The sequence below is a fragment of the Curvivirga sp. genome (assembly GCF_965219885.1).
Lineage (GTDB): Bacteria > Pseudomonadota > Alphaproteobacteria > UBA8366 > Aestuariispiraceae > Curvivirga.
In genome coordinates, this window is sequence record NZ_CBDCOT010000009.1 from 2330343 (window position 1) to 2388013 (window position 57671).

The 57671-nt window shown below is 43.1% G+C and carries 56 protein-coding genes and 1 riboswitch (2 of these 57 cut by a window edge); of the genes, 34 read left to right on the forward strand and 22 right to left on the reverse strand.

The window, feature by feature from the left end; translation table 11 throughout:
- Window positions 1-751: the 5' portion of an AEC family transporter gene (locus ACOQOA_RS16485; protein WP_420549692.1), read on the reverse strand. Its footprint begins 185 nt before the window's first position; 751 of the gene's 936 nt are visible here — the first part of the coding sequence; its start codon is at window positions 749-751; its stop codon lies beyond the left edge, outside the window.
- A 21-nt stretch (window positions 752-772) separates the two neighbouring features.
- The gene (gene ruvX, locus ACOQOA_RS16490; RefSeq protein WP_420549693.1) at window positions 773-1243 is read right to left on the reverse strand and encodes a Holliday junction resolvase RuvX; all 471 of its coding nucleotides are present in this window, start codon (window positions 1241-1243) and stop codon (window positions 773-775) included.
- Between the two features lie 116 nt (window positions 1244-1359).
- Here ruvX and ACOQOA_RS16495 point away from each other — a divergent pair, with 116 nt between their 5' ends.
- Window positions 1360-1806: a c-type cytochrome gene (locus ACOQOA_RS16495; protein WP_420549694.1), complete on the forward strand. Its 447-nt coding sequence runs from the start codon at window positions 1360-1362 to the stop codon at window positions 1804-1806.
- 12 nt (window positions 1807-1818) lie between these two features.
- Here ACOQOA_RS16495 and ACOQOA_RS16500 read toward each other — a convergent pair whose 3' ends face one another.
- The gene (locus ACOQOA_RS16500; protein WP_420549695.1) at window positions 1819-2256 is read right to left on the reverse strand and encodes a PAS domain-containing protein; all 438 of its coding nucleotides are present in this window, start codon (window positions 2254-2256) and stop codon (window positions 1819-1821) included.
- Window positions 2257-2485: 229 nt separating this feature from the next.
- Between ACOQOA_RS16500 and gatC the strand changes: the two genes are divergently transcribed.
- The 4 genes from gatC (at window position 2486) to ACOQOA_RS16520 (ending at window position 6575) form a co-directional block, all read left to right on the forward strand.
- A complete protein-coding gene (gatC, locus tag ACOQOA_RS16505; protein WP_420549696.1) occupies window positions 2486-2773 on the forward strand; it encodes an Asp-tRNA(Asn)/Glu-tRNA(Gln) amidotransferase subunit GatC in 288 nt (95 codons plus the stop codon).
- A 13-nt stretch (window positions 2774-2786) separates the two neighbouring features.
- Window positions 2787-4265: an Asp-tRNA(Asn)/Glu-tRNA(Gln) amidotransferase subunit GatA gene (gene gatA, locus ACOQOA_RS16510; RefSeq protein ID WP_420549697.1), complete on the forward strand. Its 1479-nt coding sequence runs from the start codon at window positions 2787-2789 to the stop codon at window positions 4263-4265.
- Window positions 4266-4289: 24 nt separating this feature from the next.
- Window positions 4290-5747 (forward strand): Asp-tRNA(Asn)/Glu-tRNA(Gln) amidotransferase subunit GatB, encoded by a 1458-nt coding sequence (gene gatB, locus ACOQOA_RS16515; protein WP_155155207.1) that lies wholly within the window; start codon window positions 4290-4292, stop codon window positions 5745-5747.
- Between the two features lie 129 nt (window positions 5748-5876).
- Window positions 5877-6575 carry a hypothetical protein gene (locus ACOQOA_RS16520; RefSeq protein WP_420549698.1) on the forward strand — a complete coding sequence of 233 codons (699 nt, stop codon included), beginning with the start codon at window positions 5877-5879 and terminating at the stop codon, window positions 6573-6575.
- Window positions 6576-6578: 3 nt separating this feature from the next.
- On the opposite strand, the gene ACOQOA_RS16525 is transcribed toward ACOQOA_RS16520, so the two are convergent.
- From ACOQOA_RS16525 to ACOQOA_RS16535, 3 genes are all read right to left on the reverse strand, one after another.
- A complete protein-coding gene (locus tag ACOQOA_RS16525) occupies window positions 6579-7202 on the reverse strand; it encodes a DUF4136 domain-containing protein (protein ID WP_420549699.1) in 624 nt (207 codons plus the stop codon).
- 4 nt (window positions 7203-7206) lie between these two features.
- Window positions 7207-8628, reverse strand: coding sequence for a sensor histidine kinase (locus ACOQOA_RS16530; RefSeq protein WP_420549700.1), 1422 nt, complete (start codon window positions 8626-8628; stop codon window positions 7207-7209).
- Window positions 8629-8710: 82 nt separating this feature from the next.
- Window positions 8711-8902, reverse strand: coding sequence for a hypothetical protein (locus ACOQOA_RS16535; protein WP_420549701.1), 192 nt, complete (start codon window positions 8900-8902; stop codon window positions 8711-8713).
- A 107-nt stretch (window positions 8903-9009) separates the two neighbouring features.
- On the opposite strand from ACOQOA_RS16535, the gene ACOQOA_RS16540 reads away from it, so the two are divergent.
- Window positions 9010-9657 carry a class I SAM-dependent methyltransferase gene (locus ACOQOA_RS16540; protein WP_420549702.1) on the forward strand — a complete coding sequence of 216 codons (648 nt, stop codon included), beginning with the start codon at window positions 9010-9012 and terminating at the stop codon, window positions 9655-9657.
- A 22-nt stretch (window positions 9658-9679) separates the two neighbouring features.
- Here the strand turns inward: ACOQOA_RS16540 and ACOQOA_RS16545 are convergent, their stop codons facing one another.
- A complete protein-coding gene (locus ACOQOA_RS16545) occupies window positions 9680-10981 on the reverse strand; it encodes an FAD-dependent oxidoreductase (RefSeq protein WP_420549703.1) in 1302 nt (433 codons plus the stop codon).
- Between the two features lie 373 nt (window positions 10982-11354).
- Here ACOQOA_RS16545 and ACOQOA_RS16550 point away from each other — a divergent pair, with 373 nt between their 5' ends.
- The gene (locus ACOQOA_RS16550) at window positions 11355-14807 is read left to right on the forward strand and encodes a pyruvate carboxylase (protein WP_420549704.1); all 3453 of its coding nucleotides are present in this window, start codon (window positions 11355-11357) and stop codon (window positions 14805-14807) included.
- Between the two features lie 52 nt (window positions 14808-14859).
- Here ACOQOA_RS16550 and ACOQOA_RS16555 read toward each other — a convergent pair whose 3' ends face one another.
- Entirely contained in the window at window positions 14860-15537 is a 678-nt protein-coding gene (locus tag ACOQOA_RS16555; protein WP_420549705.1) for a GNAT family N-acetyltransferase, read from the reverse strand.
- Window positions 15538-15632: 95 nt separating this feature from the next.
- Window positions 15633-17696 (reverse strand): FAD-dependent oxidoreductase, encoded by a 2064-nt coding sequence (locus tag ACOQOA_RS16560; RefSeq protein ID WP_420549706.1) that lies wholly within the window; start codon window positions 17694-17696, stop codon window positions 15633-15635.
- Between the two features lie 149 nt (window positions 17697-17845).
- On the opposite strand from ACOQOA_RS16560, the gene ACOQOA_RS16565 reads away from it, so the two are divergent.
- Entirely contained in the window at window positions 17846-18712 is an 867-nt protein-coding gene (locus ACOQOA_RS16565; protein WP_420549707.1) for a hypothetical protein, read from the forward strand.
- A gap of 3 nt (window positions 18713-18715) precedes the next feature.
- On the opposite strand, the gene ACOQOA_RS16570 is transcribed toward ACOQOA_RS16565, so the two are convergent.
- The 3 genes from ACOQOA_RS16570 to ACOQOA_RS16580 all read right to left on the reverse strand — a co-directional run bounded on the left by ACOQOA_RS16570 (window position 18716) and on the right by ACOQOA_RS16580 (window position 20671).
- Entirely contained in the window at window positions 18716-19438 is a 723-nt protein-coding gene (locus ACOQOA_RS16570; protein ID WP_420549708.1) for a hypothetical protein, read from the reverse strand.
- Between the two features lie 57 nt (window positions 19439-19495).
- Window positions 19496-20227 carry a substrate-binding periplasmic protein gene (locus ACOQOA_RS16575; RefSeq protein WP_420549709.1) on the reverse strand — a complete coding sequence of 244 codons (732 nt, stop codon included), beginning with the start codon at window positions 20225-20227 and terminating at the stop codon, window positions 19496-19498.
- Between the two features lie 126 nt (window positions 20228-20353).
- Window positions 20354-20671, reverse strand: a complete 318-nt coding sequence (locus ACOQOA_RS16580) for an usg protein (RefSeq protein ID WP_420549710.1) — start codon at window positions 20669-20671, stop codon at window positions 20354-20356.
- Window positions 20672-20971: 300 nt separating this feature from the next.
- Between ACOQOA_RS16580 and groES the strand changes: the two genes are divergently transcribed.
- Both groES and groL read left to right on the forward strand, forming a co-directional pair.
- Window positions 20972-21259, forward strand: a complete 288-nt coding sequence (groES, locus tag ACOQOA_RS16585) for a co-chaperone GroES (RefSeq protein WP_420549711.1) — start codon at window positions 20972-20974, stop codon at window positions 21257-21259.
- Window positions 21260-21333: 74 nt separating this feature from the next.
- Window positions 21334-22983 carry a chaperonin GroEL gene (gene groL / locus ACOQOA_RS16590; RefSeq protein ID WP_420549712.1) on the forward strand — a complete coding sequence of 550 codons (1650 nt, stop codon included), beginning with the start codon at window positions 21334-21336 and terminating at the stop codon, window positions 22981-22983.
- A 99-nt stretch (window positions 22984-23082) separates the two neighbouring features.
- Here the strand turns inward: groL and ACOQOA_RS16595 are convergent, their stop codons facing one another.
- Window positions 23083-24105, reverse strand: a complete 1023-nt coding sequence (locus tag ACOQOA_RS16595; protein ID WP_420549713.1) for a hypothetical protein — start codon at window positions 24103-24105, stop codon at window positions 23083-23085.
- A gap of 156 nt (window positions 24106-24261) precedes the next feature.
- A riboswitch (FMN riboswitch) is annotated at window positions 24262-24418 on the forward strand.
- Window positions 24419-24504: 86 nt separating this feature from the next.
- On the opposite strand from ACOQOA_RS16595, the gene ACOQOA_RS16600 reads away from it, so the two are divergent.
- The 19 genes from ACOQOA_RS16600 (at window position 24505) to glmM (ending at window position 42335) form a co-directional block, all read left to right on the forward strand.
- Window positions 24505-24966: a 6,7-dimethyl-8-ribityllumazine synthase gene (locus tag ACOQOA_RS16600; protein WP_420549714.1), complete on the forward strand. Its 462-nt coding sequence runs from the start codon at window positions 24505-24507 to the stop codon at window positions 24964-24966.
- Between the two features lie 123 nt (window positions 24967-25089).
- The gene (locus ACOQOA_RS16605) at window positions 25090-25506 is read left to right on the forward strand and encodes a GFA family protein (RefSeq protein WP_420549715.1); all 417 of its coding nucleotides are present in this window, start codon (window positions 25090-25092) and stop codon (window positions 25504-25506) included.
- A gap of 349 nt (window positions 25507-25855) precedes the next feature.
- A complete protein-coding gene (locus ACOQOA_RS16610) occupies window positions 25856-26434 on the forward strand; it encodes a 5-formyltetrahydrofolate cyclo-ligase (protein WP_420549716.1) in 579 nt (192 codons plus the stop codon).
- Window positions 26431-27252, forward strand: coding sequence for a TIGR00282 family metallophosphoesterase (locus ACOQOA_RS16615; protein ID WP_420549717.1), 822 nt, complete (start codon window positions 26431-26433; stop codon window positions 27250-27252). The genes ACOQOA_RS16610 and ACOQOA_RS16615 overlap by 4 nt, the downstream gene beginning before the upstream one ends.
- A gap of 164 nt (window positions 27253-27416) precedes the next feature.
- A complete protein-coding gene (locus ACOQOA_RS16620; RefSeq protein WP_420549718.1) occupies window positions 27417-28172 on the forward strand; it encodes a YebC/PmpR family DNA-binding transcriptional regulator in 756 nt (251 codons plus the stop codon).
- Between the two features lie 78 nt (window positions 28173-28250).
- Entirely contained in the window at window positions 28251-28757 is a 507-nt protein-coding gene (gene ruvC, locus ACOQOA_RS16625) for a crossover junction endodeoxyribonuclease RuvC (protein ID WP_420549719.1), read from the forward strand.
- Window positions 28758-28981: 224 nt separating this feature from the next.
- Complete coding sequence (locus ACOQOA_RS16630; RefSeq protein WP_420549720.1) at window positions 28982-29419, forward strand: hypothetical protein; 438 nt, start codon at window positions 28982-28984, stop codon at window positions 29417-29419.
- A gap of 138 nt (window positions 29420-29557) precedes the next feature.
- A complete protein-coding gene (gene ruvA, locus ACOQOA_RS16635; protein WP_420549721.1) occupies window positions 29558-30187 on the forward strand; it encodes a Holliday junction branch migration protein RuvA in 630 nt (209 codons plus the stop codon).
- A complete protein-coding gene (gene ruvB, locus ACOQOA_RS16640) occupies window positions 30187-31272 on the forward strand; it encodes a Holliday junction branch migration DNA helicase RuvB (RefSeq protein WP_420549722.1) in 1086 nt (361 codons plus the stop codon). The genes ruvA and ruvB overlap by 1 nt, the downstream gene beginning before the upstream one ends.
- Complete coding sequence (gene ybgC, locus ACOQOA_RS16645; protein ID WP_420549723.1) at window positions 31262-31720, forward strand: tol-pal system-associated acyl-CoA thioesterase; 459 nt, start codon at window positions 31262-31264, stop codon at window positions 31718-31720. Before ruvB ends, ybgC begins: the two co-directional genes overlap by 11 nt.
- A 48-nt stretch (window positions 31721-31768) precedes the next feature.
- A complete protein-coding gene (gene tolQ, locus ACOQOA_RS16650) occupies window positions 31769-32491 on the forward strand; it encodes a protein TolQ (RefSeq protein WP_420549724.1) in 723 nt (240 codons plus the stop codon).
- A 2-nt stretch (window positions 32492-32493) separates the two neighbouring features.
- Window positions 32494-32940 (forward strand): protein TolR, encoded by a 447-nt coding sequence (gene tolR, locus ACOQOA_RS16655; protein ID WP_420549725.1) that lies wholly within the window; start codon window positions 32494-32496, stop codon window positions 32938-32940.
- A gap of 29 nt (window positions 32941-32969) precedes the next feature.
- Window positions 32970-33887 carry a cell envelope integrity protein TolA gene (locus ACOQOA_RS16660; RefSeq protein ID WP_420549726.1) on the forward strand — a complete coding sequence of 306 codons (918 nt, stop codon included), beginning with the start codon at window positions 32970-32972 and terminating at the stop codon, window positions 33885-33887.
- Window positions 33888-34005: 118 nt separating this feature from the next.
- Window positions 34006-35337 (forward strand): Tol-Pal system beta propeller repeat protein TolB, encoded by a 1332-nt coding sequence (gene tolB, locus ACOQOA_RS16665; protein ID WP_420549727.1) that lies wholly within the window; start codon window positions 34006-34008, stop codon window positions 35335-35337.
- Window positions 35338-35638: 301 nt separating this feature from the next.
- The gene (pal, locus tag ACOQOA_RS16670; RefSeq protein WP_420549728.1) at window positions 35639-36178 is read left to right on the forward strand and encodes a peptidoglycan-associated lipoprotein Pal; all 540 of its coding nucleotides are present in this window, start codon (window positions 35639-35641) and stop codon (window positions 36176-36178) included.
- 169 nt (window positions 36179-36347) lie between these two features.
- Window positions 36348-37451, forward strand: coding sequence for a tol-pal system protein YbgF (ybgF, locus tag ACOQOA_RS16675; RefSeq protein ID WP_420549729.1), 1104 nt, complete (start codon window positions 36348-36350; stop codon window positions 37449-37451).
- A 56-nt stretch (window positions 37452-37507) separates the two neighbouring features.
- Window positions 37508-38785: a tRNA lysidine(34) synthetase TilS gene (gene tilS / locus ACOQOA_RS16680; RefSeq protein ID WP_420549730.1), complete on the forward strand. Its 1278-nt coding sequence runs from the start codon at window positions 37508-37510 to the stop codon at window positions 38783-38785.
- 143 nt (window positions 38786-38928) lie between these two features.
- A complete protein-coding gene (gene ftsH / locus ACOQOA_RS16685) occupies window positions 38929-40863 on the forward strand; it encodes an ATP-dependent zinc metalloprotease FtsH (protein ID WP_420549731.1) in 1935 nt (644 codons plus the stop codon).
- Between the two features lie 131 nt (window positions 40864-40994).
- On the forward strand, window positions 40995-42335 hold the full coding sequence (glmM, locus tag ACOQOA_RS16690) for a phosphoglucosamine mutase (protein ID WP_420549732.1): 1341 nt from the start codon (window positions 40995-40997) through the stop codon (window positions 42333-42335).
- A gap of 19 nt (window positions 42336-42354) precedes the next feature.
- Here glmM and ACOQOA_RS16695 read toward each other — a convergent pair whose 3' ends face one another.
- Window positions 42355-43800 carry a PLP-dependent aminotransferase family protein gene (locus ACOQOA_RS16695; protein WP_420549733.1) on the reverse strand — a complete coding sequence of 482 codons (1446 nt, stop codon included), beginning with the start codon at window positions 43798-43800 and terminating at the stop codon, window positions 42355-42357.
- A 96-nt stretch (window positions 43801-43896) separates the two neighbouring features.
- On the opposite strand from ACOQOA_RS16695, the gene ACOQOA_RS16700 reads away from it, so the two are divergent.
- The 3 genes from ACOQOA_RS16700 to ACOQOA_RS16710 all read left to right on the forward strand — a co-directional run bounded on the left by ACOQOA_RS16700 (window position 43897) and on the right by ACOQOA_RS16710 (window position 46057).
- Entirely contained in the window at window positions 43897-44145 is a 249-nt protein-coding gene (locus tag ACOQOA_RS16700; protein ID WP_420549734.1) for a DUF1127 domain-containing protein, read from the forward strand.
- A gap of 146 nt (window positions 44146-44291) precedes the next feature.
- Window positions 44292-45260 carry a threonine dehydratase gene (locus ACOQOA_RS16705; protein ID WP_420549735.1) on the forward strand — a complete coding sequence of 323 codons (969 nt, stop codon included), beginning with the start codon at window positions 44292-44294 and terminating at the stop codon, window positions 45258-45260.
- Window positions 45260-46057 carry a PhzF family phenazine biosynthesis protein gene (locus tag ACOQOA_RS16710; RefSeq protein WP_420549736.1) on the forward strand — a complete coding sequence of 266 codons (798 nt, stop codon included), beginning with the start codon at window positions 45260-45262 and terminating at the stop codon, window positions 46055-46057. The genes ACOQOA_RS16705 and ACOQOA_RS16710 overlap by 1 nt, the downstream gene beginning before the upstream one ends.
- Window positions 46058-46141: 84 nt before the next feature.
- On the opposite strand, the gene ACOQOA_RS16715 is transcribed toward ACOQOA_RS16710, so the two are convergent.
- The 3 genes from ACOQOA_RS16715 to ACOQOA_RS16725 form a co-directional block, all read right to left on the reverse strand.
- Window positions 46142-46708: a formyltransferase family protein gene (locus ACOQOA_RS16715; RefSeq protein WP_420549737.1), complete on the reverse strand. Its 567-nt coding sequence runs from the start codon at window positions 46706-46708 to the stop codon at window positions 46142-46144.
- Window positions 46709-46762: 54 nt separating this feature from the next.
- Window positions 46763-47722: a ribonucleotide-diphosphate reductase subunit beta gene (locus ACOQOA_RS16720; RefSeq protein WP_420549738.1), complete on the reverse strand. Its 960-nt coding sequence runs from the start codon at window positions 47720-47722 to the stop codon at window positions 46763-46765.
- 210 nt (window positions 47723-47932) lie between these two features.
- On the reverse strand, window positions 47933-49711 hold the full coding sequence (locus ACOQOA_RS16725; protein ID WP_420550119.1) for a ribonucleoside-diphosphate reductase subunit alpha: 1779 nt from the start codon (window positions 49709-49711) through the stop codon (window positions 47933-47935).
- Between the two features lie 738 nt (window positions 49712-50449).
- On the opposite strand from ACOQOA_RS16725, the gene ACOQOA_RS16730 reads away from it, so the two are divergent.
- The gene (locus ACOQOA_RS16730; protein ID WP_420549739.1) at window positions 50450-51199 is read left to right on the forward strand and encodes an SOS response-associated peptidase; all 750 of its coding nucleotides are present in this window, start codon (window positions 50450-50452) and stop codon (window positions 51197-51199) included.
- 6 nt (window positions 51200-51205) lie between these two features.
- On the opposite strand, the gene ACOQOA_RS16735 is transcribed toward ACOQOA_RS16730, so the two are convergent.
- From ACOQOA_RS16735 to ACOQOA_RS16755, 5 genes are all read right to left on the reverse strand, one after another.
- On the reverse strand, window positions 51206-52219 hold the full coding sequence (locus ACOQOA_RS16735) for a TAXI family TRAP transporter solute-binding subunit (protein WP_420549740.1): 1014 nt from the start codon (window positions 52217-52219) through the stop codon (window positions 51206-51208).
- A 162-nt stretch (window positions 52220-52381) separates the two neighbouring features.
- Window positions 52382-53155: an amino acid ABC transporter ATP-binding protein gene (locus tag ACOQOA_RS16740; protein WP_420549741.1), complete on the reverse strand. Its 774-nt coding sequence runs from the start codon at window positions 53153-53155 to the stop codon at window positions 52382-52384.
- An 18-nt stretch (window positions 53156-53173) separates the two neighbouring features.
- On the reverse strand, window positions 53174-54292 hold the full coding sequence (locus ACOQOA_RS16745) for an ABC transporter permease subunit (protein WP_420549742.1): 1119 nt from the start codon (window positions 54290-54292) through the stop codon (window positions 53174-53176).
- Window positions 54293-54297: 5 nt separating this feature from the next.
- Complete coding sequence (locus ACOQOA_RS16750; RefSeq protein WP_420549743.1) at window positions 54298-55509, reverse strand: amino acid ABC transporter permease; 1212 nt, start codon at window positions 55507-55509, stop codon at window positions 54298-54300.
- A gap of 204 nt (window positions 55510-55713) precedes the next feature.
- Window positions 55714-56727 (reverse strand): amino acid ABC transporter substrate-binding protein, encoded by a 1014-nt coding sequence (locus ACOQOA_RS16755; protein ID WP_155154494.1) that lies wholly within the window; start codon window positions 56725-56727, stop codon window positions 55714-55716.
- Window positions 56728-57357: 630 nt separating this feature from the next.
- Here ACOQOA_RS16755 and ACOQOA_RS16760 point away from each other — a divergent pair.
- A protein-coding gene (locus ACOQOA_RS16760) for a hypothetical protein (RefSeq protein ID WP_420549744.1) crosses the window boundary here: on the forward strand, window positions 57358-57671 show its 5' portion. 85 nt of this gene lie beyond the right edge of the window; the window shows 314 of its 399 coding nt (coding positions 1-314); the start codon lies at window positions 57358-57360; its stop codon lies beyond the right edge, outside the window.

Below are 57671 nucleotides of genomic sequence, written 5' to 3' on the forward strand. Positions count from 1 at the left end.
TGATACCCCATAGATATAAACCTATTGCGGTGACGGCAGGCAGAATAAAGAATTTACCTATGCAGGATAAAATGATTGGTAAACTGGCGGTTCTAAGGGCGCGAAGTTGCAAACCTGCACCAACACTTAATAGCCCCATCGCAAGCGTTGCGCTGGACATGGATTCCAAAGTGTCGGTGATAACTGGAATTGGTCCTAAACCGGTTAAGTTCCATGCAACACCCGCAGCAATCGCACGCAACAATGGATTACGATAGAGTTCCTTCATGATGCGTTTAAAGAGATGGGTGTCAGGGTCGCCATGTAATGTGGTTAAAGTGCTGACGCATAACACATTTACAAAAGGTACCATCACGGCGGTGGCAAGGGCACCAAGGAATTGAGCTTCCGGGCCTTCTATCGCAACTAAAATCGCAAAGCCGATATAAGTATTATATCTGATTGCCCCTTGATAAATGGAGCCCATGGATTCTTTAGTATATTTCTTTTTAAAAAGCGGGATCATCAACCAGATGAAAACACCACTTAGAAATATGCCTGCTTCTAAACTTGTCAGATAAGGCCAGAAAATATCGCCTCCCAGTGGGGCAATGGAAGTCTTAGTAAATAAAAGCGCAGGGAATAGGACCCAATACACGACCTTATCAAGGCCAGCCCAAACTTCCGGTCCAATGAACCCCGACTTACGTAACCCGAAACCTACCATTAAAAGTAAGAAGACCGGGGCGATTGTCAGGGTAATGGAAAACATAGATTTAACTGTTTGTTATTGTTACATAGTCTCAATGATGAAATCGAGCGCCCCTTGCAGGATATAGGAAGCGGCGGCTTTATCAACGACTTCGCTACGGCGTTTTCGGTTCATGTCGGCCTGTTCAATTAACACACGCTCAACGGCCACCGTAGATAAACGTTCATCCCAAAGGGCAACTGGTAAATCCATACCGTTATGCTTTAAATTCCAGGCAAATTGGCGGGTGGATTGCGCGCGTGGACCTTGAGTACCGTCCATATTCAATGGCATACCAAAAATCAAACCACCGACATTATGTAATTCAATCTTTTTAGCGAGCTCCGCCATATCTTTGGTGAATTTAGTGCGCTTCACTGTTCCGATAGGGGAAGCGATGCGCATCGCCGGATCGGAAATCGCCATACCAATGGTTTTAGAACCCAGATCCAGACCCAATAAAGTCTGTCCCGGTAGCAGGAGACCTGCAATATCTTTAACTTCTACAAACATATTGATCTTATGCCTTTGGATAGCGCGAAAAGCAACGGGAATATTCTTTTCTATTCCATTCAGAAAAAAGACATTCTATATAAGAGGAAAATTATAAACATATAAGGATTAAAAATATGCGTGGTCAGCTATTTGTGACAGGTCTTGTCAGTGCCATCTTTCTCACGGGAACAGTTTTCGCCCATGAAGGGGCGACGGGCGTTGTAAAAGAGCGTATGGATATGATGGAAAATCTAAAGTCCGTTATGAAAACCTTAGCCCCAATGGTGAAGGGGCAAAAGGAAATGGATAGTCAGGTTGTGATAGAGCAAGCTAAGATTATCCGGCAAAATACCGGTGAAGTTTTACTTTCCAAATTTCCTAAAGATTCTATTCATGGACCAAGTGAGGCTCTACCTGAAATCTGGCAGGAATGGGACAAGTTTAAAGGCTATAATACCAAATTGTCAGAGCTTGGTATGGCTTTAAATGAGGCTGCTGGTGATCCAGATGCTGTCATTGCTACATTTAAGGCAATCGGCGGTACATGTGGTGCTTGTCATAAGCAGTTTAAGAAAGACTAAAGTTTACTCAATTTATTCAAAGACAAGATATAGGAATAATCGGTTAACGGTTTGACCATCATCGGACAAGGGAAGGGTAAGGCGCTTATATTTTATATGTTCCTTACCCAACCAGCCTGCATCAAGTTCAACAATAGAAGGTTGAGCTGTTCTCACAGCGATTTCAAAAAGTTCACGGGTTTGTTCGTTATAGGGTGAGGCAAATATATCATCGAAATAACGGCCTGTTTGATCACATCCCCACATGGATACAATAGCGCCGCCGATACGTGTGACTTGAAAATCAAATTTATCATTTGAAATGTCTGGGTGAATAACCTTGTACATAACAGTATTTGGCCAAATACGTGGAAAATCAACAGGGTCAATGTCTTGGCGACTAGGGGCGATGCGCTCTCCCTTTTTGTCCTTCCAATATTGCAGGACACTATCCAGATTTGTGATCTTCATAGGTGATTAATCTTCCCCCAATTTTTGCAGCCAAGACATCCTTACATATAAAAATATAACAAATGGTTAATTTAGGAGGTGATTATGAAAATCAAATTATGGTATTTGCGTTGCGTTCCCCTATAGAGGGTGTTAGTTTCCTCGACGGTTTAAACTTATGTGTCGGGCAGTAGCGCTTGCACATATCATTTTGCACTTTGTGCCTCATAAGAAAATGGAGATGGAGCGGATGTCGCTCGATAAGAATACAGTCGCGAAAATTGCGAAATTGGCGCGTATTCGCGTGCCTGAAGAAGATTTGGAGCCTTTGGCTGGTGAACTCAACACAATCATCGGCTTTGTTGAACAGCTTGGTGAAGTAGATACAGATGGTGTAGAGCCAATGACATCTGCGATTGAGCATGAAATGTTCCAGCGTGATGACGTTGTTAGTGATGGTGGATATCCTGATCGTGTTTTGGCAAATAGCGAACATGCAAACATGGGCTTCTTCACTGTGCCTAAAGTTGTTGAATAAGGGGATAGGTTAGATGACTAAATTAACAAGCCTGACCATTGCCCAAGCACGCGAAGGTCTAAAGAATAAAGAATTCAGTGCTGTTGAACTTGCGACAGAATATAACGCAGCTGTTGAAGCAGCGCGCCCACTAAATGCTTTTATTACGGAAACACCTGAAAAAGCATTGGAAATGGCAAAAGCATCTGATGATCGTATCGCCAAGGGTGAAGCAGGTATCATGGAAGGTATTCCTTTGGGGATCAAAGACCTTTTCTGTACTGAAGATGTTTTGACAACCGCTGCCAGCCATATTCTGGATGGTTTTAAACCACAATATGAATCCACAGTAACAACAAATTTGTGGAAATCCGGCGCGACTATGTTGGGTAAGTTGAACCTTGACCAATTTGCGATGGGCTCTGCGAATATCACCTCTTTCTATGGTGATGTTGTTAATCCTTGGAAGCGTGAAGGCGATAACACAGATTTGGTACCTGGTGGTTCTTCTGGTGGTTCTTCTGCTGCAGTTGCGGCTCATGCAGTTGCAGCAGCAACAGGTACTGATACAGGTGGTTCCATCCGTCAGCCTGCGGCATTGACTGGTACTGTTGGTATCAAACCGACATATGGTCGTTGTTCCCGTTGGGGTATTGTGGCCTTCGCAAGTTCACTAGACCAAGCAGGTCCAATGACACGCGATGTACGTGATGCGTCCATCATGTTGGAAGCAATGGCAGGATATGATCCAAAAGATGCAACTTCTGTAAATGTGCCTGTGCCGAATTACGAAGCCTCCTTGGAGAATGGCGTGAAAGGTCTTCGCATTGGTATTCCAAAAGAATATCGCGTGGACGGCATGCCTGCGGAAATCGAAAAGCTTTGGCAACAAGGTATTGAATGGTTGAAAGCAGCCGGTGCAGAAATTGTTGATGTTTCCTTGCCTCATACAAAATATGCACTACCAGCTTATTATATCGTGGCACCTGCGGAAGCTTCTTCCAACCTGTCTCGTTACGACGGGGTGCGTTATGGTCTTCGTGTTTGTGATGAAGGCGATAGCTTGGATGATATGTATGAGAAAACCCGCGCAGCTGGCTTTGGTGACGAAGTTAAACGCCGTGTGATGATTGGTGCTTACGTACTTTCTGCGGGTTACTATGATGCTTACTATTTGAAAGCACAAAAAGTGCGTACACGTATCGCCGAAGACTTTAACAATGCATGGAAATCTTGTGATGTGTTGTTAACACCTTCCACACCTTCTGCGGCATTTGCAAAAGGTGAGAATAGCGATCCGCTTTCCATGTATCTGAATGACGTATTCACAGTGACAGCAAACTTGGCAGGCTTGCCGGGTATTTCTGTGCCTGCTGGTTTGGACAGCAACGGCTTGCCACTTGGTTTGCAATTGTTGGGTAAACCATTTGATGAGGAAACTGTGTTACGTACAGCCTTCGCGCTGGAACAAGCTGCTGGATTTGAGGCAAAACCTCAATTCATGGCTGGTTAAGAGATTAAAGAGAAGAGAATTGCAATGACCTATATGATCAAAGGCAATACAGGCGATTGGGAAGTGGTAATGGGCTTGGAAATCCATGCGCAGGTATCTTCCAACGCGAAACTATTTTCTGGTGCGGCTACAACATTCGGGGCGGACCCTAATGAACAGGTATCCCTCGTTGATGCGGCGATGCCGGGTATGTTGCCAGTTGTAAACAAAGAATGCGTGCGTCAAGGTGTGCGTACTGGCCTTGCGATGGGCTGTGAAATTAACTTGAAATCTGTATTCGCGCGTAAGAACTATTTCTATGCCGATTTGCCACAAGGCTATCAGATTTCCCAGTTTGAAGAGCCAATCGTAAAACGCGGTAAAGTCACAATCGACCTTGAAGATGGTTCAACAAAGGAAATTGGCGTGGAACGCCTGCATCTGGAACAAGATGCGGGTAAATCTATCCATGACCAACATCCAACACAATCTTACATCGACTTGAACCGTTCAGGTGTTTGCTTGATGGAAATCGTATCTGACCCGGATATGCGCAGCCCTGAAGAAGCAGCAGCTTATGTCTCAAAGATTCGTTCTATTGTGCGCTGCATTGGGTCTTGTGATGGTAACATGGCCGAAGGTTCCATGCGTGCAGACGTAAACGTATCTGTGCGTAAGCCGGGTGATGAATATGGTACACGTTGTGAGATCAAAAACCTGAACTCCCTTCGTTTCATGAAACAAGCGATTGAGTTTGAAGCAAAACGCCAAGTTCAAATCCTTGAAGAAGGCGGCTCCATCGATCAGGAAACACGCCTGTTCGATACAGCAAAAGGCATCACACGTTCCATGCGTTCCAAAGAAGACGCGCATGACTATCGTTATTTCCCAGACCCAGATTTGTTGCCAGTTATTCTGGAACAAGCTTGGGTGGATGAATTGGCGGCTGACTTGCCAGAACTTCCAGATGTGAAGAAAAACCGTTTCATCAGTGATTTTGGTCTGCCTGCATATGATGCGGGTGTCTTGACTGCGGAAACAGAAAACTCTGCTTATTATGAGCAGGCTGTAGATGCAGGTGGTGATCCTAAATTGACAGCAAACTGGGTGATTTCCGAATTGTTTGGTCGTCTGAACAAAGCGGACATGTCCATTACAGACAGCCCCGTGACACCGGAAAACTTGGGCCAATTGGTTGGCTTGATCAAAGATGACACTATTTCTGGTAAAATCGCCAAAGACGTTTTCGACGATATGTTCTCTACCGGTAAAATGGCGAAAGACATCGTTGAAGAAAAAGGCTTAAAACAGATCACCGACACAGGTGCTATTGAAGCTATCATTGATGACCTTATTGCCAATAACCCTGGTCAGGTCGAACAATATCGTGGCGGTAACGAAAAGCTGATCGGCTGGTTCGTTGGTCAAACCATGAAAGCGTCCCAAGGCAAAGCCAACCCGGGCGTGGTAAACAAAATCTTGAAAGAAAAACTAGCTGGTTAAAGCTGGTTATCTTTCTGAATAAGAAGAAAAAAGCGCGAAAAGAAATTTTCGCGCTTTTTTGTAGATGAATGGCGGAATCTAAACTATCCCTCATCTATAAATTTATAAAATAATACGAGGGGAAGAAAAATGTTCTACCAAATTATTGGACATGACCAGACAATTTCAAATGTATTTAAAAGATTACTGGTTTTATTAGGCTTGCTCACATTAGCTGCTTGCGCTCCGAAATTTGCGCATGTGGAGGGAATACCTAGCTATGAGGGAGTAAACATTAAAAAACTTTCCGTAGCTACTGTTGATAGGCGAGATTTCATTCTTAATGGAAATAAAGAGCCTTGGTTTGAGGGAATTACAAGAGCAGGCTTTGGAGTTCCTCATAGTCTTCGTCGTGAAAGTGAGCCCGAAAACCAATCTTTTGCAATGTATCTTTCTTTGAAGGTGCAAGATTCTCTTAAAGGCAGGGGAAGTAATGTCGAAGTTGTTAGTCTTGAAGCTGGGACAGATAAATTAAAATCTGTTCAAGCGTTGGTAGCTGAAGGAAATCCAGCTTTATTAATTGAGATAAATCACTCCAGATATGATTGTTGTTTTAGTTTAGAATACAGATATGATTTTGATGTGTCTGTTATCCGCGCTAATGGAGAACTGCTTTTCACGAAAAAATTTGCACATTGGTATGAAGATATGGAGGTAGATGAAACGAGATTTTACTCTTCTGGATTCTACGACGTATTTGGTATTCATGCGCAAAAATACGCGGATTTGCTGACTGAATTTTTAAATGATACAGAAATCCAAGCAGCGTTAGCACGTGCTGAGAATTAATTTTTAACAATCGGCCTCCTGTTTGATGGAGGCCTTTCCGCTTTGATCCGGGAATTTCTCAAAAAGGAGGGTGAGCATTTCGTCCATCACTTCGGAGAGGACGCCGCAGCGACCTTTGGAACGTAGGCGACCTTCGTAAAGTACTGTGGGGCCTGCTTCGTTTTCCAAGCTGTCTTTTACGACGATATCTAGTGCAATCTTACGCGTATAGCTGTCATAGGTGCGATTGGTGCTGGCACCTGTTGTATAGATCGGAATGGTGTAGCGAGTACTCACATGCCCACCACCGCCAGAGCCATATCCGCCGCCAAAGGTTACCGATGGATAGCCATAGCTATCATCCTTAATCTCAATCCCGTCATTTATGCCGTAGTTGAAAAAAGCAATAAGGTCTGCTTCTTGTTCATCTTGAACGATTTGAAAGCCTTGTCCGGAAAGATGGTTTTCCAACTTTTGTTTGTAGGTTTTATATTCAAGACTACTTCGTAATTCTTCCGGGAAAGCATGCACGATTAAGGTTTTCGTTTTATCATCTTCGGTGATTTCGGAGAAGGATTGGACATCCCCGGTCAAGCGCGCACAAGCTGCAATAAATAGTAAGGATGAAATTGCAAGAAATCGAAACATGGTCTTAAATCTCATATACGGGTTGGCTTTCCTTAGATATCATATCGGGATCAGCGGCTTGCATTTCAATGCTAAATCTACTGCCGATACCTTCTTCGCTGCTGACATGGATTTTACCACCCATTGTTTCAATAAGCTTTTTACTAATGGTTAAGCCGATACCAGTTCCTTCGATTTGAGAATTTACAGCGTCTAGACGTTCAAAAGGCTCAAAAATGTTATCTAGTTGATTTTGTGCAATACCTTTGCCTGTATCTTCCACATAGATCTCAACATTTCCATTTGGAAGATCAATGCAACCAAATTCAACATGACCACCTCTATTGTTATATTTAATGGCATTGGTCATTAAGTTTACCATGACTTGTTTGAAGCGTAATCGATCTGCATAAATCCCCTTATTAGATTGCCTCTTTCCATTTAAAGTGACTTCTTTCTCTTTTGCGATATTGCGAAGCATTTCAAGGTTTTCGCGCATGACATCATTAGGAAAAAATGCTTCTGGATTTAAAGGGGTGCGTCCTGATTCCATTCGTGAGAAATCCAGAACGCTATCAATGAGGCCTAATAGAAGTTCGCCAGATCGAATGATTTGGTCTACATTTTTTTGCTGATATTCGTTTAAGTCACTATGACGACTGATACGCAAAAGCTGAGAGAAGCCCAAAATCGCGTTTAACGGCGTACGCAATTCGTGGCTCATAGATGATAAGAATTTGGATTTTGTCTGGTTTGCTTGATCTGAAATCAGTTTTTCTTCAACAAGTTCTTCTGTGCGTTGGTTTTGCAGATATTGATGGATACGATTATCCCAATATTCCTTATTCCAGACACGGACTTGAATGAGGATGAAAAGGCAATAAAGCAACGCGCATACACCAACGATATTTCCGATATCTGTGAAGAGTGTAAACGTTGCGACCGCAGTCGGTAACATTACCAATAAAATATAGGTGATGGCGAGTTTTCGCCAAAAACAAAAGGAAGAAAATGCCCCGACAGTGACACATGCCAGATAAATAAAGAACAGCCATGTATACCATTCAAATCCATATACATGTAACAGGCATGCCATAACCAAACTGAAATATAGGCTAATGCTTGAAATGCTTAGGAAAAAAGAGATTTCAAATCTTCGTAGATTTTCAATGTTTTTGCTATTGAGGACAATGTAAGATGTCATCAGCCGCAGGGAAACCAATGCCAAACCTAAAACAAATAATGAAGAAAATGCGTCTTCATATCCAGGTAATACAGGGATGTAGAGACCAAGATAAACAAGGCCAACATATAAGAAAAATATGCCTGGCAGGGAGCGCTTGTTCAGAGTCTTGATCGCTTCCCATCTCAGATCTTTGCGAACGTCTTCAGGAAACTGAAGGTTCTGCTTTGTTAGATGTCTATCGCAATCCGTAATTTGGATCATCTTTTATCCCGGCTAAAACATTTTATTTTTCCTGTCTTAGCTGGAATATTAGACGATTGCAATGATATCGAAAGGGGTAAAATTATTGAACTGCGACTAAAACAACGCCAAGTTCATCTTCTAGTTTTTTGATCTTTGCGAGTTTATCTTCGTCCATATCCACAGGTTCCGCTTTAATCGCCGACATGGCTACTAACGGCGCGCCGACTTCTTTCTCTAAAGCTTGAATTGCTTTAAGACGATCTGCTTCCAATGGGGCAAAAGAATACAACATATGAAATCCTCCTGTTAAATATCATCTTGTTATGTTCTACGCAGCATAGCATAAATTGGATTGGTTAATGTAAAATTTCATGGTTTCACGAAAAAACAGGTTATTCGTTGCTTATTTTCAATAATGATATTCCTCCATTCCTTGAACTGGTTGCTGCTGGTTATAGTATGCAATTCAATGAACACGGGCCTTCACCAACAGGCGTGTTATGGGCTGATGCGAAAGGGCAGGAAAAGCGATTTGCCACACTTTGCAAGGTGATCGATGAAATGAATACCAATCAGGAAGTTACAATCAACGATCTTGGTTGTGGCTATGGTGCTTTATTTGACTATTTAAATGCTGAAAAGTTTAATGATGGGCATTTTCAATATTATGGATCAGATATCTGTCGGGACATGATTGTGAACACTAAAGCACGCATAACAGATAGTCGGGCGCATTTTAACTGGTCTTATCAAACACAACAGATTTGCGACTATTCCTTCTGTTCAGGTACCTTTAACATGAAAGGAACAGCGGAAGATGATGTCTGGACAAATTATGTGAAGGAAAGCTTACGACATCTTTTTGATCACAGTAAAAAGGGGATGGGGTTTAACTTACATGACGCCAAACAGAAGAAGCGTCTGGAATGGACCTATTACGCAAATAGGAAAGACATCTATAATTTCTGCAAGAAGGAATTATCTAGTGACCTAACTCTAATGGAAGATAAAGCGAAGAAGGAATTTACAATACTTTTACGAAAGTAAATCTTCTTCGCAATGTTGTTTATCAGATGATCGCTAACATTTCATCAACTGAGGCAATTTTCTGACGTGCCTCAGTTTTAGTTTCGGCCGCATCAATAGCTTTCCAATCAGCAAAAGTAGTTACTTTGCATCCTTTTTCTGCAAGTAGCTTATCTATTGCTTGACCACCCTGTTTTGCAGGATTAGCTGTAATTTGATCCATAATGATTTGTGACGTTTTAAAACTACATGGACGGTTCGTTGGGATAGTGCCCGATGGTCCACGTTTTCCCCAACCGACAACATATAAATTATCTTGGATTAAACCTTCTTCATTTGGATAACGACCAAGTTTTTCATCAAAAGGGACACCTGCCAGAGGCTGGGAATAATATCCAATCGCCGAGACAACCAAATCAGCAGGGATGTCAAAAAGCTCCCCAGTGCCTGTTGGTTTGCCATCTTCGTTTAACTCCATCCGTTCAAACTGAACAGCTTCAACTTTTTCTTCACCTAGGAAAGCTGTTGGACTTGCAAGAAATTGAAGGTGGATAGTTTTATCTTTGCCATCACGTTCCATTTCCGTGAAACTTCGGAAAATATCTAATACTTTGCCCTTAATACGGCCTGCTGGTTGGCTCGTATCTATATGCGATGGAAGCTCATCGGGAATAACAGCGCCTTCTATGACAGGCAACGCATGTTCCAATTTACCCAATTCACGCAATTCGGGTGGGGTGAAGCTTGCTTCTGCTGGACCACGGCGACCTGCAATAACAACATCACTAATTGAAGCTTTATCAATCGCAGCGCGTGTATAATCCGCAAGATCAGAATCGGACATTTCTTCAGCAGATTTAACAAGGATACGTGCCACATCAATGGCAACATTACCATTACCGATGACAATAGCTGATTTTGCATGTTCGGGAATAGGGGAAAGGTCTTTGTAATCAGGATGACTGTTATACCAGCTTACGAAAGCAGCAGAACCATAAACACCGTCTAGATCTTCACCAGGAATACCAAGTCTTTTATCTTCGCGTGCGCCATTGGCAATAACGACAGCATCATAATGTTCTTGAAGATCTTGAACGGAAATATCTTTGCCAACCTCAACATTACCGATCAAGCGAATACCGTCTTGATCAAAGAATTTTTCATATTGGTTAATGACTTTTTTTGTCCCTTGATGATCTGGGGCAACACCGAAGCGAACCAAACCAAATGGCGTTGGTAGACGTTCGATGAAATCAACCATTGTATCAGGCAGTTTTTTTTTGATGCCTTCGGCTACATAGATGCCGGAAGGGCCGGCCCCGATAACAGCAATTTTCAGTGTCATATCTTTTTCTCTTAAACCCTTAGCTTTAAATTGGATGTAAGATGGCAAACTCTTTTCTTCAAGACAATAATTTTAAATCGCAATATTCGACCGGGGTCGATAAGGAAAAAACGATCCATTGAGGCGGCTTTTTCTAATCATATGTGATATTTGCCGTAACCCTATTGTATTTTGTCGCAAAGTTTTTATTCAAACCAGGTGAAAATTGGCTATTTTCCAGCAATCCTGATTTATGAAAATTAGGAAGCAAAGTTTTTGGTGGTTTTTGATTGTCAAAAATTTTGCTGCATTGCACAATGCGCGCGTGGGGATACGACAAACACCTTTCGGCATAAAAAAACAAATAGCCGGAAGCTAGGACGGGATGATTAAAATGACAAAAACAATCACAAAACTGCTAGTTGCTAACCGTGGTGAAATTGCGATCCGCATTTTCCGTGCTGCCAATGAACTAGGCATTAAAACGGTAGCCATCTATTCCTATGAAGATCGTTTTTCTCTGCATCGATTTAAAGCAGATGAAAGTTATATGATTGGTGAAGGTAAAGGCCCTGTACAGGCATATCTTGATCAGGATGACATTCTTCAACTTGCTAAAACCAAGGGCGTTGATGCGATTCACCCAGGTTATGGATTCCTTTCAGAAAACCCTGAATTTGCAGATAAATGTCGCGCCGCAGGGGTGACTTTTGTTGGACCGCTTGGTGATACTATGCGTTTGCTGGGCAGTAAAGTTGCGGCGCGTGAATTGGCTGAGAAAGCTGATGTGCCTGTAATGCCGGCGACTGGTCCATTACCACGTGATATAGCCGAAGTTGAAAAGCTTGCGGACGAAGTTGGTTATCCATTGATGTTGAAAGCCAGCTGGGGTGGCGGTGGTCGCGGTATGCGCGTTATTGAATCTGCAGATACATTGGCAGATCAAGTTGAAACCGCACGTCGCGAAGCCGAAGCTGCCTTTGGTAATGACGAAGTATATCTTGAAAAACTGGTTCGTAATGCGCGCCACGTGGAAGTACAGATCGTTGGTGATAGTCATGGTAATATTGTCCATCTTTTTGAACGTGACTGTACGGTCCAGCGTCGTAACCAAAAAGTAGTTGAACGCGCACCCGGTCTATATATGACGGATGAAAGTCGCGCTTCTCTCTGTCAGGCTGCGTTGAAGCTAGCACATGCAGCAGATTACCAAAATGCCGGTACCGTTGAATTTTTGATGGATGCTGAAACAGATAAGTTTTATTTCATCGAAGTAAATCCACGTATTCAGGTGGAACATACAGTCACCGAGGTTGTTACTGGTATTGATATCGTGAAGGCTCAAATCCGTATTGCGGAAGGGGCTGAAATCGGCGATTCTCATTGTGGTATTCCACAGCAGGAAAATATTCATTTGCGCGGCCATGCGATGCAATGCCGAGTGACAACAGAAGATCCTGAAAACAATTTCATTCCCGATTATGGCCGTATCAAAGTATATCGTGGGGCTAATGGTTTTGGTATCCGTCTTGATGGATCAACCGCTTATTCTGGGGCCGTGATCACACCATTCTTTGATTCCATGTTGGAAAAAGTAACCGCATGGGGGGCAACACCCGAAGAAGCGCAATCCCGTATGGATCGTGCCTTACGTGAGTATCGTATCCGTGGCGTGGCGACCAATTTGGCTTTCCTAGAGAACCTGATCAATCATCCGAAATTTAAAACCGCGGAATATACAACCCGTTTTATCGATGACACACCTGAATTATTCCATTTCCCGAAACGTCGTGACCGTGCGACACGCTTGTTGCGTTTTGTTGGGGATGTAATCGTAAATGGTAATCCAGAAGTTGAAGGTCGTATCAAACCGAAACGTCTGACTATGCCAGAAGTTCCAAAAGTGGATATGCTTGCAGCTGCACCTGCAGGCTATAAGCAAAAGCTTGAAGAATTAGGTGCGGAAGGTTTTTCCAAATGGATGTTGTCTGAACCTAAAGCATTGGTGACGGACACAACCATGCGTGATGCGCATCAATCCTTGCTTGCGACACGTATGCGTGAATTTGATATGTTACAAATCGCGCCTGTTTATGCACGAATGTTACCTGAGATTTTCTCTATGGAATGTTGGGGCGGTGCGACATTTGACGTTGCTTATCGATTCTTGAAGGAAGATCCGTGGAATCGTTTGGCGCGTCTTCGTGAAGGCATGCCAAATATGCTAACCCAAATGTTATTACGCGCCTCTAACGCGGTTGGTTACACCAACTATCCAGATAATGTAGTTCAGCACTTCGTGAAGGAAGCTTCTGCGGCTGGCATGGATATCTTCCGTGTATTTGACAGTTTGAACTGGGTTGAAAATATGCGCGTTGCTATGGATGCTGTGATTGAATCCGGTTCCCTATGCGAAGGTACAATCTGTTATTCAGGTGATATGCTGGCTGAGGGCGACAATAAATATACGCTTGGATATTATGTTGATATGGCAAAGCAGCTTGAAAAAGCAGGTGCACATATCATTGGTATTAAGGATATGGCTGGTGTTGCAAAACCAGCAGCGATTTCCAAGCTTGTGACTGAATTAAAACAAGAAGTTGGTATTCCACTGCATTTCCACACACATGATACATCTGGTATCGCAGCGGCATCTGTAATTGCGGCTGTGAATGCGGGTGTGGATGCGTTTGATAGTGCGATGGACAGTTTCTCTGGTCTAACATCCCAACCAAACCTTGGCTCTATCGTGTCTGCTTTGAAAGACAGTGATCGTGATCCGGGCTTGGATGAAGAAGCCATTCGTACCATTTCCCGTTACTGGGAATCTGTTCGAGAGAATTATGAAGGCTTTGAAAGTGATATTCGTTCTGGTGCGTCTGAGGTTTACTTGCACGCAATGCCGGGTGGTCAATACACGAACCTTCGTGAGCAAGCTCGTGCCACAGGTATCGAACATCGCTGGCCTGAAGTTGCCAAAGCTTATGCAGAGGTAAACGACATGTTTGGCGATATCGTTAAGGTAACACCAAGTTCTAAAGTTGTTGGTGATATGGCAATCTATATGGTGTCTTCAGATCTGACCCGTGAAGATGTAGAAGATCCAAATAAGCCAATCGCTTTCCCTGAATCTGTTGTGGCTTTATTCCGTGGTGATCTTGGCCAGCCTGTTGGTGGTTTCCCAGAAGAATTACAAAAGAAAATTCTGAAAGGCGAAAAAGCAAATACAGATCGCCCTGGTGCACATTTGCCACCTGTTGATCTGGATGCAGCCCTTTCTTCTATGAAAGACAAATTTGGTGAGCATGTCGGTGAACGTGATGTATCTGCGCATCAGCTTTATCCAAAAGTGTATGAAGATTATTCCAAGCATCGCGCGCTTTATGGGGATGTGTCAGTGTTACCAACTGCAACCTTCTTCTATGGTATGGAAACTGGGCAGGAAATTACCGTTGAAATCGAAGCAGGTAAAACTCTGATCATTCGTTACTTGAATACAGGTGAAGCGGATGAAGATGGTGAACGTACAGTCTTCTTCGAATTAAACGGTCAACCACGTACAGTGAAGATTGCAGATAAGTCATTGGCGTCTTCAGCGAATGTTCATTTGAAAGCGGAAGAGGGTAATCCAGCCCATGTACCGGCACCAATGCCGGGCATGATTTCCAGCATTGCTGTGCAACAAGGGCAGGAAGTTTATGCAGGTGATGTATTACTATCTATCGAAGCAATGAAGATGGAGACAGCAATCCATGCAGAGGCTGACGGTATTGTTGACAAAATCAATGTACATGTTGGCTCGCAAGTTCAGTCAAAAGACCTTTTGGTGAATTTGAAAATCGGTTAAGATTGACCGATAGTGACATTAAAAAACCGGAGAAAATTTTCTCCGGTTTTTTTTATTTTATTTCGTTCAACCGTTTTATTTGTCTACCTGTTGGATCAAAATTATCAGGGGCTAACCATTTTTCTATTTTGTCTTTTGTAATAAGCCATTCCGATTTCAGAATTGAAAACCATGCAATATCTCTTTGCCAGCCTTTCACAATCGCAGCGTTGCGCCAATTGCCTTCATGAGTGAAGCCTAGATTTAAGGCTGCTTTAAACGAGTTTTTGTTTTGAGCATGGCATCGCCAGACTAGCCGTTCATAGCCAAGATCATCCATAACATATTTCATTAATGTAAATATAGCTTCTCTTGAGGCGGCACTACCTTGTAGCTTAGGTGAGAACCAAATGCTCCCGATCTCTATGCTACTATCTTGTTGGTAAATATCACAAATTGAGAGCCAGCCAAGTGGTTCAGAGCCTTTCGGCGTAACAAGCCAGAAAGGTTGATCTGCACGATTAGAGAGATCATCAAGTAGCTCCGTCAAATCATTGACATCAGCGAAAGGGCCATAACGCAAATAGTCAAAGCTTTCTTCCGCTTCAGTTACACTGGGCCATAATAGCTGACCGTGCTCAGGCCGAAGTGGTTCCAAATGCATATATCGACCGTTAAAAACTAATCGATCTGGGTTGGGCCATTTATTTTTAGAAATGGATGTCCCTAAATCTTTTTTCTGTATCATCATAAATTGAAGCCATTTTCTCAATCAATCCAAATCAGATTTAATCTGTGGCAATTATGAGTACAAGGAAAAAGAGTTTAATAAGGACCACTTGTGACTTATTGAACCAAAGCACGATCTCGTAGGTAGGGGACATCCTCTTTTTCTGGATCATCAATAGTGCGTCCAATATGATGGCCATCAAAGACGGCCGCTGCGATAATGCGCGGGGCATCACAATCCCCAATACGTGACAGATGGGTAATACCTGCTTTTTCAAGGGCATCAGGATTATCTTTAAGGTCTCGATAAAGGCCTTCATTTGGCATGCGAGAGGTCACAGGAATAAAGCAGGTTGCAGCCAATTTTTGCTGCCTACCAGAATAAACACAATCCAGTGTGACTGTGTTATCATGATATTCTGAAACTGTATGGGATACGATAATATTTACGCCTAGCTCAATGAGGCGCGCCTGTGTTTGAAATTGTTCCCCTGTATATTCTGACCAATCTCCCACACGTCCGGCAGAAGTAACAAGCGTCACATCGCTTTCACCAAGTTCAATCATTCGTTCTGCAATGACTGCTGCCATATAATAATGTTCGTCATCAAAGATAACAGTATGTCCTGTTGGTGGTAATGGCTTGTTGTTCATGATGTCATCAGGTGTGAATAGATTTTCTCCGGTATAAGTGCGAAGAGGAAGTTGATAACTGCGCCCCATACCATCGCGGCGCCATTTAGCCCCTGTTGCGATAATCACGCGGGAAAAACCGAATTCTAGAACTTCTGGGGCCGTTAATGGGCTTTCCAGATACATGCTGACATTTGCCATTTGTTGTAGTTGATAAATTCGATAATCCTTTACGCGTGCATATTCTGACATGCCGGGCAGGGTGCTTTCTTTTAAAGCGCGTCCCCCTAATTCTTTTGTAGCTTCTGCAAGTGTAACTGGATAACCGCGTTTGCCAAGGATATGGGCAGCTTCTAAACCTGCTGGACCCGCGCCTATAACTAGGATTGGCTCGTCAGTGGTTTTCGGTGGTACATTTTCTGGATGCCAATCGCGGCGCCATTCTTCACCCATGGTTGGGTTTTGTGTGCATCGAAGGGGGGCTGAATGAAAATCATGCGCATAGCAAATATTACAACCGATACATTCACGAATTTCGTCTTCTCGGCCCTCACTGATTTTATTAGGGATAAAAGGATCCGCAATGGAAGGGCGCGCCGCACCAATAAGATCAAGAATACCCTTTTTTACCATGCGAGCCATAGTGTCAGGTGTTGTAAAACGTCCGACACCAACAACTGGTTTTTGTGTTACTTTTTTTACATAAGATACAAATGGTTCCATTGGTGCTTCGCCAATGAAGCGAGATGGCCCCATTTCAATGCTATAGTCATCAATCACAACATCCCAAAGATCTGGAATATCTGCGAGAATTGATACCATTTCCCGCGCTTCATCTTCTGGTTCTGTGCCTTTTGCACTTAAGCCGCTATCAACGGAAAAGCGGGTGGCAACGGCACAACGATGTCCAACGGTATCTTTCACTTCTTTTAGAATTTCACGAACCAAGCGTACTCGATTTTCTACACTGCCTCCATATTCATCGGACCGGTTATTGGTATGAGAACTAAGAAATTGATGCAGAAGGTAATGATGACCAGCATATACATATACGATGTCAAATTCAGCCTGCATCGCGCGTTTTGCCGCTTCTACATGGTATCGACGTAAATCACGAATATCTTGTTGGTCCATGATTCGACATTGCATAGGGCCTGTGAAGGAATAAGTACTTGCTGCTCCGATAGCTGGCATGCGGCTCATCATATTATTAGTAGCAGGACCGCCATGCCACATCTCTACACCAGCTAAGGCACCGTGTTCATGAACTTTTTCAGCCATTTTGCCAAGGTTACGAATATCGCCTTCATCCCATAGAGTGCAATGGCTATGAGGTGTATCATCAGAACTCGGATGAATGGAGCAGTATTCTGTGTTCACAACGGCCCATCCACCGTCTGCTTTGATGCCCCGCATACCCGCTTGAGTTTCCGGTCGATCATATCCCATACCTGTGCAATGAGGAACTTGATAGAAACGATTTTTTGCAGTGACTGGACCAATCTTTATTGGTTCAAAAAGTAGGTCATAATTGGGATTGCGGGGCATTTTGTGTGATCCTGAATTTATTAAACGATCATTTAATAAAACTATTTAGAAAATAAATCCAGAAAAAAATATGACAGAAAAGACTTGTGAGGTGAAGAAGGATTTCATACTGTTCGTAAAAACAGGGATGGCTAGAAAGCTGTATAAAAATGAAGAAAATCAAACTCTTAATTTTGAATTTTATTAGTATTCTAATTATTGATGTAAGTGCGTCAAAGGCGGAGAAATTTATTCTCGGCTTGCAAAATTATGATCAACAAATTTCTTCGTATCAGGAAAGTGTTGTTGAATTGGCTCTCCAACATATTCCGGGAAGCCATAGTTTTGAGATTAAACGTTTAGAAGTATCGCAGGATCGAATTTTCAGGTTTTTAGAAGACGAAAACTCAGAGATTGATTTCAGCATCGGCGGATATTCTAGAGACAAAGAACAACGCTTTCTGCAGTTGGATATCCCGATTTCGAGAGGTATTTTAGGGTATCGCATCTTTGCAATTCGTGATGACAGCAAAGATATGTTTCATTCAATAGAGACCCTAGAAGATCTTAAAGGACAAGTTGTTGTGGGGTCTGGTATTGGATGGCCCGATACAGAAATCTTTAGAGCAAATGGGTTTCGGGTGGAAGCAGCAAGTTATCGGAACTTGTGGTTAATGCTTGCCAAGGGACGATATGATGCCTTTAATCGCGGTATTGGCGAAGCTTATTTAGAAATTAATAGTTATGCTGATTTATTACCCAATCTAACCGTTGATGATAGTTTGATGGTTCACTATCCTTATGGACAGTTCTTCTATTTTAAAAAATCAGCTCAGAGAAAACATGATTTATTAATGGAAGGAATTCAGGCAGCCTATGATAGTGGCGCCTATATGAAATTGTTTAACTCACATCCCCAAATTAGGCAGGTTTTTGAGATTGTGAAACCAACAGGCCGGAAAAACTTTGAAATGATCAATCCCGAAATTTCTGATCGTATCAAAGCTATCCCGGCTAAATACTGGCATAAGTTTTAAAGGCTATTTATCGAAATAAAAATCACCGTAAGCGTCTTTGATAGCCTTTAGTTTGGCTGGCATAAAATTACCAGGCTCGTTCCATACAATTTTATTGCGTGTAGCGAGCAAATAGCATTCTTTATCTTCACTTGCCTGTTTACAATTCTCCAAAGCTAGAAACCTGTTGCTAGTGGTCGATGAATATCCATGTCTTCCATCTAATGTGACATAAAAGTCTTTCTCGCCTCCGATTTGATCAACGAAGTTGACCAGTTTCTGAGCCACATAATTTGATAACTGAATTGGGCCTGTACCCTTAATATCTGAGATATCACGATTAGATTTTTTTGTTATTTTTCCATCATAAAAATAGTCGCCATATGTCTGGTAAACAATTTCTGACTGGAATGGCATAAAGTTACCAACATTTTTCCAATGAATGTAAGACTTGGTTGCCAATAATCCACATGCAGTGCCGCTATCTCTTTCACATGACGCGATATTTTGGTTCCGAAATCCTGGGCGACAGCGATTATCTGGGCAATAATAATAGGTCGAATATCGACCTAAAACATCAACATAATATTCGGATGATTTGCTATCCTCTAAAAAAGTCTCGAAGTGTTGTGCCGCGCCTTTGCTAAGTATCAATGGGCGATCTTGTACATAGGTAGCTGTCTGACAGGCTGAAATTGTTAAAGTAGCTACTAAAAGTAATGAAATTTTTACCAAGATTGATTTCATCTTATATTCCCCTTCCTCAAAACGAATTGAAAATAGGAAGGTAATTCGGAAGATAAATCAACGATTTTCATCAAGTTTATATTTTAAATTTAAGGCCTTAGTTAGCCCCGTTTTTTTTAATTTACGAATAGCTTTTTTGAAAATACCGAGCATCTCTGGAGACGTGGATTTGGAAACGATCATCCACAATGGAACTGTAATAATCGGCTTTCCGATGATCGGTTTCTTTTTTAAAACGCCGGAATTATACAACCATTGTGCTGCATGTTTTGACGTGTACCAAGCCTGAACCCGATTACCATTCAACATTCTTGCACTGGCATGACTGTTGTTGTTCGGTGCGAGATTTTCATCAAAACCTAGCTCGCGTAGCTGATCTTCAATTCTGCTTGCTCGGTAAACAGCAATTGAGTCCAGTTTTTTGGCTTCCTCAATTGTATTGATCGCAGGGCCTATTGTTGTGACAAATGACCAAGATACATCTGTGGTATTATCTACCCAATGAAACAAATCTTCCCGATAGGGTGTACGTGCCATTTGAAGCATAATGACGTTTGGTGTGTTTTGTACCAATTTATAAGCTCTTGCCCAGGGCAGGATTTTTGGGGACGGACGGATATCCAAGCCTGTGGATTGCAATTCATCAATCAATGCATAGCTTAAATCGACCAACATGCCGGCATCTTCGTTTTTCACCCGCATGATCAGTGGTGGGATTTCCGATAAGAAGATCTGTGGTCTGTGGATATGGCCTGCTGTATGGTCGGCATGACTGACTGACTCACTCATACAGAATAGAAAAAAGCTTATTATACCCACGGTAATATTATAATACCGCAATGCTTGCCCCCTGAAATAATTCGCTTTATTAGCAGGGGATCATAAAGCATCACAAAATTCATGCAAGAATTGTTTTTAATGTATTTGATAAATTACATCTGCAAATCTCGCATCACCCGGGGTTAGCAAGTCACAACTGGCTACATGTACAGAATGTAAGGGCCCATCAATATTTTCTTCCCAGAAATTTATAAGCTTATGAATTTCGGGATAATCAGGAAGCAGGTCATAGGTTTGCCAGATAAAACTTTGTAAGATCGTTGGATGATCTGGCATATGATAAAGGAATTCAGCCGTAGCCAAACGATAACCTTGTAACTGTAATTCCAAATCGGACGGCTCCGATTGTATTGAGTTAATGGTAGGGGATTTTGGTTGATTTGGACCTGTCATAGGCATCCTCCATATTTATTTTCGATACATTCAGTATAAACTATTTTTAAAATCTTTCCTAATATTTTCAATGAATTAGCACTGTATATCGGAGAGTGCTGACAAAATTTTCCAGAATCACTTGAAAAGGGGGATGGGAAGGATTATCTGTTTTTCGGTCGCTTTTGTTAGCAGCCTCACTTTGAGAGTGCTAATGGAAGTTACAAGGGAAGATAAACTTCCCGAAATTTGAACAGGGTGTTTGTTCATTTTGGAAGGACACCCGTAACCTTTGTCTTATTATATGAGAGGGTTTATCTGATGGCATTCAGACCTTTACATGATCGTGTTCTTGTTCGTCGCGTAGACGCAGAAGAAAAAACAGCTGGCGGCATTATCTTGCCAGACTCCGCACAAGAAAAACCAATGCAAGGTGAAGTTGTTGCTGCAGGCAACGGCGTACGTGGCGACGACGGTGAATTCCGTGCGTTGGACGTAAAAGCTGGTGATGCTGTATTGTTCGGCAAATGGTCCGGTACAGAGATCAAATTGGACGGCGAAGAGTTCTTGATCATGAAAGAAAGCGACATCTTGGGTGTATTGTCCTAATCGGACAAAACACTTTTAGAACCGCTTATTTTACAAGCCTTATTTAAATACACTGCCTGAAAGGGGTATATTCCATGGCTAAAGAAGTTAAATTTTCAACCGAAGCTCGCACTAAGATGCTTGAGGGTGTTGATATCCTAGCAAACGCTGTAAAAGTTACATTGGGTCCAAAAGGCCGTAACGTTGTTCTAGACAAATCTTTTGGTGCACCACGCATCACAAAAGACGGTGTTTCTGTAGCTAAAGAAATCGATTTGGAAGATAAATTCCAAAACATGGGCGCACAAATGGTGCGTGAAGTTGCTTCCAAAACAAACGACCTTGCTGGTGACGGTACAACAACCGCGACAGTTTTGGCACAAGCAATCATCCGTGAAGGCGCAAAAGCTGTTGCAGCAGGCCTAAACCCAATGGACTTGAAGCGCGGCATCGATGCTGCTGCTGATTCTGTTGTTGGTGACTTGTTGGCACGCGCTAAGAAAATCACATCCAACGAAGAAATTGCACAAGTTGGCACAATCTCCGCTAACGGTGATGCAGAAGTTGGTGAAATGCTAGCTGAAGCAATGCAAAAAGTTGGCAACGAAGGCGTTATCTCTGTTGAGGAAGCAAAAGGCTTGGAAACAGAATTGGACGTTGTAGAAGGTATGCAGTTCGACCGCGGTTACCTATCTCCATACTTCGTAACAGACAGCGAAAAAATGAAAGCTGTTTTGGAAGAGCCATTGATCTTGTTGCACGAGAAGAAATTGTCTTCTCTACAACCAATGCTTCCAATCTTGGAATCTGCAGTTCAATCTTCCCGTCCATTGTTGATCATCGCTGAAGACATCGAAGGCGAAGCATTGGCAACATTGGTTGTGAACAAACTACGTGGTGGTTTGAAAATTGCTGCTGTTAAAGCACCTGGTTTCGGTGACCGTCGTAAAGCTATGTTGGAAGACATCGCGATCCTAACAGGTGGCGAAGTTATCTCCGAAGACACAGGCATGAAGCTTGAAAACGTAACAATCGACATGTTGGGTACAGCGAAACGCGTTGAAATCTCTAAAGAAGAGACAACAATCGTTGACGGTTCCGGCGAAGCAGACGCTATCCAAGCTCGCGTTGGTCAAATCCGCGCATTGGCTGAAGAAAGCACATCTGATTACGACCGTGAAAAATTGCAAGAACGTTTGGCTAAACTAGCTGGCGGTGTCGCAGTTGTTAAAGTTGGCGGCGCAACAGAGATCGAAGTTAAAGAACGTAAAGATCGCGTTGACGATGCATTGAACGCAACACGTGCTGCTGTTGAAGAAGGCATTGTTGCTGGTGGTGGTACAGCATTGTTGTTCGCTACTAAGAAATTGGACTCTGTTGAAGTTGACAACAACGATCAAAAAGTTGGTGTTGATATCGTTCGTCGTGCATTGCAAGCGCCAGTTCGTCAAATCGCTGAAAACGCGGGTGTTGACGGCGCTGTTGTTGCTGGCAAATTGTTGGAAGGCGACGAAGCAATTGGTTACAACGCACAAACAGGTGAATATACAGACCTGATTGCTGGCGGTGTTATCGATCCGGTTAAAGTTGTACGTACTGCATTGCAAGACGCTGCATCTGTTGCTTCCTTGTTGATCACAACAGAAGCTATGGTTGCTGATAAGCCTGAAGAAGGCGGCGCTGGCGGTATGCCTCCAATGCCAGGTGGCATGGGCGGCATGGGCGGCATGGGCGGCATGATGTAATCAGCCAAGCCCAGAGCACTGCTCGACAGCTTAAAAATTAAAAAAGGCGGTTCCGATTGGAGCCGCCTTTTTTAGTAATTAAGTAATAAGAGAAATTAACTAGGTTAAGATTGTTGTATTCTCTTCTGCATCTTCTTTCATGCGTTCTTCGATTTTCTTATCGACTTCCAGTTTTTCTTCCTGACTTAAAGCTGCATATTCTTCAGGTGTCATACCAAGTTCACGGAGTAGGCTCTCGAAATAACGTTCTTCTGGTGTTTTCTGCATATAATCAAGGAACCAATTGCGTGCAGAAGCTTCATTACTTTCTTCCGCATCTTCATCAGCACCATCTTCAGTTTCAGAACCTGCAGCTGCAGTCTTTTGATTGAAATCTAATGGCTTACCATTGGCATTGACGACTAAATTCCCATCACCATCGAAATCAAGGGTGATCTTCTCATTAAACTGAGAGGTGGAACCTGTTTCAGCTATCTGTTGGAAGGCATTAAAATGGCTCGCCATTGCCGCAAGGGTATGAAGCTCATTTTCCAATCCCGGCGAAGAAGATAACGCATTCATAAATTCTTCTTTATAGGGGTAATCCTGTGGAAGCTGAATTTGTCCCTGATTATCATAACTGATCTGGGAGGGGCCTTCAGGAATATGATTGGATTTCAAAAGCTGTTGCAGGCGTTCTTCCGTATGCTGACGGATTGCCTGCATATTGCTTTTATTTGGCATCAAAATAGGAATGTCATCTATATCAATGGGGCCGCCATACGTAGTAGGGGCAAAATACTCGTCTAGATTAAGAGTTATCTTACCATGGCTGGTTTCCATCACGGCTGATGCATTAGGCTTGATATCGGATGTATCTTCTTGTCCAATCTGAGAAGCATTAAAAAGTGTTTCTGCTTCTTGATTTTTTTTGGTTGAACTTACCTGTTGAGAAGAGTTTGGCGTATCATCATTGCCGACTGTGTAACTATTGCCCTGTGGTTGAGACGTCTGAGTGGAAGATTTTTCCACCTCTGTGACGGGCTGCACTTTTTGCTTCGAAGCTTCATCGGTTGGTCTATATACCTCATTTCGTTGAGTTAAATAGCTATAGAGCGAGTTATCATTGCTTGAAACATACATGATTTTGCCAATCCCGTTTATCGATATACATATCCTATGGGTTTATTAAGCAATTTTCGTTCCAGTTTTTATTGTATAGGTTGTAAAATTAGCCGTGATTTTTGCATTTCTGGTCGATTTTAGAATTGAGGCTAAGGAATAAATGATCATACTAGGCTTGTTTCTCAGGGCGGGGTGAAATTCCCCACCGGCGGTAACTTGAAAAGAGGAGTTTTCAAGAAGCCCGCGAGCGCTTCCTTTAATAAGGGAAGGTCCAGCAGATCTGGTGTAATTCCAGAGCCGACGGTCATAGTCCGGATGGAAGAGAAAAAGGAAGGAGTACTATCTGCATCTAGATAGGGCACCTTGCTATATGACGCCCTGTTTTCTGTAATTGGCAACATGATAAGGAAGAAAGCCATGTCCGAAAACAAGTCTGAAAGCGTTTATAAAATTGCTTTTATCCAAGCTAAATGGTTTAGCGACATTGTGGGGGAAGCCCGCAAATCATTCCAAATTAAAATCGATGAATTAACCGATTATAATGCGTCTGTTGATGTCTTTGATGTGCCGGGTGCTTATGAAGCACCATTATTGGCAAAGAAACTGGCAAAGACAGGCAAATACGAAGCTATTGTTGTTGCCGCACTTGTGACAGATGGCGGTATCTATCGCCATGAATTTGTGGCGGATGCTGTGATTTCCGGCATGATGCAAGTACAACTTGAAACCGAAGTTCCAGTCTTAAGTGTTTCCCTGACCCCACATCATTATCATGGTCAGGATCATCATGATTATTTCTTTGCCCATTTCACCAAAAAAGGCAAAGAAGCCGCAGATGCTGCTTATATGACCATCAACAATATGCGGTCATTGGGTTAAAGAAAACGGCTCCTTCGGGAGCCGTTTTTCGTTTGATTGCAAGAATATTGTTGGCATCTATATAGGCTGGGTTGTAAAAATAAAATATTGTTAAAAATAAAAAATGCTAAAGGGGAAGTAAAAATGAAGGCGCATGGAAGTTGCTTGTGTAAGGCAGTGGAATTTTCATTTGAGGTGAAGGATAAGCATTTTGACGCCTGCCATTGCTCCGTCTGTCGGGGATGGGGAGGTGGTCCTTCCTTTACCGTAGAGGTCGCAGGTGAACTTGAATTGAAAGGGGAGGAAAATGTATCTCTTTATGAATCAAGTGACTGGGCCGAACGTGGATTTTGTAAGAAATGCGGGACAAACCTGTTCTATCGTCTTAAAGATAAATCCCATAATTACTGTAATTTCAATTTAGGTACGCTTCAGGGCCATGAAGAATTTGAATTTAGAACTCAAATCTTTACAGATTCAAAGCCTGATAATTACAGTTTCGCCAATCAAACCAAAGAAATGACAGAACAAGAAGTTCTTGAAAGTTTTGGTGCTGGTTAGTTGAGCCAGTCCATAAACCGTCTCACAAAAACTGTTTTATGATCGAGTGGTTTTCTGGAGATATTTCTGGCACATACAAAAATATGACGCTTACTGGCTTGCAGTTTTCTGGTCATGCACTTAAATAGGGGACGACGTGATCTGCGCTGACGCGTGAATTCATACAACTATCCCGGGGGCTATAACTTTTCCTTAGGGAACTGCCTCTGGTCGGATCGTGGTCCGGCTACCGTGGTGCCCACCTGACTTGTCAGGCTCCGGAGGATTTTAAAATGGACACGGCAGAGGTGGACACGTCACGATTATTTTTAAAGGCATCTATGAAAACGCCTTTATAAGGATATTGAATATGTCTTTGCCATTAGCAGAAGTTAAACAAGCAGCCCGCAAAGCGGCTTCCAAAATTCGTAAAGAAGTTGCCGCACAAGATGATGGTTCTGCCTCTCTTGAGATATTTGCGCAATTACAAGAAGCTGGCTTGTTTAAAGATGGTCTTGTGATTTCAGGTTTTTTACCGATCGGGTCAGAAATTGATACACGTCCGATTTTGGAAAAATGCCGTGAGCTCGGCATGGTTATTTCCCTGCCATGTGTAGAAGCAGTTGATGCGCCTTTGACTTTCCGTAAATGGCATCCAGATGATGAACTGGTGAAAGAAAGCTTTGGGACCATGGCACCTGCACCAAGCGCAGAAGAAGTACAGCCGGATATTATTCTATCCCCCATGTTGGCATTTGACCGTGAAGGTTTCCGTTTGGGCTATGGCGGTGGTTTTTATGATCGCTCCCTTGAAAAATTACGTAAGGTAAAATCTACCGTGGCAATTGGTGTTGCTTATGCTGGGCAAGAAATTGACGCTGTGCCACATGACCATCTGGATCAACCGTTGGATATGGTGGTCACGGAAAAGGAAGTGATACGACCATGAGATTTCTGTTTCTAGGGGATATTGTCGGCAAGGCGGGTCGTCGTGCTGTTCAGGATTATTTGCCGGATTTACGTGACGAATTAAAACTGGATTTCGTTGTGGCGAATGGCGAAAACGCCGCCCATGGATTTGGTTTAACGGAAAGCACGGCAAACGATTTGTTTGATGCAGGTGTGGATTCTATCACATCCGGTAACCATGCTTGGGACAAGATCGAAGTCATTGGTTTGATGGAACGTGATGACCGTATCATTCGTCCGGCTAATTTTGCCGAAGGCTCACCGGGTAAGGGCGGGGCGGTTTACCAAACACCATCTGGTCATTCGATCCTTGTGATTAACATCATGGGGCGTTTGTTTATGGAGCCTCTTGATAATCCATGGGAAGCCTTGGATCGGTTATTGCCACCAGGCTTGCCGGGGGATTATGGGCTGGATGCAGTTTTGGTGGATTTCCATGCGGAAGCCACGTCTGAAAAATATACTTGCGGTCATTATTGTGACGGACGTGCAAGCCTAGTGGTTGGTACACATACCCATGTGCCAACGGGGGATGCGCAAATCCTTGAAAATGGAACCGGCTATCAAACTGACGCGGGCATGTGCGGGGATTATGATTCCATTATTGGTATGGGCAAGGAAGAATGTCTGGCGCGTAATACAGGCACAATCCCTAAACCACGTCTTTCTCCTGCTGAAGGGGATGGTACCTTATGCGGTGTTTTTGTGGAAACGGATCCCAAAACTGGTTTGGCATCGCGCTGTGAATCGGTTCGTGTTGGACCGCGTTTGCATCGCGCTGTGCCAATCGTAGATTAATTTATTTTTCAGGACTGGCGGAAAACTCGGCCTTTTCTGTGTTCACCATGAAAAAATAGATGACAAATGGCTGGTATTTAGTAAAACAGCCACAGTGAATTTGCGCGCGAGTATATATCTTGCGACGTTGACGAAGAATTTTAAGTAAGGTGAGGATCGAACCTATGGCAGGTCATTCCAAGTTTAAGAACATTATGCATCGCAAAGGCGCGCAAGATAAGAAGCGCGCAGGTCTATTTGCGAAATTGTCCAAAGAGATCATGATCGCAGCGAAAATGGGCGGCGATGATCCGGATTCCAACGCACGTTTGCGTTTGGCGATTGCGACAGCACGTTCCAACTCTATGCCTAAAGACAATATCCAACGTGCGGTACAAAAAGGTGCCGGCGGTGGCGAAGCGGATTTGATGGAAGAAATTCGCTATGAAGGTTACGGTCCGGGCGGCATTGCTGTCTTGGTTGACGTGATGACAGATAACCGTAACCGTTCTGCGGCTGATGTGCGCGCGGCTTTCAGTAAAGCTGGCGGTAACTTGGGGGAAACAGGTTCTGTATCCTTTATGTTTGATCGCGTTGGTGAGATTGTATTCCCGGCGGAAGTTGCAGATGAAGACACAATGTTTGAAGAAGCTTTGGAAGCGGGCGCAGATGAAGTTGTAACAGGTGACGAAGAACATGAAATCCTTTGCCAGCCAGAAGATTTGCACGAAGTTGCAGGTGTGTTGGGTGAGAAATTCGGTGATCCAAAAGCATGTAAGCTTTCTTGGAAGCCACAAAATCTTGTTCCTGTAGAAGCTGCTGATAAAGCGGAAAGCTTGTTGAAGTTCATGGATGTATTGGATGATCTGGATGACGTGCAAAACGTAACAGCCAATTTCGATATTTCTGATGAAATCATGGAAAAGCTGGCTGCGGGCTAACGAATCCTATATCGGATAAAGGGCAGCTTGCAGATGTGAGCTGCCCTTTTTGATTCTTAAGGTTTTTTTGAGGTTTCTATGCCAACCAGAATTATCGGTTTTGATCCGGGATTGCGCAACACAGGTTGGGGGGTTATTGACATGGAAGGTAACCACATCACCTATGTGGATAGCGGGACTGCGCGTCCGCCGACCGATTGGACAATGGCAGACCGTCTAAAAGCCTTACATGATATGTTGATGATGGTGTTGGAACGATACGATCCACAAGAAGCCGCGGTAGAAGAAACCTTCCTCAATAAAAACCCGGGCACGACCTTAAAGCTCGGTCATGCGCGTGGCGTGGTCCTTGTTGCACCAGCCCTATACGGCCTTCCAGTTGCAGAATATTCAGCAAAATCAGTGAAGCAAGCTGTGGTTGGCACAGGGGCAGCCACCAAAGATCAGATTGGTGTAATGGTTAGAACCTTGTTACCGAACTGTAACCCACGTAGTGAAGATGCTGCCGATGCCTTGGCTGTTGCAATATGTCATGGACATAATCGGACTCATGATACGATCGTAAAAAGTGTTTTAAAGCAATAGGTTGCATTTGTTTTAAATCTTAGGTTATTGGTGTTGTATCTGTTCCAGTATAAGTGTAATAGCGGATATACGGTAATCAATTTACCATATGAACTAGGAAGTTTTTTGTCTTGTTCGTATGTTCAGGATTGTCATGTATCCCTTAGTTAGAAATTGCAAAGATTTTTCAGCTTGAATGTCTAAAAGAGAGAAATAAATTGAGAACACTATTATTGACTTGCACTATGTTTTTATTAACTGCATGCGCGGCAATGTTTTTAACTAAAGATAGCTATGTTGCTTACGAAGCTAAGATTCAATCTAATATTGAGAGTTTCGAGAAATGCGTTTTGGATACGAACCAAAGTAAGGGAGTATTTGAAAAGCTAGCATTACAAAGCATTAAGTTTAAAGATATCCCTCATAAGGTATATTTATTTAGTTATGATGTAATATACGGTTACAAAATTTCCTCACCTAATGATCTTCAAGAATTTGGAACGCTAGTTTTAACTTCTCTAGAAAGTGATGATATTCAAGTTTCCTATAACAGCAAATTTCCAAGTTCTGGAAAAGTGAATTTAGACAAAGACAACATGGTTCTCTTGGTTCAGGCGTGTGCTAAGGATAAGCTTCTTAGTGATCAATACTACACAACTTCAGTTAAGAAAGCGGTCTTTTAGAAAAATTTAGTTTAGTGCTTTGCAACTAAGCATATTTACTCAGCTTAATTTGCTAATAGTAATCCGTAGACAATACGGAGCGACTCACGCACATTGGTCTTCTTGCATTTTCAAAGGATAGATCGGGAGAAGACGACAGTGATTTCCATGCTAAAAGGGTTGGTGGATACCATTGCCGAGGATTATGTGGTTCTGGATGTGAATGGTGTGGGCTATCAGGCCTTCTGTTCTCGTCGTACTTTATCCCAAATGCCGTCCGTTGGCGAAGCGACCCGCTTGGAAATTGAAACCCATGTGCGTGAAGATCACATCCATCTATATGGCTTTATTGATGAGATGGAACGTGATTGGTTCAAATTGCTCACCACTGTTCAAGGTGTGGGCGCACGTGTGTGTCTTGCGATCCTGTCTGTACTTGGACCAGATGAGTTGGTGCAAGCGATTGCTGCGCAGGATAAAGCGGCTGTTGCCCGTGCCAATGGTGTTGGGCCGAAACTTGCAGGGCGTATTGTACTTGAGCTGAAAGACAAAGTTGCGAAATTCTCTCTTGGTGGTGCAGCTTTGGCGGATAAGAAAACTGCGGCCAAAGAAAGCAAGGCTTCGGCACCCGTTGCGAATATTGCGGATGATGCTGTGTCTGCGCTGGTTAATCTTGGCTATGGTCGTAGTGATGCCTATACAGCTGTTGTAAAAGCCGCACAGGCGATGGGCGATGAGGCAACTGTCGAAGCATTAATTCCAGCGGCCTTAAAGGAGCTTAGCCAGTAATGAGTGATAGCTTCTCTCCGTTTGATGATGGGCCATTTGATGATAGCCGCGTGGTATCCCCAGAAACGCAGTCATCAGATAAGATCGGTCATAAAGATTCGACACGTCCGACATCCTTGGATGACTTTATTGGTCAGAAAGATGTACGCGAAAATCTTAAAGTCTTTATCGAAGCTGCACGTCAACGTGGCGATGCTATGGACCATACATTGTTTTATGGCCCGCCGGGTTTGGGTAAAACCACATTGGCACAAATCGTTTCACATGAACTAGGCGTAAGTTTCCGTGCCACATCCGGCCCTGTAATTGCCAAGGCAGGAGATTTAGCGGCTTTGCTAACCAATCTGCAGCCGCGTGATGTTTTGTTTATTGATGAAATCCATCGTCTTAATCCAGCAGTCGAAGAAATTCTCTATCCTGCCATGGAAGATTTTCAACTGGATTTGATTATTGGTGAGGGGCCTGCTGCGCGATCCGTCAGAATTGATTTGCCGCCATTTACTTTGGTTGGGGCAACCACCCGTGCGGGCTTGATCACAACACCATTAAGAGAACGTTTCGGTATCCCGTTACATATGAACTTCTATACGGAAGATGAGCTGACAACGATTGTAAGTCGTGGCGCACGTCTGTTGGATATGAATATGGCCGAAGATGGCGCACGCGAAGTGGCAAGACGTAGCCGCGGCACACCGCGTGTGGCTGGTCGTTTGTTGCGCCGTGTACGTGATTTCTCTGCGGTTGCAGGGCATGAAGTCGTGAATGCAGAAGCAGCAGATGCGGCTTTATTGCGTATGGATGTGGATAATAGTGGTCTTGATAAAATGGACCGTCTGTATCTTTCCTGCATGGCAGATAATTATGGCGGTGGGCCGGTCGGTGTTGAAACCTTGGCAGCAGCCCTTGCCAATGAACGTGATGTTTTGGAAGAAGTTGTTGAACCATTTTTGATCCAGCAAGGTCTGGTACAGCGCACCCCAAGAGGGCGCATGCTGACACCAACGGGATGGGCTTATATTGATCGAAAACCACCAACGGATGTGACCAAGACAACGGCACAATTAGGATTACTGGATGATGAGTAAGGATAGCTCAAAAATCTATGATCCCGCCATATTGTTGCCGCAATGGGATGGTCAAGTGCACAAGCTGCCAATCCGCGTTTATTACGAAGATACGGATGCAGGTGGAATCGTGTATCACAGTGTCTATGTAAATTATGCAGAAAGAGGGCGAACGGAAATACTTCGGGCCATCGGTTATAACCAAAGCCGTCTGGTAGAAGAGGAAGATATTCTTTTTGCTGTGAGAAGTATGACAGTTGATTTTCGCCGTCCGGCAGTTCTGGATGACTTGTTAACGGTGGAAACACGGGTGAAAGATATTAAAGGCGCATCCTTTGTAATGGATCAACGAGTGATGCGTGAAGAAGAATTATTGGTTGGACTAGAAGTAAAAATTGCATCTATTTCGACTGAGAAACGTCCGATAAGGACACCAAAGCATATTTTGAATGCAATGCAGGGCCTTTAAGGCAAGGTCACTAAACTGGATAGAAACGAAATCAGGGAAGTCTGAAAGATGGAAGAAACAGCAGTAAACTTAGCCGCGGTTGCAGATACAGAAGTGTATGAACTTTCAATCATGCATCTTTTTTGGCAAGCGGATATAGTTGTAAAAACCGTGATGATCATGTTGATCGTTGCATCTGTCTGGTGCTGGGCCATTATCATTGATAAAACCATGCGTATTTCCAAAGTATCGCGCAAAGCATCCAAGTTTGAAGAAGCTTTCTGGTCCGGAGGATCTTTGGATGATTTATATGATCGCATTGGCACTCATCCGGCAGATCCTATGTCCTCTATTTTCGTTGCGGCAATGAAGGAATGGCGTCATGCATCCAACCGTGCATTGGCATCAAATGGCGGTGTGAATTTATACGAACGTATTGATCGTGTGATGCAGGTAACGCTGTCTCGTGAAATTGGCCGTTTGGAGCGTCATCTCACTTTCTTGGCAACTGTTGGGTCTTCTGCAACTTTTGTTGGATTATTCGGAACTGTCTGGGGAATTATGAATAGTTTTACTGCGATTGCAGCAAGTAAACAAACAAGCTTGGCAGTTGTTGCCCCTGGTATTGCGGAGGCGTTATTTGCGACAGCACTTGGTTTGGTTGCTGCGATCCCTGCGACAGTTGCTTATAACAAAATCTCTAGCGATCTTGGCAAATTAGCAGGTCGTTTGGATGGGTTTTCTGGTGAATTTTCCGCCATTATTTCTCGTCAATTGGATGAAGGGAAATAATCATGGCTGGCTCTACAATGGGGCGTCAAGGTCGTGGGGGACATGGCACCAAACAACGCTATCAACAAATGTCAGAAATCAATGTGACACCTTTTGTTGATGTTATGTTGGTATTGTTGATTGTCTTCATGGTGACAGCACCTTTGATGACAGTAGGCGTACCTGTTGATTTACCTAAAACCAAAGCAGCACAAATTAACGATAGTGAGGAACCATTGGTTCTTTCCATTGATGCGGATGGTCTTCTGTATATTCAAGAAACATCTGTTGAACTGGATGCTTTAGTGCCTCGACTTCAGGCGATTACAGGTAATAATCCGGATATCCGCATCTTTGTACGTGGTGATAAATCGATACCATACGGGCAGGTGATGGAAGTCATGGGACTTGTATCTTCTGCGGGTTTCAAAAAGGTAGCACTTCTTGCGAAGTTGCCCGGTCAAAATTAATTCAGTGTTTTTATTCGGTTAGTTCATCCATGCGCGGTCCAGTCATAGCATCGGTAGTTTTTCATATAGTGATTTTTCTTGTCACTTATTTTGGCTTGCCTGATTTTAATCGTAGTTTGGATTTGCCGCCGCCTCCTGTATTTGTGGAAATGGTGAGCGAAGAAGAATTAGCCGCATTGGAAGAGGCGCCTAAACCTGAGCCAAAGCCTGTACCACAGCAAAAAGCGCCACCACCTCCTCCGCCACTGCCGCCTGCACCAACACCTGCGCCGGAACCTGAGCCAGAGCCAGAAGTTGAACCTGAACCGGAACCAGAAGCCGAACCCGTTCCTGAGGAAGTGAAAAAGCCGGAGCCTAAAAAGCCGGAACCGAAGCCAAAACCTGCGCCTGTCGTAAAGCAGCCGCGCCCATCTGCGAAACCACAGGAACCGCAACAAGCTAAGAAACCGGAAAAGCCTAAAAATGATTTGGCTTCTGTTTTAAAAACAGTACAGAAGCTTGAGGATACACCTCAGCCAAAGCCTGAACCGGAAGAGAAAAAAGAAGATAAGAAAGAGTTGGCACTAGCGGATATTCTAAAGAATGCGCAAAAGCCAAAAGCGAATACACAAACGCCGCGCCGTCAGGTTCGCGATGCTAGTGAACTTTTGTCTAGCAGTGAATTGGATGCCGTTAAGCGTCAGATTGCAAATTGCTGGTCCATCCAGCCTGGTGCAAGAAATGCGGAAGATCTGATTGTAAAACTTCGCGTTACCATGAATCCTGATAGAACCGTTCGTACGGTGGAGGTGATCAAAGGGAGCGGTGGTAATCCTTTCCAAGGGGCCGCAGAACGAAGTGCGCAAGCGGCTGTTTATAAATGTAGTCCATTACGTCTGCCTGCAGATAAATATGATGTGTGGAATATTATTAACTTCACCTTTGATCCGAAACAGATGTTTGGATAAAAAAGGTAAAGAAATTCGAATATGTCAGGAAAATGACACATTTGCCTTATAAGAACGGGCATCCAGTGATTTCTGGTATAAAAAGAAAACGTGAATAAATGAGATGGGAAAGAGATCGATGTCTATGAAATCAATGTTTGTGAAAACACGGCATTTGATCGTGATGATTTCTGGCTTGCTGATGGTGTCCAATATGGCCCGTGCGGAAGTCAATATTGATATTACGCAAGGGAATGTTGATCCATTGCCGATTGCAATTACAAACTTTATTGGTGAATTAGCCCCTGAACACCAAATCGGACGCGATATGTCTGAAGTTATTTCAAATGATTTGAACCGTTCCGGTATCTTTCGAACCATAGATTCAAAAGCGTTTATTCAAAAGATCGACTCTGCAGGTGTACGTCCACGTTATTCCGATTGGCGTGTTATCAATGCACAGGTTTTGATGACAGGTGGTATTGAACTTGAACCAGACGGCATGATGAAGGTCAAATATTATTTATGGGATGTATTTGCCGAAGAACGTCTTGCCGGATTGGCTTTCAATACGGAACAAAGCAATTGGCGTCGTGTGGCTCATCTGATTGCTGATAAGATCTATGAGAAGTTAACAGGTGAAAACGGCTATTTTGATTCCAGAATTGTTTATGTCGCGGAAAGTGGTAAGAAAACGTCACGCAAGAAACGCTTGGCTATTATGGATCAAGATGGTGCAAATCATATGTTCTTAACTGATGGTGTTGATTTGGTATTAACACCTCGTTTCTCCCCAAAGCGTCATGAAATTACATACCTAAGCTATTTTAATGATCGCCCACGTGTATATTTATTTAATATCCAAACAGGCCGTCAGGAAATGTTAGGTGATTTTGCAGGTATGACTTTTGCGCCACGCTTTTCTCCTGATGGGGACAGCATTGTGATGAGTTATGCTGCGAATGGTAATACTGATATTTATTTGATGGATTTACGTACGCGCCAGTCCAAGCGATTAACAAGAGGGAAAGGCATTGAAACGTCTCCTTCCTTTAGTCCTGATGGCAAATATATCACTTATAATGCTGACCGTGGCGGTAGCCCTCAAATCTATGTTATGAAAGCAGATGGATCTGATGCTCATCGAATTAGTTTTGGTAAGGGAAGTTATTCGACGCCAGTTTGGTCACCTCGTGGAGATTTGATCGCTTTTACTAAGTTTACTCAAGGTAAATTCCATATTGGTGTTATGCGTACGGATGGTTCCGGCGAGCGCTTATTGTCACAATCCTTTTTGGATGAGGGCCCTACATGGTCGCCAAATGGTCGTGTCTTGATGTTTTTCCGCCAAGACCGTGGTGATAAAGGTAAGACACGCCTGTATTCAATTGATTTGACGGGTAACAACTTACGTGAAGTGATTACTCCGGGGGATGCGTCTGATCCTGCATGGTCTCCACTTAATCCATAAGGAGAAGAATACTATTTGGTAATTAGCTGCAATTTAATATTTATTTGCCAATAAAATATAGGCGAAATAAAAATTGTTATTCTTTTGTGAAAATTACTAAAAAGATATTAAGAATGGTTGAAATAATTGAAATACCATGCTTAATTACATATTAGAGAAGGTTTTTCTTGATGCTTTTAGCTTAATCTTGATTTCCTGTGGGGGAATTCATAGATGAAATTAGTATCAGATCGCAGGAATAAGCCTGCAATTAAACAATAACTAAGTCATTGGTTTGGCTTTGCATTTAGGGGATGCTCTTATGCGCTTTAAAATTCTAAGTTTGCTCGCTGCATTGGTTCTCGTAGCCGCTTGTGAAACAGCTCCAGAAGAATCAGCAGGTGGTAACACAGGCGGTAATACAGGTGGTAGCACACAAGCTGCTGGTACTGACGGTTCTAATGGTGGCACTAACCTTAATGAAATCGTAGCTGGTTCTGAAACTGACTTTGTTGTCAATGTTGGTGACCGTGTGTTTTTCAACTATGACCGTTCTGATTTATCTTCCGATGCGCAATCCGCTTTAGCGAAACAAGCAGCATGGTTGTTGCAATACCCACAAGTTATGATCCAGGTTGAAGGTCATTGTGATGAGCGCGGTACACGTGAATACAACTTGGCTTTGGGTGAGCGTCGTGCGAACTCTGTAAAAGAATATCTGACAAGTTTGGGTGTCGCTGCTGATCGTATCTCAACAATCTCTTACGGTAAGGAACGTCCAGCTGTTGAAGGTTCCAACAAAGAAGCATGGGCGCAAAACCGTCGCGGTGTTTCCCGTGTTGTAGGTGGTGCGAACTCCTAATAATTTAGGATATGCAAGTTTAGAATGAGGCGGGCTTTTGTCCGCCTTTTTCTTTTGTAAAATATGGAACATGAAGAAGGAAAAGCCTTTTTCTTGCCGTATTGTATTGCTAAAAAGATATATTATTCAGTAGTTATAGCTGTATCTTCATCTGACTAGGAACAATAGAATGACAAAACGGATTTTTGCTAAGTTTACGTCTGGGCTTAAATTTGGGGCGATGGCGATGATTGTAGCCGGTGGCGTGGTTATCGCTCAACCTGTTGCTGCGCAATCCAATGAAATAGCTGCTATGCAAAATCAGATGAATAGTTTGCGTCAAGCAATTAAAGATCTACAGCTTAAAGTTTATAAGGGACAGGATCCTGAAAAAATAGATCTTTTAAGTGGCGGGGATAACCCGACCAAAGCTCAGGTTAGTCAAGTTCAGGCAAAAATTTTGGAATTGGAAGAGTCTTTACGTGACTTAACAGGCCAATATGAAGTGCTTGATAATCGTGCACGTCGTATTGAAAATCGTCTTGATAAATTAATTGAAGATATTGATTTTCGGTTAACTGCACTTGAGAGTGGAACTCCAATTGGCGCAACTACAGGAGCTGCAGTTACGACGGCTAACGATCCTGCTGTGGTGGGACAAGCTACAACTGTTGTTTCTTCTACAGGTGCAACGACCACGGCATCCCCTACAATTTCCAATCAGGAAGGTGTGTTAGGCACTTTATCAGAACAACAACTTCAGAATTTCCAAAATAATACGCCAGTACAGCAGGATGGGGAGCTTGCTAATTCTTCGCAGACAACTGGTGGTTCCATTACGACAACGGAGGCCTTACCAGAAACAGAAGGTTCAGGCGTCATTTCGGTGACACCGCGTTTTGATACGCCAGAAGCAGAGTATAAAGCGGCCTACGGTTTACTTCAAAAACATGACTGGGACGGTGCAGAGCGTGCGATGAAAGGGTTTATTGATCATTATCCAGACCATTCCCTTGTAGGGAATGCTATGTATTGGTTAGGGGAAACTCATTATGCTCGCAAGCAATATGGTGAAGCGATGAGCAGTTTTGCAGCGACTTACCAGCATAATGAAAAAGGGCGTAAAGCGCCCGATAGTCTCTTGAAACTTGGTATGTCTCTTGCGCAGTTAGGCGAGGTTGATCAATCATGCGTTACATATGATATCTTGCTGACCAAACATTCTGATGCCAATCAAGTTGTTTTACGTAAGGCACAACAACGAAAAGAGGCACAAAACTGTCCTGCACAATAAGCGGGAATTGTGCACTACATATGTCCAAGTTAGAGCAGGTAGGGTTTCAACATTTTATGTCACAGGTTCTTAAAGAACCTGAAAGCCTCAAAAAGATTGCTGTTGCTTGTTCCGGTGGCGCCGACAGTATGGCTTTATGTCATATGTTACACAGATGGTGTCAGAATTATGGAGTTCAGCTCACTGCTTTAATTGTTGATCATGGTTTGCGTTCAGAAAGTGCTGATGAAGCACGTTTAACCCATTCAAGACTTCAGGGCTTGGGAATAGAGTCGTTTATTCTCTCTGATCCTAATTCAGCAATCCATGGTAATATTCAAAGTCGGGCGCGTGATCTAAGATATAATCTGATGTTGGATTGGTGTAAAACCCATCAAGTAACTCATCTATGTCTAGGCCATCACAAGGATGATCAGGCAGAAACTTTTTTATTGCGCTTGGCAAGAGGAAGTGGTCCTTCAGGTTTATCCGCCATGAAAAAGATAGAGAAGCGGCAAGAGTTAACTATTCTTCGCCCTTTATTATCATGTTCGAAAGAAGAACTTGTCAGCTATCTTCGGGACCTGAAACTTGATTGGGTAGAAGATCCAAGTAACCAGTTAGATAAGTTTGATCGGGTAAAGTTTAGAAAGCTTTCACCGCTTTTATCCGACGCTGGTTTGACTTCTGATCGGTTATCAAAGACAGCCACTGTTATGGCAGATACACAAGATGCGATTGATTGGGCAACGAAACAGGCTTTGTATGACAGCATGAAGATCTATGACGTTGGATGCTATACAGTTGAAAAAGCATGTTTAATGAACTTGCCGAAGGCAATTACTCTTCGTGCGTTATCTCTTATGATTTCATCGGCTAGTGGACATATTTATCCACCAGAATTATCGATGCTTGAGCAAGTATATCAAAATTTTAATAAGGTAGATTATGGTGCAACCTGTTTTGGTGCCCAATTACATTCGCGTGGTGATGTTTTATGGATAGGACGAGAAATCTCCAAAATTGATGCTACGAAGAGGAATGACTGGGATGGGCGGTTCAAAATTGATGGACTACCTCATGGTTTCTTAGTTCGCCCTATCGGCGATGCTGGGTGGAAAAGTTGGTGCATTGAACAGAAGAAAACAAAGAAAGATTGTATCTATCCTGCTTTTGTTCGAAATGGTGTTCCTGCGCTTTATAAAGAGGAGACTTTTGTGAGGCCTCTTTTTCCTCTTTTTGAGGAAGATCGGTTGGAAAATCATGAAATTTGGTCAAATTTTAAGATTCATTTTAATATTCCATCACAATTTGACGATTTCACCTTTTCAACTGCCCTTTCCGACACTATGTAAGAGGTCCGGTTTGCTTTTAAATTCTGTTTTCCTCCTGTATGATGAAAACAACAACAAAGTTTCGGGGAACTGTCTTATGTCATCTAGATGAAATGATATGACGTAAGATATAATAATTGCGAAAATAATTAAGGCATTGGATCGTGAATTTATTCGGACGCAATATGGCTCTTTGGATTGTCATCATTTTATTGATGGTCTTCCTGTTTAATGTATTTCAAGGTTCTGGGTCGCAAAATAGCGGCACACAGACTGCTTATTCTGACTTCATCGCGCAAGTTGAACAAGGCGGTGTGAAGGATGTAACCATCACTGGTCAGAATATTTCTGGTCATTTTTCAACTGGTGAGTCTTTCAAAACATTCGCACCTCATGACCCTCTCTTGGTTGATCGTTTGACCAAATCAGGGGTTCGCGTAGAAGCTGTACCACCTGAAGGGAAAAGTATCCTTTTCGAGATTCTCGTAGGCTGGTTCCCAATGCTATTGTTGATTGGTGTTTGGATTTTCTTCATGCGTCAGATGCAAGGTGGCGGTAAAGGCGCTATGGGGTTTGGTAAATCCAAAGCTAAGTTGCTAAATGAAAAGATGGGCCGCGTTACATTTGAAGATGTTGCTGGTATCGAAGAAGCTAAAGGTGAGCTTGAAGAAGTGGTTGAGTTCTTGCGTGACCCGCAAAAATTCCAACGTCTTGGCGGCAAAATTCCAAAAGGTGTATTGCTTGTAGGCCCTCCGGGTACAGGTAAAACTCTTACCGCACGCGCAGTTGCAGGTGAAGCAAATGTGCCGTTTTTCACGATTTCTGGTTCCGACTTTGTTGAAATGTTCGTTGGTGTGGGTGCTTCCCGTGTTCGTGACATGTTTGAACAAGGTAAGAAAAATGCACCATGCATTATCTTTATTGATGAGATCGATGCTGTTGGTCGTCATCGTGGTGCTGGTCTTGGTGGCGGTAATGATGAGCGTGAACAGACATTGAACCAGCTATTGGTTGAGATGGATGGTTTTGAAGCGAATGAAGGTGTTATTCTTATCGCTGCGACCAACCGTCCTGATGTATTAGACCCTGCATTGTTGCGTCCAGGACGTTTCGACCGTCAGGTTGTCGTGCCAAACCCAGATATCATGGGCCGCGAGAAAATTCTTAAGGTTCATATGAAGAAAACACCTTTGGCGCCAGATGTGGATGCAAAAATCATCGCACGTGGTACACCTGGTTTTTCTGGTGCGGATTTAGCCAACTTGGTGAATGAAGCCGCTTTATTAGCCGCTCGTCGTAATCGTCGCGTTGTTTCCATGCAGGAATTTGAAGACGCAAAAGATAAAGTTATGATGGGCGCTGAACGCCGTTCCATGGTGATGACGGAAGAAGAGAAAAAACTTACAGCTTACCATGAAGCGGGTCATGCTGTGGTGATGTTGCATGCTAAAGGTCATGAACCTTTACATAAAGTGACAATCATTCCTCGCGGTCGTGCATTAGGTGTGACCATGTGGTTGCCGGAACGTGATCGTTTGAGCCAGTCAGAAACTGAACTTCGTGCAATGCTGGCATCTATGTTTGGTGGCCGCGTTGCTGAGGAAATGATTTTTGGCAAAGAGAATATTACGACTGGTGCTTCTAATGACATCATGCAGGCAACTAAAATTGCCCGTTCCATGGTGACTGAATATGGTTTCTCTGACAAATTAGGCCGTTTGCGTTACAGCTCAAACCAAGAAGAAGTTTTCCTAGGTCATTCTGTAGCACAAGAGAAAAATGTTTCTGACGCAACAGCGCAATTGATCGACGAAGAAGTGCGTCGTTTTGTGGAAGAAGGTGAGGCCGAAGCGCTTCGTATTCTGACTGAAAATAAAGATGAGCTAGAAGCAATTGCGCAAGGCTTATTGGAATATGAAACATTGGATCGTGACGAAGTTGATGCCTTAATAAAAGGAGATAAAATTCGTCAAGCGACAGAGGATGATGACCAAGATAGCGGTGAGAAGAAAGTTCATACTTCTGTACCGACAACGTCTTCTTCTAAACCTGCTGGTGGAAATACACCGGATGGTGCGACACCTGATCCTGCAGAATAGTATTATCTCTGTAATCAAGATGATGAGGGCTGGCCTTTATGGCTGGCCCTTTTCTTTATATTTCGCCCTTGAAGAAATATGGCGAAGCAGCGAAAATACAAATAATTATAAAACTTAAGAGAGTTGATCTCATGGCACGTAAATATTTTGGTACTGATGGCATTCGTGGTACGGCAAATATTCATCCGGTAACACCTGATTTGGTTCTACGACTTGCTTTAGCCGCAGGTAAGAAATTTACACGTGGAGATCACAGGCATAAAGTGGTTATCGGAAAGGATACTCGTCTTTCTGGCTATATGTTAGAAACAGCCCTTGTCTCTGGATTTGTTGCGATGGGGATGGATGTTTATCAGGTAGGCCCAATGCCTACGCCAGCAGTAGCGATGCTAACACAATCTATGCGTTGTGATTTAGGTGTGATGATTTCAGCATCCCATAATCCATTTGAGGATAATGGGATCAAGTTATTTGGCCCGGACGGGTTTAAACTATCTGATGAGACAGAACTTGAAATTGAAGCTTTGATGGATGCCCCTATTGCGGGGTTAGCTGAGCCTAAATCCATTGGGCGTGCAAAGAGAATTGATGACGCGCCAGGGCGTTACATTGAATTTGTTAAGAAAAGCTTTCCTGCTGGATTAAGTTTAGACGGTTTACGTATCGTTGTAGATTGTGCCAATGGTGCTGCTTACAAAGTTGCACCTGCAGTATTCTATGAATTAGGTGCTGAAGTTATTCCGATTTCGGTACAGCCCGACGGCACCAATATTAATGCGATGTGTGGGGCAACGAAACCTCAAAAGATGTGCGACACGGTCGTTGATAAAGGCGCACATCTTGGTATCGCCTTGGACGGTGATGCTGATCGTCTTATTATCTGTGACGAAAAGGGACGTGTATTAGATGGTGATCAGCTCATGGGGCTTGTTGCTAAATTCCTACATACACGCGATGCCTTGAAAGGTCCGTTAGTTGCGACTGTAATGTCCAATTTGGGTCTTGAGCGTTATTTGGGTAAAGAAGGTATCGGTATGTTACGCACGCCTGTGGGGGATCGTTATGTGGTCGAAAATATGCGTGTCCATGGATGTAATCTTGGTGGAGAGCAATCTGGCCATCTCGTTGTTGGGGATCATGCAACGACCGGTGACGGTATTCTGGCAGCGCTTCAAGTGCTAGCTGTGTTGGTTCAAGCTCAAAAACCAATGAGCGAGGTTGGACGTGTTTTTGATCCAGTACCACAATTACTAAAGAATATTCGCTTCAATGAAGAAAAAGGTATGCCGCTTGAAGCTGACAGCGTAAAGGATGCGATTACGGCAGGTGAGGCGCGTTTAGGAGATACCGGGCGCGTGCTAATTCGCAAATCAGGTACAGAGCCTCTTATCCGTGTTATGGCGGAAGGGGATGATGGGCAGTTAGTAGAAAATGTTGTCGATAGTATTATCGAGGCCATTTCCAAAGCTTAACAAAAAAAGCAGCTTCTGATTAATAGAAGCTGCGATCTGTGCCTGCGCTACCTTCCGCGTATAAATTAGCCAAAATATCTACGGCTTGAGCCACAGTGTCGCGTTGTCTTGGGGCGCCAAGACAAACACGTACATATTGTGGGACGTTACCTCGACCGATGACAAAGGCGCCACTGGTTGAAATTTGAACGCCACGCTTTTGCGCTGAGAATACAAAATCCGCGGCCATATGAGGTTCTGGAATTTCAAGCCACGCGTGAAGTGCCCATTTAGGTAATCGATAATTTGCACCTAATGGATCAAATCTATTTTTGAATATTTCATGACGTGCTTTCATTTCAGTATGAAGGCGTATCCCCAATTCTTTGGCTATACCAGACCTTACCCATTCACAGAAAACTTCGACTGTGAGGGGGGAGGCCATACCTGAAGTTGCTCGAATCGCTGCCTCAATGGATGGGATTAATCTCTCTGGTGCACTTACATAACCCACTCTCAGGCCCGGTGCGAGGATTTTGGAAATACTGGACGCGTAAATGCCGTGATTCGGAGCGAAATCTGTTAATGGAGGGAGTGGATCTTCCAATAAACAGGCGAAGATATCATCTTCTACAATCATTACATTATATTGTATGCAAATTTCAGCGATTCTTTCACGACGTTTTAGTGTCATACTGATATTTGTAGGATTATTAGGGGTACATACTGTCTGTAAGGCAGCAACGCGATGATGCTTACAATACTGTTCTAGTGCTTCAGGGATCATGCCGTGGTCATCACAGGCGATTCCATGCAATTTAATATTCAAGTTACGTGCAATACTTTTGATACCAACATGATTAAGCTCTTCAACGACGACAATATCACCCGGGTTTGTAACAGCAGAGAGAGCCGCAAATACCGCATGTTGCGCTCCATTTGTAATGACAATATTTTTCTTTGAGGCGCGTGGAAAGCGATTTCGCGCCCATTGTGCTGTGACTTCTCTTTGTTCCGGCATGCCAGCACTTGCTTGATAAGACAAGAGACGTGTCAAATCTGGCGATTGCATAATTGTCTGCATCGCCTGTATTAGAGCGTCCTCTTGTCCGCAAGGCGGCGGATATCCAACATCCAATTGTATGGGTGCATTTGGATCATCCTGTACAGGTGCATTTTTATAAGGAATCGGAAAGTCGGAAGTCTTGCCGCGAGTCGAGCTGCTCTTCGTTTCGCCTGTTATAAAGGTGCCACGTCCTACTTCTCCAAGGACCAAACCCTGACGTTCTGCTTCCTGATAGGCACGAGTGATTGTCCCCACCGTCACACCTAAATGCCAGGAAAGCTCTCTATGAGGTGGAAGTTTATCACCTGCAGTAAGCTTCCCGTTTAGGATATCTGCGGCCATGGCGTCTGCGATGGCTTTGTATTTTGGACCTTTGAACTGATTCAGGTCGGGGGCCCAGCTTGGCTGTCGTATTGTCATGGTGACAATTTATACATTGACGGTTACAATTTGTCAATTATTGTATGTATTGTCATTAAATCAATAGTGTTCGGGTATTTAATAAGGAGATATTGTATGCGTACAATTTGGATCATACCCGGGATGTTTGGTTTGAATGTAGAATTCACATTCGGCTCAACAAAGTCCGGGAACAACACTTCCCTCGCGTCTTTTACTGAAAAGACATGGACAAAGGTAACAGCTGCAGCTGCACGCTGGCAGCAGCGACGCGCACTTAAAGAGTTGCCTAATTACTTGTTGAAGGATGTCGGTTTATCGCATTGGGATGTTGTAGAAGAATGCAACAAACCTTTCTGGCGATAAAGATATAGGGATATTTCTTTCAAGAATGGTGCAACATTGTTGAAAAGCCTGAGATAACCCCTATATGCTTTGGTGAAAGGCTGTCAGAGAACCCAAGCTTTGACAGCCTTTTTTATAATTTAAAAATAAAACGAACAGGTACCATTATGACTGTAAAGACTGCCACATTGAGCCAGCTTGAATCCGCTATGGATCAGGTTCATGCTGTATTTAAAGGAACACCAACTTATAGCTGGCCTTTGATCAATGAAACTGTGGGGACTGAAGTCTGGGTCAAGCATGAAAACCACACACCTATCGGTGCTTTTAAAATTCGTGGCGGCCTCATTTATATGCAAAATTGTGTCGGTAAGCATAAAGGTGTGATTACTGCAACACGTGGTAATCATGGGCAGAGTATTGCAACATCCGCTAAAAGGTTAGGAATGAGCGCAACAATCGTTGTACCAGAAGGCAATAGTGTAGAGAAAAATGCCGCCATGAAGGCACAGGGAGCTGATCTTGTGATTTATGGTAAAGACTTTCAGGAATCAGCTGAGTATGCGGCTTCTCGCGCAGCTGATGAAGATTTACATATGCTGCCTAGCTTTCATGAATTATTGATGCAAGGTGTTGGAACCTATGCGTTGGAATTTTTTAGAACAGCATCTGATTTGGATACAGTGTATGTGCCGATCGGTATGGGGTCCGGTATTACTGGTATGATTTCAGCTCGTGATGCTTTGGGATTGAAAACCAAAATTGTTGGTGTTGTTGCAGAAGGCGCCCCTGCCTATGCATTAAGTTTTGCAGCTGGTGAAAAGGTATTGAGTAATAAAGCCGAAACTCTGGCTGATGGTATGGCCTGTCGTACGCCTGATGATTCCGCTTTGGCGATTATTTTGGCCGGGGCAGAGCGAATTGTAACTGTGAATGATGAAGAGATCAAAGCTGCTGTTCGCACATATTACACCCATACACATAATATTGCGGAAGGCGCCGCAGCGGCGCCGCTTGCAGCATTGATGCAGGAGAAAGATCAGATGAAAGGGAAACAGGTAGGTGTCGTGCTTTCTGGCGGAAATATTGATGCCGATCTCTTTGCAAGTATTTTACAAGAAGGCAAAAACAAATAATGACAAATTCATATGATATGTATCAGGTTGATGCGTTTACCACTGAAGTGTTCAAAGGTAACCCAGCAGCGGTTGTGCCTTTACAGAAATGGTTACCCGATGATGTGATGTTAAGCATTGCAATGGAAAACAATTTGGCAGAAACAGCTTTCTTCATTCCCGTATCAGATGAAGAGTTTGATTTTGAGATTCGTTGGTTTACGCCTGCTGTTGAAGTTGAACTATGTGGTCATGCAACTTTGGCAAGTTGTTTTGTGATTTGGAATAAGCTTGGCTTTACGTCAGATGAAATTCGTCTTAAGACCCGTATGGCAGGACCATTATATGTGAAACGCGATGGTGAGAAGATTGAATTAAACTTCCCGACACGCCCTGTTAGTGAAGTTCCATTACCTGATGGGTTTGAAGAAAAACTTGGCGTGACGCCGATCTCGTATAATCGTGCTTTAAAGAATTTGGCATTACTTGAAGATGAGCAAGCCGTGATAAATTTCCAACCTGATATGGACTATATTGCAGGTCTGGAAGGGGATGGTTTGATTGTCACGGCAGAAGGTAGTCAGAGTGATTGTGCTTCACGTTATTTCGCACCTGCTCATGGGATACCTGAAGATCCTGTAACAGGTTCAGCGCATTGTAGCATTATTCCCTTCTGGGCAGATAAACTCGGTAAAAACGAATTGCATGCAAGACAAGTATCCGCCAGAAGCGGTGATTTATATTGTGTATTAGAAGGTGACCGTGTTCGCATGTCGGGATATGGGAAGCTCTTCCTTGAAGGTAAAATTTACATTTAGTTTCGAATGATATGATTGAATAATAAAAGGGCGATGAAATATCATCGCCCTTTTATTATTTAGAGACATATTTTAAAGAATTCTTTATTCAGCTTCCATAAGTGCTAAGGCTTCAGCTTCGCCACGTTTTTCGCCAGACCATTCCGCAGTTGTACGACGTTTAATTGGAGTAGATACATTTGCAATATCTTCTGCCATTTCATCAAACAATTTAGCAAGATTAGTAAAGGCGCGAACCTCTATTTCTGCAGGATTATCACAACTTGCAATGCCGAAGTTTTGGATAGAAATAATATCACCTTCATCAACTTTCTCAGTCATTTCATGAAAAGTAACACCGTAATCATAAGCACGATCATGATAGGCGAAGATAGCTGAGTGAGATCCTGGGTAAGAAGGTGGCCCCGGGTGGAAGTTATAGGAAGGTCCCGGCAGCTTTTTTAATATGTCACGAGGTACAATCACATTGATGCAGAAGGCAACAAGGCGGGTATGGGATAGTTCTTCATCAGATAACCCATCTACAACATCTCGCAACTCTTCTTTAGTTGCAGCCTGAAGGATGTTTAAATCTGGCTGATAGGTTTTTAGTAAAGCTGAAAAATGTTGTGCTTCAACTTCTCCGGTGAGCAAGATCAGATTCCCTGTCATGTGATCTATCCCCTTATAAATAACGCTCCAAATGCGTCTGCTCCGCTAGTAATCCTACATAAAGGCTTCTTCCCAAGTCCCTTGCGTAGATGCTTTGGAATACTCTGTAGCACGATTCTCAAAAAAGTTAGCATGTTCTACACCATTGAGAATTTCATCCATCCAACGTAACGGATTATTCTCTTGATTATAGATTGGCTCAAGCCCCAATTGAGTAAGGCGGCGATCTGCAATATAGCGGATATAGTCTTTAACTTCTTGTGCACTCAATCCTTCAATCGGGCCCATTTCAAAGGCAAGATCAATGAAAGCATCTTCATGATGTACAATAGTTTTACAAGCAGTGTAGAGGTCTTCTTGAAGTTCTTCCGTCCACACTTCCGGATTTTCCTGTAAGAATGTCTTGAACAGTTTGATAACAGAGACTGTATGCAAAGATTCATCACGTACAGACCAGGTAACGATTTGCCCCATACCTTTCATTTTATTGAAACGTGGGAAATTCATAAGCATTGCGAAGGAAGCAAAGAGCTGAAGGCCTTCGGTAAAAGCGCCAAATACAGCCATGGTTTTAGCAATATCAGCCTTGGTATCTACACCCCATTCCTGCATATAATCATATTTATCCTTCATCTCTTTATACTTAAGGAAGGCCTCATATTCTGTTTCAGGAATACCAATAGTGTCGAGAAGATGGCTATATGCTGCAATATGCACAGTTTCCATATTGGAAAACGCAGCCAGCATCATTTGTACTTCTGTAGGTTTAAAAATACGTGAATAATGACGCATATAACAGTTGTTTACTTCAACGTCGGCTTGTGTGAAGAAACGAAAAATCTGTGTTAGGAGATTACGCTCTGCATCTGTAAGTGTTTTGTGCCAATCTTTTACATCATCGGCCAAAGGAACTTCTTCTGGCAACCAATGAATGCGTTGCTGTGTCAACCAGGCATCATACGCCCAAGGATAGTTGAAAGGTTTATATACAGGACGAGCATCCAAAAGAGACATGGTTCATTCACCTAGATCAAAATTTTACTTTGTTAAGACTATGTATAACAGTCGTTCTTAATTTTCCAGAAGCCTTTATGCCGGGAGGTGGAGGAGGGAGGGGAAACGCAGTGCCTTAAGACACTGCGTTTGTTTTGCCTATCCCCATAGACACCCAACCTTGTCAGCTATGATATCGCCCCTTACCCAAGTACGATATCGTTGGATAGATCACTGACAGGCCAGACATTCTTCGTAATCGCCACTATTACCACCGCTTGGAGCCGGCGCTGCTGTTGCGATTTTGACATCATGTTCTATACCAGCTTCTGCACGCTGGATAGATTTAGAGCGACAATAATACAAGCTCTTAACGCCTTTTTTCCATGCTTGGAAATGTAGCTGATGTAGTTCACGTTTATGAACGTCAGCTGGCAGGAACAAGTTTAACGATTGTGCCTGACAAATATGTGGCGCGCGATCAGCCGCATGATCAATCAACCAACGTTGATCAATTTCAAATGCAGTCTTGAATACGTCTTTTTCTTCATCAGATAAGAAGTCAAGATGTTGCACAGACCCTTCATTCACAGAGATTGAAGACCATACATCATCATTATCCTGACCTTTTTCCGCCAACAATTCTTTTAGATGTCTGTTTCGTACATTGAAGGAGCCAGACAAAGTTTTATGTGTGTAGCTATTTGCGGCAATAGGCTCAATACCAGGGCTCGCACCGCCACAAATAATTGAGATAGACGCTGTTGGCGCAATAGCCATCTTGTTAGAGAAGCGCTCCATGATACCAAATTCCGCAGCATCTGGGCATGCGCCTTTTTCTTCAGCTAATTTCTTAGAAGCTGCATCTGCACCTGCACGGATATGTTTGAACATTTTATTGTTCCATACCTTTGCCATCACGCCTTCCATAGGAATACCATTTGCCTGTAAGAAGGAATGATATCCCATTACACCTAGACCAACAGAACGTTCGCGCATCGCAGAATATTTCGCACGGGCGAATTCGTCTGGTGCCTTATCAATGAAATCTTGAAGAACATTATCAAGGAAACGCATGACGTCTTCGATGAACATCTCTTCTTTTTCCCATTCCTTGTATTTTTCCAAGTTCAAGGAAGAAAGACAGCAAACAGCCGTACGATCATGACCATCTTTATCCAAACCGGTTGGCAGTGTGATTTCAGCACAAAGGTTAGATGTCTTAACCTGAAGGCCCATTAATTTTTGATGTTCTGGAATGTTACGGTTCACATGGTCGATATAGATGCAATATGGTTCGCCTGTTTCGATACGTGCTTGAAGAATACGGATCCATAAATCACGCGCACCAACTTTGCGAACAACTGAACCATCTTTAGGACTTGTAAGAGCCCATTCTTCATCATGTTCAACAGCACGCATGAAATCATCAGTTAGAAGAATACCATGATGTAAATTCAATGCTTTACGGTTTGGATCACCACCTGTTGGGCGACGAATTTCAACAAATTCCTCGATCTCAGGATGCCATACCGGTAAATAAACTGCAGCAGAACCACGACGTAAGCTACCTTGAGAAATTGCAAGGGTAAGCGAATCCATCACACGAATGAACGGAACCACACCTGATGTTTTACCAGATTGTCCAACCTTTTCGCCGATAGAACGCAGATTACCCCAATAAGAACCAATGCCGCCACCGCGTGCGGCAAGCCATACATTCTCAGTCCATAAATCCATAATACCTTTTAAGGTATCAGGCGTTTCGTTCAAAAAACAGGAAATTGGCAATCCACGGCTCGTACCGCCATTTGAAAGAACAGGTGTTGCCGGCATGAACCATAATTTGGAGATATAGTCATATAGACGTTGGGCATGTGCATCATCATCAGCATAATGCATTGCAACACGCGCAAACATATCTTGATAACTTTCACCCGGCATTAAATAACGATCTTCTAAAGTCGCCTTACCAAACTCAGTCAAAAGTGCGTCACGGGATCGATCCATAAGCACGTTGATGCCACGCTCATTTTGAGCATGATCACGTGTTTCCGTATCTAGATTATCTTCCCCGTTTGCCAATAACGGATCGTGCTGATTAGCTGCGTCTAAACCGAGTTCAGCAAATAGATCGGTTTGTGTATCTGTGTTTCCCCCACGAGATGTATCTAGCATTCCTTCAGACACTGTCTTTAACCCCTTATCTCACTCTTGCCTATAATGTTGGGAGTTTTATGCGTTCTCACTCAACATTCTTAAATCTGTCTTGTCTCAAGAAAACTAACTGCTTTTATCCCTAAAGCAGGTCATTTCCTGTTCATTCTTTTGTATCTTTGTATGCGCAGGCATACGAAATGAAGCTAATTATTGTCGAATAAATGCTTCTGCCTCGACTATGCCCTGCTTTTTCCACAGACATATTTCTTATAAGGTCTTGATTCAGCTTTGATTCTTGTGACCTATCCACATTCTGTGGATGAAATTGCTGTGGATAACTCCAATGTAAGCACCATATTTCGTGCTCTCATTTTCGATAATCACAAGATATAGCTATAGTCACATTCTGTCAAAAAAATCATTTTGAAAATTCATGCATATTTCACTTGATTTTTTTCAACACTAAGGTGGATGGGCTTTCTTTCGAAAACGGAATATTTAATTTTCTTATTCATGTGCTTCTGTTTGGACAGAATCAGTGAAATCGGAGTAGAATCTCCCCCACTAGAATTTGAGGTGAACTACTATATGTGTGGTCGATTTACACTACTATCCCCTATAGATGCTCTTCGGAAGCTTTTTGGCTTCCCGCAGGCACCTAACGTACCAGCCCGTTTTAATATTGCGCCAACCCAAGCAATTGTTGCTGTGCGTCCAGGGAATGGAGAGTTGATTGATCGTATAAATGATGGGCCATTGAATGCATGCTATTTACGTTGGGGGCTGATTCCAAGCTGGGCGAAGACACCAGATAATGCGGCCAAGATGATAAATGCGCGCGGAGAAACAATTTCAGAGAAACCTTCATTCAAAGCACCCTTTAAGCGTCGCCGCTGTATTATTCCGGTTGATGGCTATTACGAATGGTCTAAACGGATGATTGCAGGGCAGGGGCAAGTTGAAGTCAAACAACCCTATTATATAACGATGGAAGATAGGGAGCCTATTGCATTGGCTGGAATTTGGGAACATTGGTTAGGGGCGGATGGGTCAGATGTTGAGACTTGTTCTATTGTAACCGTGCCTGCCAACGATTATGTGGGGCTTGTACATCATCGTATGCCAGTGATTCTCGATGAGAAAAATTTTGAAGGATGGTTTTATGGCTCTACGGATCAAGCTCATCGTTTGATCAAGCCATATTATGGTTCAAGGCAAATGGAAAGCTATCCTGTTTCGCGACAGGTGAATAGTTATCGAAGTGAAGGGCAGCATTTAATTGAACCAATAGATTTGGAACCTGAGGTATGCGAACAACCTCAAATGAAACTGTTTTAGAGATGGTTACATAAGGCCTGCAGATTTGTAATAGTTTTCAGCCCCGGGATGTGTTGGAATTATTCCATTAGGAAGAGAATCTTCTTGTTTTGGGAATTCATGCTCAGGATTATTACGTACGAAAAACTCTTCTGTCTCACTTTGCCATAGAGCTTGTGTTATATCTTCTATAAGCTCCATATCAGCGGTTACATTGACGATCCACTGCACCCAAATAGCAACAGTTGGAATAACAGCCTCTTGATCATAAGCTGTTTGCTCAATTTCGGCATCATGAAGATGAGCATAAATGCGCTTCAGTTTTTCGCGACCTTGTCCTTCAATGGGTATAAATCTTAAGTTTATATTTTGCGCTAAAGATTCTATAGCTGGAATCGGCGCAGCACCAATTATTACAGCGACGTCGATAGTTTCATTTAGAAGTGCATCTGCCGCAGCACCAGGAAACATTTCACGATAACGTATGTTATACATATCCATATCATGTGCTTGTAAAAGAGAACGTACGAAAAGTAGAGTACCAGATCCTTTTGCGCCGATAGAAACTGTTTTACTGTGCAGATCCTTCACCGTGTAAATATCGGAATCCGCACGGACAACAATATGCGCTGAAACTGTGGACATATTGGCAATAACACGCAGGTTTTCATTTTCGCCTACATGAAGGAAAGGACCAATGCCTTTGAAGGCCTGATTTGCGACATCCGAACGCACAAGAGCTGAATCAACCTCACCAAATCGAAGGTCTTCCAGATTTTCAATGGAACCGCTTTTAGATTGGGCAACAGCGATTAAGCCAGGTACGCCACAAACACCGCCAAGCTGATCGCAAGGTAAAGTTCCTGGCGGACGGCTGATACTTGCTGAAATTGCAGTACCTAATGCATATAAAGTCTCTGATGTTGGACCTGCACCAATCCTGAAAAATTTTAGCTTCTCTTCATTATTCGCACTAGAGGAAGTCGCAATGACAAAACTGCTAAAAATCAGGAGTAGGGATAAGACGGAGCGTCTAAACACGAAGCAAATCCAATTCGAATTATAGTTATTCTTTAATATGATAGATTTTAAGGAAATAACCTAACATGGTCAATTCACTATCTGTTTATTATAATTCTCTAAAGAAAAGGGCCGCCAAGAGGCAGCCCTTAATCTTTAGATCATAAGCGTTGATACTAAATTCTAGTGATTCAGAATCTGACTTAAGAACAATTTAGTACGATCAGATTGTGGGTTTGTGAAGAACTCTTCTGGCTCGTTCTGTTCAATCACTTGACCACCATCCATGAAGATCACACGGTCAGCTACTTTACGTGCAAAGCCCATTTCGTGGGTTACGCAAAGCATTGTCATACCGGAATCTGCAAGATCAATCATCACATCCAACACCTCAGAAATCATTTCTGGGTCAAGAGCTGATGTTGGCTCATCAAATAGCATGATACGTGGTTCCATACATAATGAACGAGCAATCGCAACACGTTGTTGCTGACCACCAGAAAGCTGGCCTGGATATTTATTTGCCTGATCTGGAATCTTCACACGCTCTAGGAAATGCATTGCTGTTTCAATAGCATCTTTACGAGGTGTCTTACGAACCCATATTGGTGCCAAGATACAGTTTTCCAAGATTGTGAGATGTGGGAAGAGGTTAAAGTGCTGGAAGCACATACCAACTTCACGACGGATCGCATCAATGTGTTTCAAGTCGTTTGTCAATTCGATACCATCTACAACGATGGAACCTTTTTGATGTTCTTCCAAACGGTTGATACAACGGATCATTGTCGATTTACCTGAACCGGATGGTCCACAAATCACGATACGCTCACCAGATTTTACATCTAGGTTGATGTCTTTCAATACATGAAAGTCACCGTACCATTTATTCATATTTGTAATCTTAATGACTGTTTCGTCAGTCATATGACTTGTTTTTTGGGCTGCTTCACTCATTTGATTGCTCCCATTTCCTTAACGTTTATGACCAGTGTGGAGTTTTTCTTCGATCTTACGGCTGTATAGAGACATTCCGTAACAGCAGATAAAGAAGACCAAAGCAGTAAAGGCGTAACCTGTATAAGGCACGGATTTAATACTCCAGTTCGGATCTGCGATACCGGCTTGTACTGTACCCAGCAAATCAAGAAGACCGATAATCAACACCAGTGTTGTATCTTTGAATAGGCCGATGAATGTATTCACAATGCCCGGAATTACGATTTTCAATGCCTGTGGAAGAATGATCAGACGCATCTTTTGCCAATAGCTCAGACCTAATGAGTCTGCGCCTTCATATTGACCTTTAGGGATCGCCTGTAAACCACCACGTACAACTTCTGCCATATAAGCGGCGGAGAAGAGTGCAACACCAATCAATGCACGAAGCAGATCGTTGAAGCTTACACCTTCAGGTAAGAAGAGCGGTAACATCACGGAGGACATGAATAATACGGAAATCAACGGTACACCACGCCAGAATTCAATAAATACTACACAGATACTACGAATTGCAGGCATGTTAGATCGACGACCCAAGGCCAGAACTACACCGATTGGCAAGGAGAAAACAATACCAGTTAAAGCAATCACCAAAGTCAGGCTGAAACCACCCCATTTGTTGGTTTTCACTTCTTCCAAACCAAACACGCTACCGTATAGTAAAATCCAAGCAATAATCGGATAGATTACCAGCATGAAGAGACCCATATAGCGTTTACCAGGTGTTTTTTCGATCATCAGATAAGCGATACCAACCACCAAAAGCAGCATCGCAAAATCTACGCGCCAGCGAGATTCTGCTGGATAGAAACCATAGATAAACTGTTCCCACTTGGTCCATACAAATGGCCAACATGCAGCTTCAGGGTTTGCACGACATGCATCCGCACCACCTGCCCATACTGCACTAATGATTGTCCAATCTAATGTACCTGGAACCAACATATAGATGAGCCATGCAGCAAAGACAGTAAGTGCAATGTTACCAGGAGAGGAAAAAAGGTTTTCTTTAATCCAGTGAACCGGACCTACCGTATTACTTGGCGGTGGAAGGTCTGGAAGTTTTTCGTCTGTAACAACAGCTTTTGACATCGTTCTTACCTCTCCACCAAAGACATCTTAGAATTATACCAGTTCATGAACACGGATGTGGTCAAGGATACCAATAGGTAAACTGCCATTGTCAGGGAAATAATTTCCACAGCCTGACCTGTCTGATTCAAGGCTGTACCTGCGAAGACTGATACTAAATCAGGATAAGCGATCGCTGTTGCCAAAGAACTGTTTTTTGTCAGGTTCAAATATTGGCTGGTAAGTGGCGGAATAATCACACGTAAAGCCTGTGGGATGATCACAAGGCGTAAAGTCACACCGTTACGAATACCTAAAGCATGAGCTGCCTCAGTTTGTCCATGACTTACAGATTGAATACCCGCACGAACGATTTCTGCAATAAAGGCCGCTGTATAAACAGCCAACGCAACTAACAACGCAACCAATTCAGGAATAATTGGTAAGCCGCCTTTTAACTGGAAGCCCGCCATTTCCGCATAGCTGAATGTTAGAGGTGCAGATTCGCTTGCCAAAACCATTGCCATCAACCAACCGATGAATGGGAGGCCGATAATCATACCGAAAGAGCATAAGAAAACCGGGAAAGGCATACCTGTCATTTCTTGACGTTTCTTTGCCCATTTACCCAAGAAGTAGGAACCCAAGAATGCAGCAATGAGACCTAATAGGATTAGGAAAGAATAATCGCCGAAAATTGGTTCAGGTAAATATGCACCACGGTTGTTGATACCAAAGGCAATGACTTCACCTTTTTCGTATAAAGAGCGTGGGGAAGGTAACGGTTTTAAAACCGCGTGATACCAGAAGAAAATCTGCAGTAACAATGGAATGTTACGGAAGATCTCGATGTAAACTGTAGCCAGTTTTCTGATGACATAGTTGTTGGACAGGCGTGCGACACCGATAACGAAACCTAAAATTGTCGCTACGATTACGCCTAAACCTGCTACGATCAGCGTATTGATCAGGCCAACTAGGAAGGATCGTCCATAAGACGAATCCTGTGTGTATTCTACTGGAGTCTGGATAATGTCGAAACCAGCACGATTCCATAAGAAATCGAAACCGGTTTTGATGCCACGGTTTTCCATATTTGTAGTGGCATTATCCCAGATGAAGTAACCAAACCATATGATCGCGATCAAGGCGAGGCCTTGATACGCCATGGATCTTACCCTTGGGTCATATAGCATGGAGGCTTTGGCTGGTTGGTCAGCCACATTGGGTGTTGTCATAAGATTACCCCTTAATCCTCATATTGTGCTTTTCTTTATTATGAGTGGGATCAAAGTCCCTCATCCTTAACCCCACGGTCGTATTTCGGATTAACATTATATCATAAAAGCCATGATATTAAAAAATACGCGTCCTAAGGATGATTGGTAAGAAAAAGGCGGCATTCCGCTTGGGTGTGCCGCCTTGTTCTTTAGCCTATATGCTTAGCGCATTGGAGCTGCGTAAAGGATACCACCTTTAGACCACAACTCGTTTACACCACGCTCAAGTTTCAAGCTTGTGTTTGGACCTACGTTACGCTCGTAAGCTTCACCATAGTTACCAACTTGCTTAACAATGTTGTATGCCCAGTCAGAGGATAGGCCCAATTGTGCGCCCAATTCACTGTCTGCACCAATGATACGTTTGATGCCTGGGTTGTCAGAGTTGCGCATTTCATCAACGTTTGCAGATGTGATGCCCAATTCTTCAGCATTGATCAATGCGTTCAATGTCCAACGAGCAATGTCACCCCATTGGTTGTCGCCATGACGAACAGCTGGGCCTAATGGCTCTTTGGAAATGATTTCTGGCAATACAACATGTGCATCCGGGTCGGACAATTTAACACGTTGAGCAGCCAAACCAGAACGGTCTGTTGTGTATACGTCGCAACGACCAGCGTCATATGCAGCTACAACTTCGTCAGCTTTTTCGAAAGCTACTACTGTGTAGTCCATGCCTTGAGAACGGAAGTAGTCAGCTACGTTCAACTCTGTTGTTGTACCTGTGTTTGTACATACAGCAGCACCAGACAATTCTGTTGCGGATTTAACACCTAGGTCTTTACGAACCATGAAGCCTTGACCGTCGTAGTAGTTTACACCAACGAATTCTAGGCCCAAGTTGTTGTCACGAGAGAATGTCCATGTTGTGTTACGGGACAATACGTCGATCTCACCAGACTGTAACGCTGTGAAACGTGTTTTCGCAGACAATGGAACATATTCAACTTTGCTTGCGTCGCCGAATACAGCTGCCGCCATAGCGCGACATACGTCAACGTCCAAACCTGTCCAGTTACCTTGGTCGTCTGGGTTAGAGAAGCCTGGTAGACCCTGTGATACACCACATTTGATAGCGCCAGCAGCTTTAACGTCGTCAAGTGTTGCAGCACCTGCGATAGAGCTACCCATTACTACAACTGCGCTAGCAGCTAGAAGTGTTTTTAATTTCATAAGTTTTTACCCCTATGCTTTGGTTATTGTCCACGGATGTTGGTACCCGCAGACTTTTTAAAAAGTCGGACTGTATCTGCAGTCGCCTTCATAAGAGCTTTGTAGAAAAGATAGACATAAACTGGGTCTCAAAAGATCCATCCATGCAAATAATTACTACCCTGCTATTGGGAAATTCCTGGTGCAACAAGCCCTTCCCGGCGGCTGTTTTTACAGCTCATTTTTTACCTCTTTTTAAAAGGTATATGGAATTAGTGCCTATGGAGCAGCAGCAAGTCAACGAAAAGATTCACATTCTTTCCTTATAGGCATGAGTGTTGTTCTTTGTTGCCTTGAGTAAAAAAAGTGTTAAGGATTTGAAAATAAACGATTTTAACGGATTGATTTTTCGGCGCGATATATTTGTTTTTTTATAAAAAAAATAAAATTTTAGTATAAATCGCATAAATGTGATCGATACTTATGTCATAAATACCCCAGTCATCATGAAAATTGTAATATTTTGAGTCTTATCTGGAATTACTAAATTAGTAATCGTTTTTTAAGTTGGCACGGTTGATGCATTGCTCTCACCCGGGAATTTGATTCCATAAATCCTGAACAGAATGTTTATGACAAGGAAGAGAGAAGATGATTAAAAATATTGATGTAGCAGAGTTGGAAATTAGTAACGATCCAATTGAAACGCTTGATCATTTAGCACAACCATTTTTGGACTTAGCTAAAAAATTGGAAGAAGTTCGCTTGAATGGTACAGATACTGAAACCTGGACAGCGTTAGGTGATGCGAACGTATTTTATTGGCGTTTGATTGTTAACTATTTACCAAAACACTTTGCGTCTAGTGTGTCCCCGGCATCTAAAGCAATGCTGGAAATGATTGCAGATTTCATGTTGCGTGCTTCAAAAGCGATGCGACATGCCCCGGATACAGCTCTATTAGC

What these genes read in the sequence shown, in the direction of transcription:
- ruvX (WP_420549693.1), bottom strand. Translation starts at nt 1,243, where the DNA reads ATGTTTGTAGAAGTTAAAGATATTGCAGGTCTCCTGCTACCGGGACAG.
- ACOQOA_RS16495 (WP_420549694.1), top strand. Translation starts at nt 1,360, where the DNA reads ATGCGTGGTCAGCTATTTGTGACAGGTCTTGTCAGTGCCATCTTTCTC.
- ACOQOA_RS16500 (WP_420549695.1), bottom strand. Translation starts at nt 2,256, where the DNA reads ATGAAGATCACAAATCTGGATAGTGTCCTGCAATATTGGAAGGACAAA.
- gatC (WP_420549696.1), top strand. Translation starts at nt 2,486, where the DNA reads ATGTCGCTCGATAAGAATACAGTCGCGAAAATTGCGAAATTGGCGCGT.
- gatA (WP_420549697.1), top strand. Translation starts at nt 2,787, where the DNA reads ATGACTAAATTAACAAGCCTGACCATTGCCCAAGCACGCGAAGGTCTA.
- gatB (WP_155155207.1), top strand. Translation starts at nt 4,290, where the DNA reads ATGACCTATATGATCAAAGGCAATACAGGCGATTGGGAAGTGGTAATG.
- ACOQOA_RS16520 (WP_420549698.1), top strand. Translation starts at nt 5,877, where the DNA reads ATGTTCTACCAAATTATTGGACATGACCAGACAATTTCAAATGTATTT.
- ACOQOA_RS16525 (WP_420549699.1), bottom strand. Translation starts at nt 7,202, where the DNA reads ATGTTTCGATTTCTTGCAATTTCATCCTTACTATTTATTGCAGCTTGT.
- ACOQOA_RS16530 (WP_420549700.1), bottom strand. Translation starts at nt 8,628, where the DNA reads ATGATCCAAATTACGGATTGCGATAGACATCTAACAAAGCAGAACCTT.
- ACOQOA_RS16535 (WP_420549701.1), bottom strand. Translation starts at nt 8,902, where the DNA reads ATGTTGTATTCTTTTGCCCCATTGGAAGCAGATCGTCTTAAAGCAATT.
- ACOQOA_RS16545 (WP_420549703.1), bottom strand. Translation starts at nt 10,981, where the DNA reads ATGACACTGAAAATTGCTGTTATCGGGGCCGGCCCTTCCGGCATCTAT.
- ACOQOA_RS16550 (WP_420549704.1), top strand. Translation starts at nt 11,355, where the DNA reads ATGACAAAAACAATCACAAAACTGCTAGTTGCTAACCGTGGTGAAATT.
- ACOQOA_RS16555 (WP_420549705.1), bottom strand. Translation starts at nt 15,537, where the DNA reads ATGATGATACAGAAAAAAGATTTAGGGACATCCATTTCTAAAAATAAA.
- ACOQOA_RS16560 (WP_420549706.1), bottom strand. Translation starts at nt 17,696, where the DNA reads ATGCCCCGCAATCCCAATTATGACCTACTTTTTGAACCAATAAAGATT.
- ACOQOA_RS16565 (WP_420549707.1), top strand. Translation starts at nt 17,846, where the DNA reads ATGAAGAAAATCAAACTCTTAATTTTGAATTTTATTAGTATTCTAATT.
- ACOQOA_RS16570 (WP_420549708.1), bottom strand. Translation starts at nt 19,438, where the DNA reads ATGAAATCAATCTTGGTAAAAATTTCATTACTTTTAGTAGCTACTTTA.
- ACOQOA_RS16575 (WP_420549709.1), bottom strand. Translation starts at nt 20,227, where the DNA reads ATGAGTGAGTCAGTCAGTCATGCCGACCATACAGCAGGCCATATCCAC.
- ACOQOA_RS16580 (WP_420549710.1), bottom strand. Translation starts at nt 20,671, where the DNA reads ATGACAGGTCCAAATCAACCAAAATCCCCTACCATTAACTCAATACAA.
- groES (WP_420549711.1), top strand. Translation starts at nt 20,972, where the DNA reads ATGGCATTCAGACCTTTACATGATCGTGTTCTTGTTCGTCGCGTAGAC.
- groL (WP_420549712.1), top strand. Translation starts at nt 21,334, where the DNA reads ATGGCTAAAGAAGTTAAATTTTCAACCGAAGCTCGCACTAAGATGCTT.
- ACOQOA_RS16595 (WP_420549713.1), bottom strand. Translation starts at nt 24,105, where the DNA reads ATGTATGTTTCAAGCAATGATAACTCGCTCTATAGCTATTTAACTCAA.
- ACOQOA_RS16600 (WP_420549714.1), top strand. Translation starts at nt 24,505, where the DNA reads ATGTCCGAAAACAAGTCTGAAAGCGTTTATAAAATTGCTTTTATCCAA.
- ACOQOA_RS16605 (WP_420549715.1), top strand. Translation starts at nt 25,090, where the DNA reads ATGAAGGCGCATGGAAGTTGCTTGTGTAAGGCAGTGGAATTTTCATTT.
- ACOQOA_RS16610 (WP_420549716.1), top strand. Translation starts at nt 25,856, where the DNA reads ATGTCTTTGCCATTAGCAGAAGTTAAACAAGCAGCCCGCAAAGCGGCT.
- ACOQOA_RS16615 (WP_420549717.1), top strand. Translation starts at nt 26,431, where the DNA reads ATGAGATTTCTGTTTCTAGGGGATATTGTCGGCAAGGCGGGTCGTCGT.
- ACOQOA_RS16620 (WP_420549718.1), top strand. Translation starts at nt 27,417, where the DNA reads ATGGCAGGTCATTCCAAGTTTAAGAACATTATGCATCGCAAAGGCGCG.
- ruvC (WP_420549719.1), top strand. Translation starts at nt 28,251, where the DNA reads ATGCCAACCAGAATTATCGGTTTTGATCCGGGATTGCGCAACACAGGT.
- ACOQOA_RS16630 (WP_420549720.1), top strand. Translation starts at nt 28,982, where the DNA reads ATGTTTTTATTAACTGCATGCGCGGCAATGTTTTTAACTAAAGATAGC.
- ruvB (WP_420549722.1), top strand. Translation starts at nt 30,187, where the DNA reads ATGAGTGATAGCTTCTCTCCGTTTGATGATGGGCCATTTGATGATAGC.
- ybgC (WP_420549723.1), top strand. Translation starts at nt 31,262, where the DNA reads ATGATGAGTAAGGATAGCTCAAAAATCTATGATCCCGCCATATTGTTG.
- tolQ (WP_420549724.1), top strand. Translation starts at nt 31,769, where the DNA reads ATGGAAGAAACAGCAGTAAACTTAGCCGCGGTTGCAGATACAGAAGTG.
- tolR (WP_420549725.1), top strand. Translation starts at nt 32,494, where the DNA reads ATGGCTGGCTCTACAATGGGGCGTCAAGGTCGTGGGGGACATGGCACC.
- ACOQOA_RS16660 (WP_420549726.1), top strand. Translation starts at nt 32,970, where the DNA reads ATGCGCGGTCCAGTCATAGCATCGGTAGTTTTTCATATAGTGATTTTT.
- tolB (WP_420549727.1), top strand. Translation starts at nt 34,006, where the DNA reads ATGTCTATGAAATCAATGTTTGTGAAAACACGGCATTTGATCGTGATG.
- pal (WP_420549728.1), top strand. Translation starts at nt 35,639, where the DNA reads ATGCGCTTTAAAATTCTAAGTTTGCTCGCTGCATTGGTTCTCGTAGCC.
- ybgF (WP_420549729.1), top strand. Translation starts at nt 36,348, where the DNA reads ATGACAAAACGGATTTTTGCTAAGTTTACGTCTGGGCTTAAATTTGGG.
- tilS (WP_420549730.1), top strand. Translation starts at nt 37,508, where the DNA reads ATGTCACAGGTTCTTAAAGAACCTGAAAGCCTCAAAAAGATTGCTGTT.
- glmM (WP_420549732.1), top strand. Translation starts at nt 40,995, where the DNA reads ATGGCACGTAAATATTTTGGTACTGATGGCATTCGTGGTACGGCAAAT.
- ACOQOA_RS16695 (WP_420549733.1), bottom strand. Translation starts at nt 43,800, where the DNA reads ATGACAATACGACAGCCAAGCTGGGCCCCCGACCTGAATCAGTTCAAA.
- ACOQOA_RS16700 (WP_420549734.1), top strand. Translation starts at nt 43,897, where the DNA reads ATGCGTACAATTTGGATCATACCCGGGATGTTTGGTTTGAATGTAGAA.
- ACOQOA_RS16705 (WP_420549735.1), top strand. Translation starts at nt 44,292, where the DNA reads ATGACTGTAAAGACTGCCACATTGAGCCAGCTTGAATCCGCTATGGAT.
- ACOQOA_RS16710 (WP_420549736.1), top strand. Translation starts at nt 45,260, where the DNA reads ATGACAAATTCATATGATATGTATCAGGTTGATGCGTTTACCACTGAA.
- ACOQOA_RS16715 (WP_420549737.1), bottom strand. Translation starts at nt 46,708, where the DNA reads ATGACAGGGAATCTGATCTTGCTCACCGGAGAAGTTGAAGCACAACAT.
- ACOQOA_RS16720 (WP_420549738.1), bottom strand. Translation starts at nt 47,722, where the DNA reads ATGTCTCTTTTGGATGCTCGTCCTGTATATAAACCTTTCAACTATCCT.
- ACOQOA_RS16725 (WP_420550119.1), bottom strand. Translation starts at nt 49,711, where the DNA reads ATGGATCGATCCCGTGACGCACTTTTGACTGAGTTTGGTAAGGCGACT.
- ACOQOA_RS16730 (WP_420549739.1), top strand. Translation starts at nt 50,450, where the DNA reads ATGTGTGGTCGATTTACACTACTATCCCCTATAGATGCTCTTCGGAAG.
- ACOQOA_RS16740 (WP_420549741.1), bottom strand. Translation starts at nt 53,155, where the DNA reads ATGAGTGAAGCAGCCCAAAAAACAAGTCATATGACTGACGAAACAGTC.
- ACOQOA_RS16745 (WP_420549742.1), bottom strand. Translation starts at nt 54,292, where the DNA reads ATGTCAAAAGCTGTTGTTACAGACGAAAAACTTCCAGACCTTCCACCG.
- ACOQOA_RS16750 (WP_420549743.1), bottom strand. Translation starts at nt 55,509, where the DNA reads ATGACAACACCCAATGTGGCTGACCAACCAGCCAAAGCCTCCATGCTA.
- ACOQOA_RS16755 (WP_155154494.1), bottom strand. Translation starts at nt 56,727, where the DNA reads ATGAAATTAAAAACACTTCTAGCTGCTAGCGCAGTTGTAGTAATGGGT.